Annotated in this window: 47 protein-coding genes (1 of these 47 only partly in view); 25 read left to right on the forward strand and 22 right to left on the reverse strand. The window is 51.9% G+C overall.

Features of this window, described 5'->3' with window-relative positions; all coding sequences use genetic code 11:
• Positions 1–165: 165 nt before the first annotated feature.
• Together CHB92_RS16780 and CHB92_RS16785 are read right to left on the reverse strand one after the other, a co-directional pair.
• Positions 166–675 (reverse strand): DinB family protein, encoded by a 510-nt coding sequence (locus CHB92_RS16780; protein WP_245842660.1) that lies wholly within the window; start codon positions 673–675, stop codon positions 166–168.
• Positions 676–794: 119 nt separating this feature from the next.
• Entirely contained in the window at positions 795–1,631 is an 837-nt protein-coding gene (locus tag CHB92_RS16785) for an alpha/beta fold hydrolase (RefSeq protein WP_089320395.1), read from the reverse strand.
• Positions 1,632–2,002: 371 nt separating this feature from the next.
• On the opposite strand from CHB92_RS16785, the gene CHB92_RS16790 reads away from it, so the two are divergent.
• Positions 2,003–2,287: a hypothetical protein gene (locus CHB92_RS16790; protein ID WP_089320396.1), complete on the forward strand. Its 285-nt coding sequence runs from the start codon at positions 2,003–2,005 to the stop codon at positions 2,285–2,287.
• A gap of 100 nt (positions 2,288–2,387) precedes the next feature.
• Here the strand turns inward: CHB92_RS16790 and CHB92_RS16795 are convergent, their stop codons facing one another.
• From CHB92_RS16795 to CHB92_RS16815, 5 genes are all read right to left on the reverse strand, one after another.
• The gene (locus tag CHB92_RS16795; RefSeq protein WP_089320397.1) at positions 2,388–3,608 is read right to left on the reverse strand and encodes an alpha/beta hydrolase; all 1,221 of its coding nucleotides are present in this window, start codon (positions 3,606–3,608) and stop codon (positions 2,388–2,390) included.
• A gap of 323 nt (positions 3,609–3,931) precedes the next feature.
• Positions 3,932–4,894 carry an MBL fold metallo-hydrolase gene (locus CHB92_RS16800; RefSeq protein ID WP_089320445.1) on the reverse strand — a complete coding sequence of 321 codons (963 nt, stop codon included), beginning with the start codon at positions 4,892–4,894 and terminating at the stop codon, positions 3,932–3,934.
• 77 nt (positions 4,895–4,971) lie between these two features.
• A complete protein-coding gene (locus CHB92_RS16805; RefSeq protein WP_089320398.1) occupies positions 4,972–5,241 on the reverse strand; it encodes a hypothetical protein in 270 nt (89 codons plus the stop codon).
• Between the two features lie 153 nt (positions 5,242–5,394).
• Complete coding sequence (locus tag CHB92_RS16810) at positions 5,395–6,408, reverse strand: hypothetical protein (protein WP_089320399.1); 1,014 nt, start codon at positions 6,406–6,408, stop codon at positions 5,395–5,397.
• A gap of 849 nt (positions 6,409–7,257) precedes the next feature.
• The gene (locus tag CHB92_RS16815) at positions 7,258–7,449 is read right to left on the reverse strand and encodes a cold-shock protein (RefSeq protein ID WP_089320400.1); all 192 of its coding nucleotides are present in this window, start codon (positions 7,447–7,449) and stop codon (positions 7,258–7,260) included.
• Between the two features lie 304 nt (positions 7,450–7,753).
• On the opposite strand from CHB92_RS16815, the gene msrA reads away from it, so the two are divergent.
• Complete coding sequence (msrA, locus tag CHB92_RS16820) at positions 7,754–8,296, forward strand: peptide-methionine (S)-S-oxide reductase MsrA (RefSeq protein WP_089320401.1); 543 nt, start codon at positions 7,754–7,756, stop codon at positions 8,294–8,296.
• Positions 8,297–8,412: 116 nt separating this feature from the next.
• Here msrA and CHB92_RS16825 read toward each other — a convergent pair whose 3' ends face one another.
• On the reverse strand, positions 8,413–9,096 hold the full coding sequence (locus CHB92_RS16825) for a hypothetical protein (RefSeq protein WP_089320402.1): 684 nt from the start codon (positions 9,094–9,096) through the stop codon (positions 8,413–8,415).
• Positions 9,097–9,388: 292 nt separating this feature from the next.
• Between CHB92_RS16825 and CHB92_RS16830 the strand changes: the two genes are divergently transcribed.
• A complete protein-coding gene (locus tag CHB92_RS16830) occupies positions 9,389–10,087 on the forward strand; it encodes a helix-turn-helix domain-containing protein (RefSeq protein ID WP_089320403.1) in 699 nt (232 codons plus the stop codon).
• Positions 10,088–10,148: 61 nt separating this feature from the next.
• Here CHB92_RS16830 and CHB92_RS26305 read toward each other — a convergent pair whose 3' ends face one another.
• The gene (locus CHB92_RS26305; RefSeq protein WP_258179087.1) at positions 10,149–10,277 is read right to left on the reverse strand and encodes a hypothetical protein; all 129 of its coding nucleotides are present in this window, start codon (positions 10,275–10,277) and stop codon (positions 10,149–10,151) included.
• Positions 10,278–10,337: 60 nt separating this feature from the next.
• Positions 10,338–10,535: a response regulator transcription factor gene (locus CHB92_RS16835; RefSeq protein WP_179223084.1), complete on the reverse strand. Its 198-nt coding sequence runs from the start codon at positions 10,533–10,535 to the stop codon at positions 10,338–10,340.
• 537 nt (positions 10,536–11,072) lie between these two features.
• Here CHB92_RS16835 and CHB92_RS16840 point away from each other — a divergent pair.
• Genes CHB92_RS16840 through CHB92_RS16850 form a run of 3 tightly spaced genes read left to right on the forward strand, consistent with a single transcriptional unit; the run spans position 11,073 to position 14,009 of the window.
• Positions 11,073–12,179, forward strand: a complete 1,107-nt coding sequence (locus CHB92_RS16840; RefSeq protein WP_089320405.1) for a cytochrome-c peroxidase — start codon at positions 11,073–11,075, stop codon at positions 12,177–12,179.
• A 5-nt stretch (positions 12,180–12,184) separates the two neighbouring features.
• Complete coding sequence (locus tag CHB92_RS16845; RefSeq protein ID WP_089320406.1) at positions 12,185–12,922, forward strand: MbnP family protein; 738 nt, start codon at positions 12,185–12,187, stop codon at positions 12,920–12,922.
• A 10-nt stretch (positions 12,923–12,932) separates the two neighbouring features.
• Positions 12,933–14,009, forward strand: a complete 1,077-nt coding sequence (locus CHB92_RS16850; protein ID WP_089320407.1) for a cytochrome-c peroxidase — start codon at positions 12,933–12,935, stop codon at positions 14,007–14,009.
• Positions 14,010–14,142: 133 nt separating this feature from the next.
• On the opposite strand, the gene CHB92_RS16855 is transcribed toward CHB92_RS16850, so the two are convergent.
• Positions 14,143–16,014: a hypothetical protein gene (locus tag CHB92_RS16855; protein WP_089320408.1), complete on the reverse strand. Its 1,872-nt coding sequence runs from the start codon at positions 16,012–16,014 to the stop codon at positions 14,143–14,145.
• Positions 16,015–16,497: 483 nt separating this feature from the next.
• Between CHB92_RS16855 and CHB92_RS16860 the strand changes: the two genes are divergently transcribed.
• Positions 16,498–16,935, forward strand: a complete 438-nt coding sequence (locus CHB92_RS16860; RefSeq protein ID WP_245842663.1) for an acyl-CoA thioesterase — start codon at positions 16,498–16,500, stop codon at positions 16,933–16,935.
• Here the strand turns inward: CHB92_RS16860 and CHB92_RS16865 are convergent.
• Complete coding sequence (locus tag CHB92_RS16865) at positions 16,932–18,005, reverse strand: COX15/CtaA family protein (RefSeq protein WP_089320409.1); 1,074 nt, start codon at positions 18,003–18,005, stop codon at positions 16,932–16,934. The two genes, CHB92_RS16860 and CHB92_RS16865, sit on opposite strands and share 4 nt — an antisense overlap.
• A gap of 179 nt (positions 18,006–18,184) precedes the next feature.
• On the opposite strand from CHB92_RS16865, the gene CHB92_RS16870 reads away from it, so the two are divergent.
• Together CHB92_RS16870 and CHB92_RS16875 are read left to right on the forward strand one after the other, a co-directional pair.
• Entirely contained in the window at positions 18,185–18,622 is a 438-nt protein-coding gene (locus tag CHB92_RS16870) for a nucleoside deaminase (RefSeq protein ID WP_089320410.1), read from the forward strand.
• A 107-nt stretch (positions 18,623–18,729) separates the two neighbouring features.
• Positions 18,730–19,548, forward strand: a complete 819-nt coding sequence (locus CHB92_RS16875; RefSeq protein WP_089320411.1) for a hypothetical protein — start codon at positions 18,730–18,732, stop codon at positions 19,546–19,548.
• A gap of 113 nt (positions 19,549–19,661) precedes the next feature.
• Here the strand turns inward: CHB92_RS16875 and CHB92_RS26180 are convergent, their stop codons facing one another.
• Complete coding sequence (locus tag CHB92_RS26180; protein WP_245842665.1) at positions 19,662–20,243, reverse strand: Rho termination factor N-terminal domain-containing protein; 582 nt, start codon at positions 20,241–20,243, stop codon at positions 19,662–19,664.
• Positions 20,244–20,610: 367 nt separating this feature from the next.
• Positions 20,611–21,078 (reverse strand): hypothetical protein, encoded by a 468-nt coding sequence (locus CHB92_RS16885; RefSeq protein ID WP_106219145.1) that lies wholly within the window; start codon positions 21,076–21,078, stop codon positions 20,611–20,613.
• A 528-nt stretch (positions 21,079–21,606) separates the two neighbouring features.
• On the opposite strand from CHB92_RS16885, the gene CHB92_RS16890 reads away from it, so the two are divergent.
• The 9 genes from CHB92_RS16890 to CHB92_RS16930 all read left to right on the forward strand — a co-directional run bounded on the left by CHB92_RS16890 (position 21,607) and on the right by CHB92_RS16930 (position 35,742).
• Positions 21,607–24,105 carry a glycoside hydrolase family 9 protein gene (locus tag CHB92_RS16890; RefSeq protein WP_245842668.1) on the forward strand — a complete coding sequence of 833 codons (2,499 nt, stop codon included), beginning with the start codon at positions 21,607–21,609 and terminating at the stop codon, positions 24,103–24,105.
• 273 nt (positions 24,106–24,378) lie between these two features.
• Positions 24,379–25,296 carry a cation diffusion facilitator family transporter gene (locus tag CHB92_RS16895; RefSeq protein WP_089320414.1) on the forward strand — a complete coding sequence of 306 codons (918 nt, stop codon included), beginning with the start codon at positions 24,379–24,381 and terminating at the stop codon, positions 25,294–25,296.
• Positions 25,297–25,398: 102 nt separating this feature from the next.
• Positions 25,399–26,184 (forward strand): non-homologous end joining protein Ku, encoded by a 786-nt coding sequence (ku, locus tag CHB92_RS16900; protein WP_089320415.1) that lies wholly within the window; start codon positions 25,399–25,401, stop codon positions 26,182–26,184.
• A gap of 23 nt (positions 26,185–26,207) precedes the next feature.
• Complete coding sequence (ligD, locus tag CHB92_RS16905; protein ID WP_089320416.1) at positions 26,208–28,754, forward strand: DNA ligase D; 2,547 nt, start codon at positions 26,208–26,210, stop codon at positions 28,752–28,754.
• 48 nt (positions 28,755–28,802) lie between these two features.
• Positions 28,803–30,455, forward strand: a complete 1,653-nt coding sequence (locus tag CHB92_RS16910; protein WP_089320417.1) for a hypothetical protein — start codon at positions 28,803–28,805, stop codon at positions 30,453–30,455.
• A gap of 140 nt (positions 30,456–30,595) precedes the next feature.
• On the forward strand, positions 30,596–32,125 hold the full coding sequence (locus CHB92_RS16915; RefSeq protein WP_089320418.1) for a GH3 auxin-responsive promoter family protein: 1,530 nt from the start codon (positions 30,596–30,598) through the stop codon (positions 32,123–32,125).
• 233 nt (positions 32,126–32,358) lie between these two features.
• Positions 32,359–33,465, forward strand: coding sequence for a mechanosensitive ion channel family protein (locus CHB92_RS16920; RefSeq protein ID WP_245842670.1), 1,107 nt, complete (start codon positions 32,359–32,361; stop codon positions 33,463–33,465).
• Between the two features lie 217 nt (positions 33,466–33,682).
• Positions 33,683–34,300, forward strand: a complete 618-nt coding sequence (wrbA, locus tag CHB92_RS16925; RefSeq protein WP_089320419.1) for an NAD(P)H:quinone oxidoreductase — start codon at positions 33,683–33,685, stop codon at positions 34,298–34,300.
• A 107-nt stretch (positions 34,301–34,407) separates the two neighbouring features.
• Positions 34,408–35,742, forward strand: coding sequence for an NAD(P)/FAD-dependent oxidoreductase (locus tag CHB92_RS16930; RefSeq protein WP_089320420.1), 1,335 nt, complete (start codon positions 34,408–34,410; stop codon positions 35,740–35,742).
• Between the two features lie 196 nt (positions 35,743–35,938).
• Here the strand turns inward: CHB92_RS16930 and CHB92_RS16935 are convergent, their stop codons facing one another.
• Together CHB92_RS16935 and CHB92_RS16940 are read right to left on the reverse strand one after the other, a co-directional pair.
• Positions 35,939–37,396 carry an aldehyde dehydrogenase family protein gene (locus tag CHB92_RS16935; RefSeq protein WP_089320421.1) on the reverse strand — a complete coding sequence of 486 codons (1,458 nt, stop codon included), beginning with the start codon at positions 37,394–37,396 and terminating at the stop codon, positions 35,939–35,941.
• Positions 37,397–37,618: 222 nt separating this feature from the next.
• Positions 37,619–38,578: a gamma-glutamyl-gamma-aminobutyrate hydrolase family protein gene (locus tag CHB92_RS16940; RefSeq protein WP_089320422.1), complete on the reverse strand. Its 960-nt coding sequence runs from the start codon at positions 38,576–38,578 to the stop codon at positions 37,619–37,621.
• A 212-nt stretch (positions 38,579–38,790) separates the two neighbouring features.
• On the opposite strand from CHB92_RS16940, the gene CHB92_RS16945 reads away from it, so the two are divergent.
• Positions 38,791–39,768, forward strand: coding sequence for an NADP-dependent oxidoreductase (locus tag CHB92_RS16945; RefSeq protein WP_245842672.1), 978 nt, complete (start codon positions 38,791–38,793; stop codon positions 39,766–39,768).
• 18 nt (positions 39,769–39,786) lie between these two features.
• Positions 39,787–40,560 (forward strand): SDR family NAD(P)-dependent oxidoreductase, encoded by a 774-nt coding sequence (locus CHB92_RS16950; protein WP_089320423.1) that lies wholly within the window; start codon positions 39,787–39,789, stop codon positions 40,558–40,560.
• A gap of 115 nt (positions 40,561–40,675) precedes the next feature.
• On the opposite strand, the gene CHB92_RS16955 is transcribed toward CHB92_RS16950, so the two are convergent.
• Positions 40,676–43,270: a M1 family metallopeptidase gene (locus tag CHB92_RS16955; RefSeq protein WP_089320450.1), complete on the reverse strand. Its 2,595-nt coding sequence runs from the start codon at positions 43,268–43,270 to the stop codon at positions 40,676–40,678.
• A 249-nt stretch (positions 43,271–43,519) separates the two neighbouring features.
• Between CHB92_RS16955 and pxpB the strand changes: the two genes are divergently transcribed.
• The 5 genes from pxpB to CHB92_RS16980 all read left to right on the forward strand — a co-directional run bounded on the left by pxpB (position 43,520) and on the right by CHB92_RS16980 (position 48,201).
• Positions 43,520–44,248 (forward strand): 5-oxoprolinase subunit PxpB, encoded by a 729-nt coding sequence (gene pxpB / locus CHB92_RS16960; protein ID WP_089320424.1) that lies wholly within the window; start codon positions 43,520–43,522, stop codon positions 44,246–44,248.
• Positions 44,245–45,252, forward strand: a complete 1,008-nt coding sequence (locus CHB92_RS16965; protein ID WP_089320425.1) for a 5-oxoprolinase subunit C family protein — start codon at positions 44,245–44,247, stop codon at positions 45,250–45,252. The genes pxpB and CHB92_RS16965 overlap by 4 nt, the downstream gene beginning before the upstream one ends.
• Complete coding sequence (locus CHB92_RS16970; protein ID WP_089320426.1) at positions 45,243–46,019, forward strand: LamB/YcsF family protein; 777 nt, start codon at positions 45,243–45,245, stop codon at positions 46,017–46,019. The genes CHB92_RS16965 and CHB92_RS16970 overlap by 10 nt, the downstream gene beginning before the upstream one ends.
• Before the next feature lie 4 nt (positions 46,020–46,023).
• Positions 46,024–47,217 (forward strand): NRAMP family divalent metal transporter, encoded by a 1,194-nt coding sequence (locus CHB92_RS16975; protein ID WP_089320427.1) that lies wholly within the window; start codon positions 46,024–46,026, stop codon positions 47,215–47,217.
• Between the two features lie 93 nt (positions 47,218–47,310).
• Positions 47,311–48,201 carry an alpha/beta fold hydrolase gene (locus CHB92_RS16980; RefSeq protein ID WP_089320428.1) on the forward strand — a complete coding sequence of 297 codons (891 nt, stop codon included), beginning with the start codon at positions 47,311–47,313 and terminating at the stop codon, positions 48,199–48,201.
• A 503-nt stretch (positions 48,202–48,704) separates the two neighbouring features.
• Here CHB92_RS16980 and CHB92_RS16985 read toward each other — a convergent pair.
• The 5 genes from CHB92_RS16985 to CHB92_RS17005 form a co-directional block, all read right to left on the reverse strand.
• Positions 48,705–50,129, reverse strand: a complete 1,425-nt coding sequence (locus tag CHB92_RS16985) for a sialate O-acetylesterase (protein ID WP_089320429.1) — start codon at positions 50,127–50,129, stop codon at positions 48,705–48,707.
• A 144-nt stretch (positions 50,130–50,273) separates the two neighbouring features.
• A complete protein-coding gene (locus tag CHB92_RS16990) occupies positions 50,274–51,878 on the reverse strand; it encodes a RagB/SusD family nutrient uptake outer membrane protein (protein ID WP_179223085.1) in 1,605 nt (534 codons plus the stop codon).
• A gap of 27 nt (positions 51,879–51,905) precedes the next feature.
• The gene (locus CHB92_RS16995) at positions 51,906–55,112 is read right to left on the reverse strand and encodes a SusC/RagA family TonB-linked outer membrane protein (protein WP_089320431.1); all 3,207 of its coding nucleotides are present in this window, start codon (positions 55,110–55,112) and stop codon (positions 51,906–51,908) included.
• Positions 55,113–55,858: 746 nt separating this feature from the next.
• Positions 55,859–57,103, reverse strand: a complete 1,245-nt coding sequence (locus CHB92_RS17000; protein ID WP_089320432.1) for an AGE family epimerase/isomerase — start codon at positions 57,101–57,103, stop codon at positions 55,859–55,861.
• Between the two features lie 11 nt (positions 57,104–57,114).
• Positions 57,115–57,671, reverse strand: the 3' end of a protein-coding gene (locus CHB92_RS17005) for a glycoside hydrolase family 130 protein (protein ID WP_089320433.1). Its footprint extends 649 nt past the window's final position; only the last 557 of its 1,206 coding nucleotides appear in the window; its start codon lies off the right edge, out of view; its stop codon occupies positions 57,115–57,117.

Consider the following 57,671-nt stretch of genomic DNA (forward strand, 5'->3'; position numbering starts at 1 on the left):
TGGCTCTAAAGGGTCTTAAACTCATGGTAAACAGCCCAACCTGACAGTCGGGAACCTGGCAGACAGATGTATGAGGGCATTCCACCCGGAGGGAGCCCGGCTACTAGGTCAGCCCATTAAGAGACGGGCTAAAATGACAGGAACTCGTCCTATATGGTACGGCTCTTACTCCCACTCTCCCAACAACCTTCTCAGCACCACGATTTGGCCCAGATGATAGGCGTTATGCTCGGCCACAAGCAAGGCCTCTCGTAGCAGTGTCTGACCTTGCCCGTGTGGGATGGGGGCAAAGAGGTCGTTGCTCGGGTCCTTTACCAGCTTCACCATCTCCTCCTGGTCATTGGCTATTGCCTGCAGGGTATGATCCAGGTCGGTTGGGCTGGTAGGGGCAGTATCCTGGGGCCAGTAGTCATCGGGCCACTTTGGTTCCTGGTAGTTCGGATTGCGGCTGAATTCCAGTATGTCGTGTTGGGCAAAGCGCAGGTGTTCCAGCAGTTGCCAGAGGGTATAGGGTAACTTGTCTATCTTTCGGCCTGCATCCTGCAAGCTTATGCCCTGCAGTAACTCCTCCCGCGTCCGGAAGGCTTGCCCGCTGCGCATAAGTTTTATAAGTTGATCCCGTAGCTGTTGATCATGTGGCATGGTGCTGGCTTTTATGGCATCTACTCTTTTCATGTACCTAAGCTGGCGAAAGCAGGATAAGGCCAAGAGTTTACTGATTAAGAAAAAGGCCCTGAAGTTACACTCTGCTTGTATAGCACAACTTTAGGGCAAAGAAGGTAGGAGAGCCTGACTCACTGCCGTAGGAAACTGAGCAAATGCTGGTTAAGCTCTTCTTGATGCGTCACAAACAGGCCATGCGGCCCGTCCTTGATCACGATGTACTTGTTATTGCGGATCTCTTTAGATGACTGCTCGCTGCTGGTTTCGATGGGGACGATCTGGTCGGCGTCTCCGTGTATGATGAGCGTGGGCACCGACACGTTCCGAAGCTCAGAGCGGAAGTCGGTGTTGGCCCAGGCCCTGGCTGTTTCGATGGTGCCCCTTGGTGAGGCAAAAGAGGCAATGGTCCAGTCGTAGCGCAGCTGCTCTTCACTTACCTTCTCCCTGTTATCCTCGTAGTTGTAGAACAGCTTGCCGAACTCGGCTAGAAATGTAACACGCTTGTTCTCCAGAGCATCCATGATGCTGTTCAGCTTTTCCTCCGGTACTCCCTTCGGGTTGTCGTCTGTCTTTTTCACCATCGGGATGATGGAACTGATGAGTACAGCCTTGTTGATGCGGTCGTTGCCGAACATGGAGAGGTAGCGAACCACTTCTCCACCGCCCATCGAAAAACCAACCAGCACGCAGTCCCATAGGTTCAGGTGCTGGATCAGATGCCGTAGGTCCAGGGCCAGTGAGTTGTAGTCGTAGTTATTCCAGGGCCTGTCGGAGTCCCCAAAGCCGCGCCGGTCGTAGGAAATACAACGGAAACCTGCGTCCACGATGGCCTGTACCTGGTGTTCCCACATACGGTGGCTCAGCGGCCATCCGTGGATGAGGATAACTGGTTGTCCTCTCCCGCAGTCCTGGTAGTGCAGGTGCACGTGTTCTACTTTCTGAACGTCATCTGTTTTAATAAATGGCATGTCTCTACGCTTGTTTTGTTGATGCTTGTTTCCTCATACGTAAAATAGCTGGTTTACTGGCAGGTATAAGGTACAAAACATATGCGGTTATATTATTCTTAGTTTAATTGGAGGTGCTATCTGCTAGGGGCAGTACCTCCTGCATGGCTAGGAGCCATCGGAGCCTCACTTAAATAGGGGTGTCTGGCCTGTCCCAAGAGCAATAGTAGCCTAAACGATGGCTTATAAGTAAGCGAGGCGGCGGGTGCGAGAAGGGCTGCGCTGCCCGATTGTCTTGGCTTTTGACTGAAGCGTATAGTACTGCAGATGCCTCCGCTGAACTGCATTGTTGCAGTACCGTAATAATAATAGATAACCAAACAGATGCATGTATGAAGACTTTTACATATAAATCCCTGACGTATGTTATCATGACAGTTCTTGTCCCTGTTATGATCAGTTGTTCTGTTTTTTCTGGCGACAGCGGGTACTCGAAAGACCCCGCCATAGCCGCGCAGCAAAGAGAAGTAGAGGCGCTGGAGCGAGAATTAAAAGAGGCAGAGCGCTATGCAGAGGAAGCGAAGCAACGGGAAAAGGCAGCTAAGAACAGGCTAAAAGCAGCCGAACATGAATTAAAAGCACTGGAAGAGCGCGCCAGAAGGCAAAACGAAAGGTAATACAAAAAGGATATAGAAAAACGAAAGCTGCTTTACCGTACGGTAAAGCAGCTTTCGTTTTTTTAGCGGCAGTTGAGTCTTTGGCTATACCACAGGCTAGCTACTGTTTAAAAACGTTTTTTAACCGTGAGGCGGCATAATCCTGGGCGGCTACGGCTTCCTCGAGTAATGCGTTCATGCCGAAGAACTCGTGCGTTACCCCCTCGTACACCTTGCGTTCCACCGGTACGCCCGCCGCCTGCAGGCGCTCGGCCAGTAGCTGCCCCTCGTAACGGAGTGGGTCTATCTCGGCATTGATGATAGTCGTTGGCGGCAAACCATTCAAGTCGGCATTGACCAGCTCGATGAGTGGATGCGTCTGCGTTTCCCAACCGGGCGCATACAGGCTGAAGAACCACTTCATCAGTGTCTTGTTCAGGAAAAAGGCGTTCACATACTCCTGATAAGTGGGGGAATCCACGTCGCCATCGGCAATCGGGTAAACCGACAGAATGTGTTCGGGCATTTTTACGTTACGCTCTTTGGCCATCAGAGCAACGGCTACTGCCATATTACCGCCGGCGCTTTCCCCGGCTGTTACAACCATCTCTGGATTACCGTTAATCACTGATGCAGAGTCACGGGCCCACTGGTAGGCGGCAAAGGCATCTTCGTGTGCAGCGGGGTACTGGTGCTCAGGCGCCTGGCGGTACGCTACCGACATCACGATGGCCCCGGCTTTATCGGCCAGTGCGCTGGCCGAAGGCTCATAAGTGTCCAGGTTGGCAATTACCCAGCCGCCGCCGTGGTAGTAGACAATTACCGGGAAAGGACCCGTGCCGGTCTTGGGTGTATAGATGCGCACAAGCAGGTTCTGGTTCGTCTCATTAGGTATTACCCTGTGGTTAACCTTCACGCTGGCTGGTTTTGGGCTAATGTTATATTCGCGCAGCAAATCAGCCAAGGCATCATAAAAGGTAGGTTCCTCCCGTGCCTGGTCGGCTGCCAGTTTAGGATAAGGAACGATGCCATAGCTTTGGAACTGCTCTATCACGGCCAGCATTTGAGGGTCGATGCTGGGTGCCCAGCTCGGGTTCGGCCCATTGGGCTCTATCTTGGCGGCGTCGGTGGGTACTTCCACAATTTGGGTTGTGCCATCGTTCCCCATAAGTATAGGGTCCGTGGTGCTCTGCTCGTCTCCGACACCCTGAATATTACTACAACCAAGCAGGAAAGTGACCATACAGAGCAGCCCGAAAAGATAAGCTCCTCTTCCAGCTTTACTGATGCACGTTTTGGAGCAAGGCAAGCCTTGCGTGTTTTGGGTTAGTTTGTTTTTCATAGATTATAATTTGGGTTTAAAGCTAACGCGAATAAAAAGTTGTGCGAAGGGTAAGCAAATGCATCGGTGTCCTGATGCATCCGAAAGTGCCCAGGCAACTTTCAGTACAATAATATTTCTTCGTTGCCTTACCGTAGAAGGGCGCGTGCAGGTAAGGATGGTGATATAGTATGCTACAAATTAAACAGGTAGCGTTGCAGTATGTTTGTGTACTACGCGCCCCCTTCACCGAAGTTGATAAATTTTAGTGCAACCGTGTAATAGGTTGCTTATACTTTTGGAAGCCTTAAGGACTTAAAAAGCTGTTTTACCCCACCAGAAGGCTAGAATGTCAGCATACGGCCCTGCTCGGGGTATACCAAATTCAGGCGGAGTCTATTTCCCTCTTTTAGCTGTGCCATGATCTTTTGCACGTTATCACCGGAAGGCTTCATGTGCGTAACCACCACTGGGACTTTGCGCAAAGCAGTTGTGCCGGTCAGCTTACTCAGTTTTTCCAATTCGCTCATCAGAAGGCGTGGTGTCAGGTGCCCAAATAACTGCTTCTCCGGCTGCTCGTTCGGGAAGGAAACCTCGATGAAAATAGCCTTTAGCTCGCCGTTTTTAACCAGCGGAGCAACCTCTTGCCAAAGCTGTTGCAGTTTATCAGACCCCTCTATAGCGTCTGCGCCCGTGTCACCCAGGTACAGCAAGTAATCTTGGTTGTGCTGTAGTAAAAAGGCTGCGCTCTGATCAGGAGATGAGTGACTCAGGGGGAAAGCCCGTACCTGTAGCTCTGTGTTCGCCAGCGGTGTCGCTTCGTTTTCTTTCAGGTAGGTGTATTGGTACTTGTTCAGAGTGGGTTTGTCGCCCTCATTGGCAAAGTTAGCCCAGCTCTGCCAGGTAAAGTACTTGTCTTTGAGGACCTGTATCATAAAGGGCAGCCCGTAAATGCTCTTGGGGGTGTCATCTGGGGAATTAATGATCAGACCCGCCAGGTGGTCTAAGTGCGGGTGCGAGATCAGGTAACCTTTTACGTTGTTTCGCAGCACTTCGCCCGGCGCTGCCTCAAACACCCTGTTCTCCACTGCTTTCCGGAGACCATAGTGCAGGGTGCCTGCATCCAGGCTTACATAATTGTCGCTGCCAGTAGGCGCCACCAGATAACCCGATAAGTTGCTTTCATCTAGACCGCCTCTTATGCCAAGCGGCACTACCTTAAAAGCAGCTTTCTTTTGCTGGCCAAAAGCCTGTGTTACTCCTAACAGCAGCACAAAAAACAAAAGTCTGGAAAGCAAACGGAACATAAGCATGGGGTGAGTTTCGCGGCGCAATGTTACCGATTTCAATACTAGCAACCAAGAGACAACTCCCCGTTATGGTATCAAGTTTCAGCACCGTTATTGCTTTGGGCCGCACTGATCCTTGACACTAGTTCCTCATCCGGAAGCTGTGCCCTCCAGTCCTTCGGTAGCTTCAGGCGCACACTCTGTTCGCCGCCGGTAGGGGTACACACAACTGGTACTGTGCCGTCTGTTCTTTCTGCCAGTTTAGTTGCTGCCATTTTGGTTTCTTCGTCAGTGAGTCCTCCTGCGTAGGCCTGTACGCATTTCCATGTCGTGCCTGCCTCGTCTGTTACTTCGCGTGGGATCATTCGTTTTGGTACTTGGTTCTTGCTACTCACTTATACTGTATCTACAGCTTTTAAGTAAAGAAGCGGTAAAAAAACAGGAAGCAAGGGAAAGGGACTTTAGCTAAAGTCCCTTTCCCTTGCTTCCTGTTTTCCTGTGTATGGCTACCAGCTCTATTATTCGGACTGGTTAACTGTCGTTACATTCATGTTACCCTGCTGCATGATGGTACTAACATGGCCAACACCACTGTTGCCAATCTGTGTTGTCTCTGCTATGTTGCTATCACCGATTTGGATGGTGCTGTTACGGTGGTAACCGTCAAGCCACCAGGCATGGCCGCTTTGAACGGAGGTAGCGTAGTTTCCGTCTCCGTACTGGTACATTTCGGATTCGTTTCCTGTGCTTACCTGCGATTGGAAGCCATAATTCAGATTACCCTCTGCCACTGCTGTTGCCCTGTTATCTTTGCTTCGGCTGTTCTGGTCTTGTGTGTGAATATTACCGAAGCCGATTTGTAGGATGTTCGCGTAGTTAGTTACCTGGTACTGTTCCTGCCTGGCCACGTTTAAGCTACCCAATTGTATAATAGAAGCGTAGTTACCAGATCGGTACTGTGTCTGCTCAGCTACGTTATCGGTACCGTCCTGCATGATGTAGGCTTCGTTGTCTATACCTAGGTTTGACTGGCTTTGCTTAGAGAAGTTGTTGGCACCATATTGTGTGATAGCGGCGGTGCTTCGGCTTACTTCGTTTTGTCTCTGATGTGCTTCATTATGAGAGCCAGCCTGTTCAATGCTGGTGGTATTATCGCTTACGTTGTGGGCCTGCCACTGTACAGCCGCGTTCGCGCGCCCTATCTGTGAAATGGAGGCTGTGTTGTTCTCCGCTCTCGTTGTCTGGCGCTGCTCCGCCACGTTAAAGTCACCTGTCTGGGTAATCTGTGCTGTGTTTTGCGTAGCCCAGTAATCCTGTATCTGGGTGGCAGCGTTGTGTCTTCCTATCTGCTGTATGGAAGCACTGTTCCTTTCTGTCGGAAACTGGCTTTCCTGTGCCTGTGATACAGAGGCGCTGTTTCTTTCCCCATCTTGTTCTACACGAGACACGTTATTACCAGATGTAGTGTGCTGGGCAAGCGCAGAGCCGGATAACAGCAGCAGTCCGACGAGGTGTAAATATCCTACCTTCATAATATTTATATATTTATTATTAATATATTTATTTGATTATTTATACAATAAAATATAAATTAAGTTACATATAAAGGCGGTAATTTTGGGGATATTTGTGCCAAGAGGTAGTAGCGGCAAGGTCACTGATAATAGCCGGGCAACAAGATCGTAAGGAGGGGCTTAGGGGCGGGAGCAGGCAAGCCCTACAGGCTGCGGTTTCTTTCAGGCTTTTACATGAAGTATTGATTTAAGAAAACAGGGGAGTAAACTTCGCTTGTTTAAGATGTTGTGGCGACAAACTTCGCCTCTAGGTTTCTGATACCCTTGTATAGCCTGTAAAGCAAGAGAAGAACTTCTACAGTTAAGGAGATCAGCATTACTTGCTCTGCAAAGGGCAACAGCTTGCCTAAGGTAACGATCACCATAGTTAGAAAGGGTAGCGTGAGCAGGAGAGGTCTTCCGATAGTTCTTCCTCCAGTTAGAATGGCCTGTCAACTGCCTAAAATTCCCGTAGGTTAGTTTGCAGATACTGGCTGAAAAGAAGACATAACTCAGGAGGAGCCGGGGCAGGCGTGTGAGTAAGCCCTTGTTTGAGAGCATCGTTTTACTTTTGCAGCTGGTAAATTGCTTATCTCCTGTAAGGGACGGCTTTATCCCAAACTTTCAAAATCTATTAGACCAACATTGGGAACATAACTGCTACCAAGGGTTGCATATAAGGTAAGTGGCTGAGACACACTGATCCAGGTCCATCAGAAAAAGGAGAGGACGAGGGAAGAGGCGTGTGCCCGGAAGTACATTAAAACACAGAAGGGCCCTACTTTTTAGAGGTAGAGCCCTTCTGTGTTTGAGCATGAAACGATTTATTTAGGTCCGTTTTACATTAACGGCATTCAGTCCCTTTCTTCCTTCTTGCAGTTCAAAAGTTACTTTGTCATTTTCTCTAATTTCATCAATCAAGCCGGAGGCATGTACAAAGTACTCCTGACCGGTGTTGTCGTCCTTGATGAAACCATAACCTTTTTCGTCATTAAAGAATTTTACTGTCCCGCTGTTCATAATAATTAGTTGTTATAGTGCTGATGACGTGAATTAGGGTAAGTTTGTTTCTTTTATATTGAAAATAAATAAAATAATATCTTAATATATTGTAAGACAGCTGCTTAAAGCTGTTATTTGAAAGAGAAGTGAGCAGAAGGGTTACCTTAGTCCCCAAGCCAAACTAGCTCCTGTTCTCCCCGTAAGGTGATGTAGGTTTAACACCCACAAAAACAAATACGGGAAAGACGTGTTATTGGGTTGAGCACAAAGCGAAAAGGCTAAGTAAACGAAGGCCAAATGCTTTTAAAGAAACAGAAAGAATATGGAAACAGCAACATTCGGGAATGGGTGCTTCTGGTGCACAGAAGCAGTTTTTAAGGAGTTAGAGGGAGTAGACAAGGTCGTGTCGGGGTACGCTGGCGGGCACGTAGACAAGCCTACCTACCGGCAGGTAGGTACCGGTACCACAGGGCATGCAGAAGTACTACAGATTACCTATGATCCGCAAAAAATAAGTTACGAGGAGTTGCTGGAGGTGTTCTGGAAAACGCATGACCCTACCACACTGAACCGGCAGGGCAATGACGTAGGGCCGCAATACCGCTCTGTTATCTTTTATCACGACAACACGCAAAAAGAACTGGCCGAGAAGTACAAGCAGGAACTGGATGCCTCCGGAGCGTTTAACGACCCAATTGTGACAGCGATAGAGGCTTTTACAAACTTTTACCCGGCAGAGGACTATCACCAGAACTATTATGCCAACAACGGGGAGCAACCCTACTGTGCCTTCTTGATACGCCCAAAACTAGAAAAGTTCCGGAAGGTTTTTAAAGAAAAGCTGAAGACCGAGCACGGCAGCTAAGAGCCACTATGCAGATAAAACAGGAAAGCCCACTTGGATCTACACAAGTGGGCTTTCCTATTTTATTTTACCTCTACAGGGACGGAGTGAACTGAAATGTCGCTTCGAAGTGAAACCTAAAGCTGCGGTTGCTTTTTAAGGCGGGCTATTTCCTGGTTTAGTTCTTCAATGCGGTTCAGTTCCGTTTGCAGTTCCCGCTTTATTTTGAGTTCTCTTTCACGGGCACTTTTCTTATACTCGTTCAGCTCCTGGTCAATCGCATTATAGTCGTTTTGCTTTTTCAAGGCTATTGTCCTGCTGCTCTTATACTGCAGCAGGATCACGGCCAGCGCTATGAGCAGGGCAAGTATAATCCCGGCTGTTAAAAGCACGTACACCTGCTTTTGCATATCCAGGCCCAGGACAGAAAGGCTGTTCACATCGTGCATGCTCTTTTGCACTTCCTCCTCCTTTTGAGCATTTTCCTGTTTTAAGGAGGTGATCTGTTCCTGCTGTGCCGCGATCGTCGCTTGTGCCTCCTCCAGGTTCTTTTCAGCTGTTTCGCGTCCATTGATCAGCCCTTGTTCTGTTGCCACAATTGTTGCCTGTACGCTTTTCCAGAAGGCATCCAGTGACTTAACATTCACGACCTTATACTCCTGGTTATTCTCCCTGTAAGAATTTGCATTGTTCTTCAGGCCGTTAAACTGCCTGGTGAGAGGAGCTGGCGCCGGAGTGGCCTCGCTTGCTTTTTGCTGGGCAGAGACAGATGTAACTGAAAGGGCTCCTGCCAGCAGCAGTGGATAAAAGAATGCTTTCATGCGCAAGTAATAAAAATGGTAATAGGTAATAAAGGTAACAAAACTATTTTAAACACTTCCCGGTGCAAGGAAACAAAGCTTTTCCTTGCAGGCAAACTCCTAACATAACTTAAAAGCCTTTGGTTTATTGTGAATTATTTGTGCCACCCCCCGAGGAGGAATAGGACTGCACACCCCTTTTGTCGGGATAACTCTTCTGCTTGTAAAAGAGACAAGCCCCCTCGACCGCTTGCTTCACTTGCCTTAAACGAATATATTTATAATACTATGTTTAGCCCTTTAGTCCCTCCCTATGAACTCAAAAAGCTTAACTGGCAGCGCACAACAGGAACTGGAGCAAAGAAAGCAGCTAAAGATCGCAGAGATTGCGGCTGTTGCGGATGACTTGCCCGGAGTGATCATTATTCATAACCGTCAGCTTGAGGTGGAGTACATTTCTAAAAGAGGAGAGCGGGAACTGGGGTTAAGTCTCGCGGAAATAAGAAAGTTAGGCGTGAAGTACCATCAGCGGTTCTTTAACCCCGAGGATACCAAGGACTACCTGCCCAAAATTATAAGCCTGCTTGAGGGGAAGGATACGAATGCTATCGTTTCTTTTTTCCAGCAGGTGCGGCGGTCCGAAAACGATCCCTGGGCCTGGCATTTAAGTACCATAAAAGTCCTGATGTGGGATGACAACGATATTCCCCTGTTGACCATTACCATGGCTTTCCCGATCGATCCTTTGCACCACGTCACCTGTAAAGTCTCCAGGCTGCTGGATGAGAACAACTTCCTGCGGAAACACTACCACGACTTCAGTAAGCTCTCAGAAAGGGAGCAGGAGGTCTTACGGCTACTTTGCTTGGGTAAAAGCGCCATGGAAACGGCAGAAGAGCTCTTTATTTCAAGCAATACCGTGGAAACACACCGGCGTAACATTAAAAAGAAGCTGGGGACAACTTCTTCCTTTGAGTTAACACAGTATGCGCGTGCCTTTGACCTGATTTAGACAAGCCAAAGGTAACAGCTGCGGGGCAGGCAGCGTTGCATGCTAAGCCAGGAGCAGCGGGTTATGGCTCTAGTGGCTGAGAGGCGTCCTGCTTTTCTATTTTTTCGTCCTGCAACATTCTGACAAGGCTCGACAGGAGCATGGAGGAACGGAAAGTGTCCCGGAGCAGGTCTAACAACTTTTTCTTCATAGGATTCATAGGGTGATAAAGGGCGGTTTGTTGTAGTGTAGGATGAGGCGGGGCAGCGTTTTATTTCAGCACCCCCTCCAGGTAGGCCCAACTAATCAGTTGGTAAGAATGGCTCATGTTCAGCTTGCGCATCATTTCTTCAAGCCGGGATTCTACTGTCAGCTCACTCCATTCAAGCTTTTTTCCGATCTGCTCATGGGTTAGGCCATCCGCCAGATAGGCAATCACCTGGCATTCCTGCTTATTTAATAGTTGCACATTTTTAAGCATAGGTCTTAAGTTAAAGGGTGGTATACAGCCGATACACTCCAGTGCTATAAAATACACACTAATCTCTCAACTTGCGGGATACAAGGCAATACTCACTTTTGGTGATTTTTTGCTCGGGTCCTGAGAAACAACGATAGCAAATGGGATAAAATAGAGTAATACTTGAGTAAAAAGAACCTGTTGTTACATGGGTAGCTCCTGTGGCCGGAGATGCAGCAAACCGGACCAGCTAAAGAACTTTAACTGGCCGGTTGTACTTATGCAACATTAGAAAGCGTGAGTAATTATGTTTACATAACGAGAGGAAAAGTAGTACAGCGGGACCAAATCCTGGCGCACAAGCAGAAAATCATGCAGGAGAATGGCAGGAGTTGGAAAACAAAACTTGCCAGGTGAAGTAGAAGGACGGAGAAACGCTATCACCTCTGCTGGTGGTTGTTCAAGTCCAACATAATTTGAAAGGCGCTTTTATAAGAATTTACGCTGCTTCGCGTTCTGCTTTATTAGAAGTGCATCTGCAAGAACATGCAAACCCTACGTAACTTATTACTGCCCTTTTTACTGCTAATTGCTGCCTTTGCCTGTTCCCCTGACAAGGAGGAAGTAGAGCCAGAGGTGGAGCCCTTTGAACCTACCCCTTACGAACTGGTCCTACCCAAAACATTTCCGCAGAACTTTAAAGTCCCTGCCGATAATCCACTCACAGAAGAGGGGGTGCTGTTGGGGCGGCACTTGTTTTATGAGAAAAGGCTGTCGGGCGACAACACCATGTCCTGCGGCAGCTGCCATCAGCAGGAGAAAGCCTTTACAGACGGGCGCGCCCTGGCGGTTGGCATAGACGGCGTAGCGCACAGGCGCAGCGCCATGTCCTTGTCGAACCTGCTCTGGTTCTTTCTGTTTAACTGGGACGGCAGCGCTTTGAGCCTGGAGGACCAGGCCCGAATACCCATCGAAAGCGAAATAGAAATGCATCAGAGCCTGGCGGAGGCCGTGAAAGAGCTGCAGGCGACAGGGTTATACCCACCGCTTTTCCGGAAAGCCTTTGGCTCCGACACGATTACCGAAGAAAGGATCCTGAAAGCGATAGCCCAGTTCGAACGGACGCTTATTTCTGCGGATTCACGCTACGACCGGTACCTGCTGGATGAGGGTACCTTCACAGAGGATGAACTGGAAGGCATGAAGCTCTTTATGACCCACCCCGAACCGGGCATAGGCCTGCGCGGCGGTAATTGCGGCGACTGCCATGGCGGGGTGCTTCTCTCCATGCGTACTTTCCATAACAACGGCTTGGATGAGGTACTCACCGATTTAGGGTATGGGGCCGTGACAGGTAGGGAAGTGGATAAGGGCAAGTTTAAAGCACCATCACTCCGCAACATAGCCCTGACGGCGCCCTACATGCATGATGGCCGTTTTCAAACGCTGGAGGAGGTGCTGGACCACTATAACGAGCACATCAAGGAAAATAGCCCGCATTTGTCCCCGTTGATCACAGAGGCCACAAACGAGGTAGGCGGCAAAACACTCCTTCTGACGGAGGAGGAAAAACGTAAGATCGTTACTTTCCTTCATACCCTGACCGATTCTACCTTTATCACCGATAAACGCTTTTCAGACCCTTTTAAATAGTTCGCATGAAAAAAGCAGGTTTAAACTATTTGTTGCTGTTGATGGCCCTGCCCCTCCTGGCTGCCTGCTCAGATGAGGAGGCGACAGCTCCTGCAGCTACTGTGCAGGTTGAGTTACAAAACATGGTAGGCGTACAGCCGCTGCAGTTAGATGCCAGCACCTACACCAGCCCTGCCGGGGATACGTATGTAGTCAGCAATTTTAAATACTATATCAGCAACGTAAAGCTCATCAGCAGTAAGGGAGAGGCCACCTTTCTGGAGCCTGAAAGTTACCATCTGATAGGAGGGGAGGGCAAGACTACCTTTGAGTTAAAAGAGGTTCCCGCCGGTACTTATGATAAGATAGAACTCTCGATTGGGGTGGATGAGGCCCATAACCATTCGACTGACCAGGTAGGAGACCTGGACCCGAGTAACGAGATGGTGTGGGACTGGGACACGGGGTATAAATTCCTGTCGCTGGTGGGTACCTATACCGGTGACACCGGCAATGGAGGACTGGTATTCCATGTGGGAGGGGATGTGAATTACAAAACCCTTACCCTCGACTTACCTCAGGCCCTTAACCTGCGCCAGCAGCCCAATGCCACGCTTCGCTTACAGGCCGACGTAAACGAACTTTTCCAGAACCCGAACCTGATCGATTTTGACGTGATGCACGCAGGGGGCCATGGGGCAGGACCCAGTATGATCGCCGAAAACTACAGCAACGGTTTTCTAAAGGTTGTGGAAGTGAAATAGCGCCTAGCAGATGCTCCGCCGACCTTACACGCTCTTAGTGGGCTTACTTAGCCTGTACCTGTTTTTCCTGGCAAGTTGTACCGGGGAGCAGGAGGAGGTAAGTCCCATGGCGGAGAGCTTTGCCCTTGGGGTACCTGCTAACCTGGCTACCTCGGTTCCCTATCCGGACAGAAATCCCCTTACCCATGAGGGAGTGGCCTTGGGGCGCATGCTGTTTTACGATCCTGTGTTATCCAAAACCGGTACCGTGTCCTGCGCCACTTGCCACCAGCAGGAAAAGGCCTTTACAGATGGAAAAGCACTGACAACCGCAGGCGTAAGCGGCAAGCCCTTGCTGCGGCACGTGCCTTCCCTGGTAAACCTCGCCTGGATGCCGGGCTTGTTCTGGGATGGTGGCGCCAAAGACCTGGAATCATTAAGCTTTGGCCCGTTGACGCACCCGGACGAGATGGGGCAGGACCTGAAAGCCCTGGCGCAAAAGCTACAGCAGCACTCGCAGTACCCGCAGCTCTTTAAAAAAGCCTTCGGTACAGACAGCGTTACGTCAGCGGCCATCACACGAGCCTTGGCCCAGTTTCAGCGTACCCTAATTTCTGCTAACTCCCGTTACGATAAGTATGTGCGGCATGAGACGGGAGGAGACCTAAGTGAGCTGGAACTGGAGGGCCTGACCCTATTTCAAGAGCATTGCAGCAGTTGCCATGCAACAGGCTTCTTCACAGACAACAGCTACCACAATAACGGCCTGGACAGCAGCTTCTCTCCTGATCACGAAGCCCTTGCATATGGGCGTGGCCGCATTTCAGGTACGCCCGAGGACGTTGGAAAATATAAGACCCCCACGCTTCGCAACATAGCCCTGACAGCGCCTTACATGCACGATGGTCGTTTCCAAACGCTGGAAGAGGTGCTGGAGCACTATAGTGCAGGCGTTGTTTATTCAGCCAGCTTGGCTCCGGAATTGCAGCAGCAGGGGAGGCTGGGCATACCCCTCTCGCCATCTGAAAAAGCAAAGCTGATCGCCTTTCTCCAAACACTGACGGACGAGAGTTTTATTCAGAACAGCGCTTTCTCAAAGCCGCAATAGCAGAGTCTAAGTTTTATTCTTGGTGGCCCTATTTGAGAACAAAAGAAGAGGAACGGTATCTCCCTATTAAACCAGCTACACAAAAAAAGAGGCACCACATAGTGCCTCTTTTAATTCTAGAAAAATGGTGTGATTATAGGATCCAAGAGTCAAGGGCCAGCATACCACCTACGGCTGACGCGACACCGGATACAACGGCTGTGGCTACCAGCCACCAAGCTGCGGAGGCAGCTGCCTTACGGGTGTTTTCAGCCTGGATAAGGGCTTCTTCTTTCGCCTGGTCCAGCCTCATTTTCACTTCGCGTTCGATGTCGTGCGCTTTGGTAAGCACCGTATCACGGGCTTCCACCGCTTTCGCTGCAATGGCGTGTGCCTTTTCTGGCGGAATGCTGGTGTTCATCGTCACAAAGCGGGTCATTTCCTCTTCGTTGTAGTACTTCAGCTTGTATGTCAGGCTCTCATGGTCGTCTTCCCCGGAACCGCTGAACATGTGCATGAATTCCTGCTTGATCTGGTTCAGGTTGAAGTCTTTCTTGTTCTGGAAGTCAGCCAGGTACTCCTGAAGGCGTGCTTTGGCTTTGCCTGTCATCGATTTGTTAGAGCTACCGTCACCGCCCATGTTGCCTGCGCGGCTCTCCGTGATGTATACGTCTGCGGTTGGGTAGTGCTCTACTCTTGTGCTGGAATGTGCTCCACTGCCGCTACTTAGGTTATCACCGCCGCCACTGCTCAGGTTGTTGCCGCTTCCGCCGCTCATACCCCCGCTACTGGATAACCCGAGGTGTCCTTTCACAAAATCAAGGGCTTTTTCAGCGTACTGGGCATACTTCTCGGCATCCTGATGGCTCAGGTCACCGCGTTCTTCCAGAATGCTCACGATGGTGTCATGGTCTACGGCACTGGCTTTGTGCTGCAGAATCTGCTTTGCCTTTTTAGGGTCTTTCAGCATCGCCTGGATGTCCTGACGGATCTTATCTGGTTGTAACTCCTGCTTGTGCGTAGCACGCAGGTAGTCGGCAACGGTTTTCTTAAACGCTTCCACTTCCTGGTGGCTGGCTGGTGTTAGCTGCTCCACGGCTTTTTGCGCCTTTTCTGTTTTGCTACCACCGGATTGCGCAATGCCTTTCACCTGGTCAAACACCTGGCCGAGCTTCTGCACGTCTTTTTTCGAGATGTTCGGTGTGCTACTGGCAACTTCCAGGAACATGTGCTTGGTTACCCCTTCTTCGCCGAGCTCTGTTTTCTCTTTTACCTCAATGTCAGCGATCAGGTCTTTCAGCTCCTGCTTGATCTTGTTCACGTTGATGTCCTGTGGGGCCAGGCGGTTGACATAGTCATTGATCTTCTGGTCCAGGTCGTTGTTGTTGAACAGCTTTTGCAACTCTTTGCGCATGGCGCGGGCATTCTCGTGCGCGCTTGTTCTAGCTACGCTCTTGGCTTCGCTTTCAGAAGACTGGCTGAAAATACCACTCACGGCGCTGGCTGACTGTCTCAGACCGGCCATCGCCGTGTTGATCAGCGTACCGATCAGGGAGGTAACAGCCTTTACTTCTAAATACATCATGGTCGTAAAAAAGGCAGCCCAGATAACCAGCCCTAGCGTCAGGCCAATGAAGTTAGCGCCAATCAGGCTCAGCTTCACAGCCAGTAAGCTGGCAAAGAAAAGTGAGAGTGAGCAGGTCACCAAGGTCCAGATACCAAAAGCGCTGCTGATCTTCTGGATCATAGGCGTGTCGCTTGAGCTGGAGTTGCTCTGTGAGTGCGAGGATTGGTGTGCTTGCTTGCGAATGTTACCGATAGCCGATACACCGGAGGCAACGGACAGCATGGTAAGCAGTGCCTGGAAACCAATGGCTAACAGGATACCTGCGATCACACATACAAAGAAACGGACACCATTATCAATTAAAGGGTTGATAAAGGCCGTTTCCACCTGCGCCTGCACAAGTGAAGGTGCAGCCAGGAAGAGGCCCAATATGGACATTTTTTTAAAATTTGTTATCATAGCTTTAGTGGTTTAATATAACAATTAACACTATGATATTAACGGGGATATAAAGAGAGCGTTACCTAAAATACTTAAAATAAGCTGTTAACAAGCTGGTAATGGTAATAAGTTTAGGGAGTAATTGTATAAAATACAGAAGGTGTTTCCTGTGTTTACGTGTAATATTTTGCACCAAATAAGGAGGAGTCCTTTTCCCGTTTTTCCCCTAAATGAACAAGTATTATGAGTAAAGGGTATAAAAGAGAGGGTAAACAGAAACATTAGAGAAAGGAAACCGAGGGCAGACAGGCCAGGAACATGTTTGAAGTCCAGAAAGGAGTGCCTATCTTTCGTACAGGCGCAGGTTCGGCTGTTGGCTCAACAGCAAGCCACTGCTAATTTTAGTGCAATTTTGCCCCTGAGGTCCTGACATATCGGTCAGGGTGCAAAGCCCGTTTAATCATTCTTTAAAAGGCAACCGAAAAGCAAAAGAAATTGAAGATGAACAATGTTTACGAAGGCAAGGTGATGTGGTCGCACCTGGACGCTAATATGCACATGCGCCACTCTGCCTATGCCGACTTTGCCGCACAGGCCCGTATAGAAGTGCTGGACCAGTTGGGCCTGGACCTAAAAATGTTTCAGAAGTTACACATAGGCCCCATCCTTTTCCGCGAAGAGTTGAAGTACCTGCGCGAGGTGGGCGTAAACGACAACCTGAAGGTGACAACGGAGCTGATCAAGAGCAGGCCTGATGCCTCCCGCTGGTCAATCCGGCACGAGGTTTTCCGGCAAGACGGGGTGAAAGCAGCTGTTATTGAGGTAGACGGCGCCTGGATAGACGTGCTGAAAAGAAAACTGGCCCAGTTGCCGGAGGAACTGGCAGCACAATTTGCAGCCTTACCCAAGAGCGAGGATTACGAGGAGTTACCTGCCTAAACCTGCTGGCGCAGGCTGGCAGGGGAGTTCTGCCGCTCCCCTGCCAGCCTGTTAGCCTTTGTACTGTGCACAGCCAGCACAGCCAACACGAATAGCAGCACTGCCACCACCTGGTGCAGCACGCTCAGGGCAAGAGGTACGGCGAGTACAAGTGTTGCAATGCCCAGGCTCAGCTGCGTAATGCCTGCCAGCAGTAGTAACGTGGCCAGGTACTGCACCTGCCCCGGCATGTTTCTTTTACGGGTGGTATACCAGAACAGGACTAGTGCATTCAGCACCAGCAAGGCAAACCAACGGTGTAGGAACTGTACCGCCACCCCGTTGTCCAACGTATTGCTCCAACTTAAATAGCCTAGCAGGTGCGACGGGAAGAGTTCTCCTTCCATAAGCGGATAAGTATTGTAAGAGAACCCCGCTTTCAGGCCTGCCACAAAAGCCCCGAAAATGATTTGCACCAAGACCAATACCAGTATCAGATGAGACAGGTACCTTAGGCTTGGGATTATAACCTGCGGCTTCTGGGGTTTTGGGACAAGGTCCGCTATCGTCCAGGCCATGACCCCGATCAGGGACAAGGCCAGTGTCAGGTGTGCCGCCAAGCGGTAGTGGCTCACGTGGGGCCGGTCTACCAGGCCACTCTTTACCATAACCCAGCCCATCAGGCCTTGGGCTGCACCTAAGAAGAACAGCAGCAAGAGCCTTTTCAAGAGCCACCCGCTTATCCACCGCTTTATCAAAAAGTAGCAGAAGGGCAGAAGGAATACCAGGCCGATAAGGCGCCCCACTAACCTGTGCAGGTATTCCCACCAAAAGATCTGCTGAAAGCCCTGTAGTGTCATGCCCTGGTTCAGCTTCTGGTATTCCGGGAACTGCTTGTACTGGGCAAAGGCTTGTTGCCAGGCTGCCTCTGTCAGGGGCGGGAGGGTACCTGAGATCAGGTTCCACTGCACAATAGAGAGGCCGGAACCGGTAAGGCGGGTGATCCCACCAATCGCCACCATGGCCAAAACCAGTAGGGCTCCGCTCAGGAGCCAGTATATGATTGCTTTGTTGTTCGCTGCTTTTTGCATAATTTTCCTTGCACAAAGCTCCTGCTTCCGCCTTTTCTCCCGTATGATATTTAATCTTTCTTTTACTGATCTATATCACCCTAAAGTTGCCGTGGGTAACAGGGGAGACGCGACTCCTGGTACTCTTTGCGAAGTAAAAGCGTCACAAACAGCAAAAGCATTAACCACACTAGATAAAAATGAACGAATTCTTACAAGCAGCCATAGAAGAAGCAAGGAAAGGCTACGCCGAGGGCGGGATTCCCATCGGTTCCGTACTGGTACACAACGAAAAGATCATCGGAAGGGGACATAACAAGCGGGTGCAGGAAGGTAGCGTGGTGCTGCACGGCGAAATGGATGCCCTGGAAAACGCGGGACGTCTGCCAGCCGCAGTATACAAGGAGTGCACCATCTACACCACGCTGTCGCCTTGCTCCATGTGCTCCGGCACGATCCTCTTGTATGGCATTCCGAAAGTGGTGATCGGGGAAAACAAAACCTTTATGGGAGAGGAGGAGTTGCTCCGTTCCAGAGGCGTGGAGGTAGAAGTGGCGAATAATGCGGAATGTTATAACCTGATGCAGCAGTTCATCGAGGAGAAGCCATCCTTATGGAACGAAGACATCGGGGTTTAGTGAAAACGCAGGGCTCTGTTTAAGGCTTGTTCCTTTTGCTTGCTTTGGCAGATGCAGGATAACTTTCTATATTCGGGAGGCTTAATGGATACGCAGCCGTACCCCACATGAAAATAAAACTACTGTACCCGCTTCTTTGCCTGCTACTCTTTTGCGGTTGCCAGGAGGAAGAACCTGTGTTACCCGCCCCAGAGCCATTGCCCGCCGGCTCCTGCCTGGTGCTGGAAGAGCAAACAGCAACTAGCGCAGGAGCAGCGAGCGTGAAGTACAGTTACGATGACCTGGGCCGCCCGGTAATGGCCGAACGCTACCGGGAAGGTTCCCTGTTATCCACCAGCAACTACCTCTATGATGCACGGGGGAGGCTGGAGCGGGAAGAACTACTGACAGCGGGAAAAAATCTGAAAGACTACGTGGTGTACACCTTTAACGCCAAAGACCAAGTCGTGCGCTACAACCAGTACACAGAGTGGTACGACAGTTCGCTGCTGCTCGCCCATACCACGACTTGTGCCTATGATACTTCAGGCCAGCTGATAACCGTAACTGAGTACGACATCAGAAGTAATAAGCCCGCTTACGCCAGCGCCATCACATATACTTACCAGGACACCTTGTCGCAAATAACCGCGGAGGTGTATGACCAGAATAAAAAGAAGGTGAAGACAATGACCCTGGTTTATGACGAGATGAAGTCTCCTCTGGCTGCGGTTCCTGCTTTCAGGGCCACTGTTTTAACGCCTGGTTTTCCGCATGAGCATAACATTAAAAGATGTACTGTGCAGGACGCCGGTGGCAATACAATCAGAAGCGAGTCTTTTGAAAGGGCATTGACTTACACCGCAGCCAAGTACGTAGAAAGCAGCACGACTACTTATTTGGAAGGTGGTAAAACGACAGCATCCTATACCTACCAGTGCCTGTAATATTTCGCTGTTCTTTTTTACTGTTAAGAACCAGGGCAACAGAACAAAAAAGCCGCTGCAGTTTTAGCTTACTAAACATGCAGCGGCTTTTGGCTTTGTATTAGTGTCGTGTCCTACCTGAGGTGATTGATCAACTCTTCTTTATTCATTTTGGAGCGGCCTTCGATGCCTTGCTCCTTTGCCTTTTCGTAGAGCTCGTCTTTGCTCATCTGTGCCAGGTCCTGCTTGTGGCCTTTGCCGTCGCCTTTGTGCTGGTTCTTGTTTTTGTCTTTGTCTTTGGACTGGTCCTCATCGTCCTGGTACTGCTTTTCGCTGCCCTTGTTGCCTGAGCCTTTCACGTGGTACTCTACCTTACCTTCTTTGATCTCTTCGTCGGGCATGATCACTTTCTTGCGGGTGTCGCCTTCTGTGGGCATGCCCTGCGGGATCACAAACTCTTTATACTTCTTCCCGTCTTTCAGAAAGAGGTGCGGCATGTCCTTAAATTCCGGGTCATCCTCAAAGTCAGCCAGGTAGTAAGCGCCTTTGTCTACTGTTTTATCTTTCTTATGGTCTGCGTCTGATTTCACCAGGATGTGTCCCTGGCTTGTCTCCACCACCGCATACCAGTCCTGCTGATCCAGGGTCAGGATCTCGTGGCCTTTCGTGGTCTGGAACAACTCGTAATTTCCTTCCTTCTTCAACTTTCCGTGCATGGCTTTATGTATTTAAATGTTATAAAAGTCCTTATCTAAGTTTTACGGCTTAGTGGCAAGGGCGTTATGGAAGGAGAGGGAGGGTAAGCAAGAACCAGCACCAGCGGAGCGACATGTTATACTGCAATGACTGGAACAGCATGTTACTCTACTGGCGCTTTAAGAGAAAATTACTTCTTACACAAACAGAACGCCCGCTGGGGCTTGGTGCTTAATAATGATTCGCTATTTAATTAATACACCTTAATCAGAAAGCTTAAAGGAATCATTGTTTAGGCAACCTGCTCGTGAGAAGCTTTGAAAGGGAGAGCAGCCGAAGAAATAGAATTTAGGTTCAGGTCCTGTTTTCAAAGCTATTTAACAGAGCCTATGCAAGCATGTACAGGCCGTCTTCTGATGCGGACAGCTCAGGAAGAGCGGGTAACATGTAGTTGGAGTAGTGCGGCAGGAGCCAGTTCTTGGCTTCCTGTACGGAGTCGAAGAACTCAACCTTTAATTGCTTGCCAAAGATCCGAAAAGCCTTCTCACGCATGGCCTCGCCACTCGCTTTCATGTAAGGGTCATCGGGGTGCACTACGGCAAATTGCTGCAAAGAGCTTTGGGCCAGTAGGAGAGCCATCACTTCTGTTGCCCACTTTTGGTCCTGTACCTCCCGTGTGGCAAGCAAAGTGCTGTCCTGGAGCCAGAACCTGATACGCATGTGCTGAATTGTTTCGCAGGCTTGCTGCAAGGCCTGTCGGTATAACTGACTGGTAACTGGCCTCAGCCATTTGCCATAAAGCAACCTGATGTGGGGATCTACGCTGCTGATAAAATAATCGGATGTACGCTCCATTGAATTCCACTATTTAGAAAAAAGCACACGACACGAAACCTGCAACAAATATGCGACCAAGATAAGCAAAGAGGAGAACTATTGTTACAGGAAATTAACATTTTGTTAAAACTTTTTCGAGACGCTTACCAAATTGCTTATAAGGCCCGTCGTTTGCCTTCAAGTAGGTCAGAAGTTTCTCTAAAAGGGAGTGGAAAGCAAGGCGAAAGTGTGCCCTCTTTCCTAGTTTTGGAAAGTAGCGCCTGCCGTTTACCTTTTAGGGAAGAATCAGGTAAGAACTTCCGGCTGGTGGTTCCTGTCTCTTTTGGTAAAGGGAACATCCAACGATCCTTTTACCCTCATTCTTCTCTACAAGATTTTCCTGATTGTTGTATTACTACCTCTTAACTGCTTTCTTTATTAGTTCAAAATGGATAAAAAGGGACTGTGCTCCTGTAAAGGGAACATGGCGTGGTGCCTGTTTACGACACAACTTAATCAATTGTCATCTTAACGAAACATAATATGAGGAAACTACCCTTGAAAAGCTTGCTAAAGGTCCCAGGCTTCTTGCTGTTAGGGGCGCTCGGATTGTCGGCTAATGCAGCTTTAGGGCAGCAAAAACAGGAAGGCCTGCGCATCAACGAGTTGGAGTACCTGGAGAAACAAGGCCTGAACGTGATGCTGGCGCACGATTACTACCCGGAGAGCCACCAGGGCGGGGTGGGCATCATTCAGAACGGCCTGCGTGTGGGGACGAATGGCGACTTGCGCCTGGAGCCGACACCAGGGCAGTGGCAACCGGTGCCCAAAGTAGGCAAGCGCATGGTGGACCGGGATAAACAGGAGATCAGTGTGCGCATGGAGTACCCGGACCCTGACAAGAACCGCAAAGGCTTTAACCCCATTATATACCCGGACCTGGACTTTGCCTATGTGGTGAGAGTGCGCCCGGAGGGAGAAGGCTTCCGCATTATAGTGGACCTGGACAAGCCCCTGCCGGAGGAGTGGGTTGGCAAGGTGGGCTTTAACTTTGAGCTGTTCCCGGGTATCCTGTTTGGTAAGACCTATTACATGGATGAGGCTTTCGGCATTTTCCCGCGGCAGCTGAACGGGCCAGGTTATTACGATGCCGACAAGGCCTACCAGACCACACCTATGGCCAATGGCAACAAGCTGGTGGTAGCCCCAGAGACAGACCGCCAGACCATGACGATCGAGAACCTGAAGGGGAATGGCCTGCAGCTGATCGATGGCCGCGCTCAGCACAACAATGGCTGGTTTGTAGTCCGCTCCTTGGTGCCGAAGGGCGCCACCAAAAACGCGATTGACTGGCTGGTGATGCCCCATGCCATGCCTGGCTGGAAGTATGAGCCTGTGGTGCAGGTGTCACAAGTGGGGTATCACCCTAAGCAGCAGAAAATTGCGGTGATCGAGACGGACAGAACCGACACCCGCAAAATGCCCGCTACCCTGTACCGGGTAAGCGAGAGCGGCGGCCTGGAGAAAGTGCTGGAGGCAAACCCCAAGGAGTGGGGTGATTTCCTGCGTTACCACTATTACCAGTTCGACTTTTCGCAGGTAGAGAAGCCGGGCATGTACCTGGTGAAGTACGGCGACTATGAGACAAGCCCTTTCCAGATAAGCGGACAGGTGTTTAAGCGCAATGTGTGGCAGCCGGTGCTGGAGACTTTCCTGCCGGTGCAGATGTGCCACATGCGCGTGAATGACCGCTACAAGGTGTGGCACGACCTCTGCCACCTCGACGATGCCCGCATGGCCCCGGTCGATACGAACCACTTCGACGGCTACCTGCAGGGCTCCAGTACGCTTACCAAGTACAAGCCCGGCGAGCACGTACCGAACATGAACAAGGGTGGCTGGCACGATGCCGGGGATTACGACATCCGGGTAGAGTCGCAGGCAGATGAGATTCGCATTCTGGCCCTGGCCTTCGAGGAGTTCGGTGTGGATTACGACAATACGACAGTAGACCAGGAACTCTTGGTAACAGAGTTGCACCGCCCGGACGGTAAGAACGACATCCTGCAGCAGATAGAGCACGGCGCTTTGACCATCGTAGGGGGCTATCGTGCCCTGGGGCGCTTGTACCGTGGTATCATTGAGCCCTCCTTGCGGCAGTACACATTGCTGGGCGATGCCGCCACGCAAACAGACGAAAAGGTGTTCAATGCCTCAACTGCTCCGAACCCAGTGCCGGAGATAGGCTTTGCCGGCGCCCCAGACGACCGCTGGGTATTCACTGAGGAGAATCCGGGTCGGGAGTTGCTTGTTGCCGCTGGCCTGGCCGCTGCCTCCCGCGCCCTGCGGGGGTATAACGATGAATTGGCAAAGGAGAGCCTGCAAATAGCCCAAGAGCTGTGGGACAGGGCAAAAGAACAAAACAGGCTGCAGCGCGTGCGTCCGGCGGCTGAGCTGTACCTGGCCACGCGCGAGAAGAAGTACGCTGACTTCCTGGTGAGCATGACAGATGAGATCAGCAAGAACATTGACAAGACAGGTTGGGCAGTGGGCCGCACGTTGCCGCTCATCAAAAACAAGAAGTACCGTAACAACATTACGGCCGCTGTAAAAGGCTATAAGACGAAGGTAGATGAGCTGGAGAAAGAAACACCTTACGGCATGCCCTACAAGCCCGATATCTGGGGTGCTGGCTGGGGAATCCAGAGCTTTGGAGTAGAGCAGTACTTCCTGCATAAGTCTTTCCCCGAGATCTTCCCGGCAAACTACATGCTGCATGCCATGAACTTCGTGTTGGGGGTGCACCCTGGTACAAACACCTCTTCCTTCGCCTCGGGTGTAGGGGCAAAGTCCCTGACACAGGCGTATGGTAATAACCGTGGGGAGTTTTCCTACATCCCGGGTGGCGTTGGCTCTGGTACTGCCCTTATCCGGCCGGACTATCCGGAGCTGCTGGAATGGCCTTACCTGTGGCAGCAGACAGAGTATGTGCTGGGCGGAGGGTCATCCAACTACATGTTCCTGGTGTTAGCTGCCGACAAGCTATTAAACAAGCCGCAGCAGTAATAGCAAATAGTCCTTTTAGGAGGGCCTCCCGGTTTTGGCTGGGAGGCCCTCTGTCGTTTAGAAGCTAGCCAAGGCTACGCCTATGTTGCCCAATCCAACCACGGACACCTCTCGAAACGTAACAGAAATAGCTGCAATGGCTGAAGAAACAGAGAGAAGCCTAAAAAGGAGGCAAGGAGGCTGAATTCCCTTACCTAACCTTCTCAAACAACAGCTTCCGGCGCACCGTAGGCAGAGAGACCGCAGTTTTAACTTTAAAAGATATGATTGATTATGAATACAAGCTCTAAACTGCCCCTGTACGGGGCGCTGGGTGCGAACCTGGCCATTGCCATCATGAAGTTTATCGCGGCAGGCATCAGCGGCAGTTCCGCTATGGTGTCGGAGGGGATCCACTCCCTCGTAGATACCGGAAACTCGCTTCTTCTGCTGTTAGGGTTAAAGAAAAGCCAAAGGCCACCAGATGTGTCGCATCCCTTTGGCCACGGAAAGGAGCTCTACTTCTGGTCACTCATCGTCGCGATCCTGATCTTCGCAGTGGGTGGAGGCATGTCGATGTACGAGGGAATTACGCACTTACAGCACCCCGAACCCATAGAAGACCCTACTTTAAGCTACATCGTGCTGGGGGCAGCGGTGGTGTTTGAAGCCATTGCCTGGGTAATGGCTTACAGGACCTTCCAGAAAAGCCGGGTAGAAAAGAGCTTTTGGAAGGCACTGCGTGCCAGTAAAGACCCCGCCACGTTTACAGTGCTGTTCGAAGACTCTGCCGCCATCGCTGGCCTTGTGATTGCTTTTATCGGTGTTTTTCTCAGTAATCAAACTGGCAACCCTGTCTATGATGGGGTCGCCTCCATTGTGATTGGGGCGGTGCTGTTCCTGGTTTCTGTACTGCTGGTCATCGAGAGCAAAGGCTTGCTGATCGGGGAAGGCGTTAGCCGCGGTACCTTGGAGAGCATTCAAAAGATCGCAACAGACGATCCGGCTGTCGCACGTATCGCACCACCGCTTACCATGCACATGGGCCCTTTCGAAGTGCTGCTGGCCATCGATGTGAAGTTCAAAAGTAGTTTATCGGCCACAGAAATAGAGGCAGCCATCGCCCGGTTGGAAAAAGGGATCTTGGGTAGCCATCCCGAGGTGAAGCGTATTTTTATCGAGGCCAGGTCCATTACAGTAAAAGGGGAGTAAAGGCCTTTGCCTGGCTTGCTATCGCGGGCTAAAACGAATAAAGACCTATCACGTTTTAAAGCTAAAGCACCTGTAAGAGTACCTGACACAAAACGAAACACTATGAGAACGATCTGGAAAGGGGCTTTGGGCTTTGGCCTGGTAAACATCCCCATTAAAATGTACAGCGCCACTTCGCAGCGCCGGCTTGACTTTGACCTGATAGACCGCCGGAACCACGCCCGCGTTCGGAACAAGCGGGTAAATGAGAAAACAGGGGAGGAGGTGCCTTATAAGGAGATCGTGAAGGCCTATAAGTACAACGGCGAATACGTGGAGCTCACCGAGGAGGACTTCGACAGGGTGGAGGAAGAAAAGAACCAGGTAATCCAGCTGAACTCCTTTGTAGAGGAAGAAGAGATCGACGAAATCTACTTCAAAAAGCCCTATTACCTGGCCCCCGAAAAAGGAAACCTGACAGGCTACGGCCTCTTGCGCGACGCCATGCGCCGTACAGGCAAGGTCGGTATTGCCACTGTGGTGATGCGGGGAAAAGAGGACCTCGCCGTGATCAGGCCGGTGGGAGACGCGCTGGTCCTGCAGAAGCTGCGCTTTGCGGAGGAGGTAAAGGATGTAGAAGAGCTGGACCTGCCGCACAAGGTCGACATCGGGGGGAAGCAACTGGACATGGCCGAGGAACTGATCAACCAGTTCTCCACCGAGTTCGACATCAGGGACTATAAGGACACCTATACCGAAAATCTGCTGGAGACCATAGAGGCAAAGGCGAAAGGGAAAAAGAGAGCGGCCAAACGAAAAATGGAAGTGGTGCCTACCAAAACAAAAGACCTGATGGCACAGCTGAAGGCCAGCCTTAACGCAGACCAGCCCCGGATGCGGGCTTCCTGATGGTATGCATTAAATGAGAGCTTATGGGTTTAGAGACTTATAAAGAAAAAAGAGATTTCGAGCAGACGCCGGAGCCGGCAGGAAAGGAGCGGAAGCGCAAGGGCAAGCTGCATTTTGTGGTGCAGCGCCACCAGGCTTCCACCCTGCACTACGATTTCCGCCTGGAGATGGAGGGGGTTCTGAAAAGCTGGGCCGTACCCAAAGGCCCTTCTATGAACCCTGCTGATAAACGGTTGGCCATGGAGGTGGAGGACCACCCTGTTTCGTACGGCACATTTGAAGGGGATATACCGGAGGGGAACTACGGAGCCGGTCACGTAGACATTTGGGACAGTGGGGAGTACCATGCTGCAGAAACAGAAGATCCTGCCAAAAGTGAGAAACAGCTGTTGCAGGGGCTGACCGAGGGTAGCATCAAGCTTGTGCTGGAGGGAGAGAAGCTGAGAGGAGAGTTTGCCCTGGTAAAGATGAAGGGGCGCCAGAAAGGCGCTTGGCTGCTGATCAAGAAGGACGATGCGGAGGCCGTACACGAAGGCTACGACAGCGAAGACCATCTTTCCGGTGGAGAAAAAAGCGCTGCAGCGAAGGCCTCTAAAAAGGGAGAACAATCTAAAACCAAAGGAGGGAAGCGCAAAGCAACGGGCAAAGCAGCTGAAATGCCGCACCACATCACACCTATGATGGCTAAGCTAACCGATGGCCCCTTTGACAGTGAGGACTGGGTCTTTGAGATAAAGTGGGACGGCTACAGGGCCGTGGCTGAAGTGAAAGACGGGCAGGTGGAGTTGTACTCCCGCAGCGGAAAGTCCTTTAATGAGAAGTACCCTCCTATCGTGGAGAGCCTCCGGCAGCTGGGGCAGGAGGCTGTGTTGGATGGTGAAATCGTGGTGCTGGATGAGGAAGGCTATGCTACTTTTCAGCGGTTGCAGAACTACCAGAACACTCCTTCTGAGCACCTGTACTACTACGCCTTTGACCTGCTTTACCTGAACGGCGAAGACCTGCGCCAACTCCCCCTGATTGAACGGAAAAAGCGGTTGCAGGAGCTGCTGTCGGAGGAGTTGCCTGCTGTGCGCTATTCTGACCACGTGGAGGCCCAGGGGATAGCCTTTTTTAAGGAGGCACAGCGTAAAAATGTAGAAGGCATCATGGGGAAACTGGCCAATAGCCCCTACCGCACGGGCAGCCGCAGCAGCGAATGGCTCAAAATAAAGACGCACCTGCGGCAGGAGGCGGTGATTGGAGGGTATACAGCGCCTAAAGGCAAACGCAAGCACATCGGGGCACTGGTCCTGGGCGTGTATGAAAACGGCAGGCTGACCTACGTGGGCCAGAGCGGAAGTGGCTTTAACAGCAAGTCGCTGGTAGCGCTGAAAGCGAAGCTGGAACCGCTGGAGCAGGAGGCGACGCCTTTCACGGGTAAAGTAAACCCGAATGCGCCTGTTACCTGGGTAAAACCGGAACTGGTGGCGGAGATCACTTTTGCCGAGTGGACGTCAGACGGGCTGATGCGCCAGGCCATATTCGAAGGCCTGCGCGAGGACAAGAACCCCAAGGAAGTAGTGCGTGAGGAGGCGACGCAGTCGGCTACAGCGAAGGAGGAAGCAGAGAAGCCCGCTAAGAAAAAAAGCAAGGAAAAGCCTGACAGAAAAACGGACAAGAAAGGCAAGAACCGCACAGAGCAGGAGATAGACGGGCAAAGGGTTTCGCTGAGTAGCCAGGACAAGCTCTACTGGCCCGACGAGCACATTACGAAAGGAGACCTGATCGATTATTACCAAAGCATAGCGGAGGTGCTGATGCCTTACCTGCAGGACCGGCCCCAAACCCTGCTTCGCCACCCCAACGGCATTACCAAAGCCGGCTTTTTTCAGAAAGATATGAACAGCACACCCGATTGGGTGCGCACAGTAGCTTTAAAGGCCGAATCGACGGGGGAGGAGGTGGATTACCTGGTGTGCGATAATAAAGCTACGCTGGCCTACATGAATAACCTGGGCTGCATCCAGCTTAACCCCTGGAACTCGCGCCTGGCAAACCTGCAGCAGCCGGACTTCCTGGTGCTGGACCTGGACCCGGGGGAGAACAATTATGATGAGGTGATAGAGGTAGCCCTGGCCATGAAAGCGGTATTGGATGGGGCAGGGGCGCCTGCCTTTTGCAAGACCTCAGGGGCAACAGGTATGCATATCTACGTGCCCCTGGGTGCGAAGTATCCGTTCGAGGAGGTCAGGAATTTTGCCCACCAGGTAGCCCAAAAAGTGCACGAAAGGCTGCCGAAGCTCACCAGCCTGGAGCGGAGCCCCAAAGAGCGCCGCAAACAGATTTACCTCGACTATCTGCAGAACTCGATCGGGCAGACCGTGGCCGCCCCCTACAGTGCCCGGCCAAAACCCGGGGCTACTGTCTCTGCCCCACTGTTGTGGGAAGAGGTAAAACTCGGCCTTCGCCCGGCCGCCTTCACCATCCGGAATATGGCAGAAAGAATAAAGGAGAAGGGGGACCTGTTCCGGGGGGTGCTGGGGGAGGGGATAGACCTGGCGCAGTGCAGGGAACGCATCAGTAAATAGCACAAAAGGTAAAGAACAGCATCTGATAATACAGTTATAGCACTCCTTATGGAGAGAGTAAACGACACGGAGACAACCGCAAGTAAGGCACCAGTTAAGATTCCGCCAGAGGTAAAACAACGACGGCGGCGCTACCGGCTGCTTTATAAGCTGGAGGCAGGCCTGGAAACCCCCATGTTCCTGTTGGCCATTGTTTGGCTGGTCTTCCTCATCATCGAGTTTGTACAGGGCTTAACCGAGGTTCAGCAGCAAATTGTAACAGCCATCTGGATCATCTTTATCCTGGAATACCTGCTCAAGCTGTTTCTGGCGCAGAACAAGTGGGCCTACATTCGGAATAACCTGATCACGCTGGTTGCCCTGATTATCCCTGCCTTCCGGGCTTTCCGGCTGGTACGCGCCATTCGGATTCTACGGGCCACCCGTGTGGCCAGTACGACGAACTTCGTGCGAGCCCTCACCTCCGGCAAGCGTTTCTGGAGTGCGCTGGAAACGGCCCAGGGGCCGGACCCTACCCCCGAGATGAACGTGGGCATGCTTCTGTCGCACAGCCCTGCAGCAAACAAGGAGGAGTTATTGGCCTTTGCACAACAGCTGGCCGACGACACACGCGAGGAAATGGAGAAGGCAACCAACCTGCAGTGGTTCTTTCATATTGTGGAACCGGAGCGGTTAAATAGTGACAACCCCCGCAGGCCCACAGATTTCATGGATGAGGCTACCCTGCGCATGGGAGAAGGCCCTTATGACCTGATTGTCGTGGTGACGGATGTTGCCCTGGTCTCGCGCAGGAAAAGAGTAGAGCCGGGCCTGGTATCGGCGGTTTCCCGGATCATGGTCCTCTCTACGCGCAAGCTGGTGACAGCTAGTAGGGGGAAGCCCATGCGTACGCTGGACTCACCGGCAGCACGATGGAATGGCGCTGCGCTGTTTCTGCACATGTTAGGCCACATCATTGGTCTGGACCATAAGGACAGGCTGGAAAGCAGGATGATGGCACCCTTCGAGTTTAAGGAAGACCGGGTAGGCCTGCCGCGCTTTACAGAAAAAGAGCGCAAGAATATGCGGAAAAAGACCCAACACCTTCCGGAGCGGGAATTACGTGGCGGTAACATCATGGAGACCTTTGTCTTCCATGTGCTGATGGCCTTCCGCCATCCCGGAGACGTGCTGCGCCCCTTGCTGCGCAACTGGTCTTTTTTCCTGGCCCTGTCCTTGCCGGGGCTGGCCACCGCAGCCCTGGCTCCCTGTTTTCTGCTCGTGTTCACGGCGGAGATCTGGGACGTAGGGCTTGGGCTGGAAAACTACATTGCCGTCATGTATGCTATCATCAGTATTTTAGGCGCCAGCTTTTACCTTGTCAAGGTGCAGTCGCTTTTTATGCCGCGCAAAGAGAAAAGAATCCTGACCGAGCACCTGGCGGTTGCCAACACAGTCGTTTACCTCAGCATCCTGTTTGCCTGTATCGGCCTGTTCACGCTTTTGGGCGTGTTTATGTTTTTGATGGAAATCCTCGTTTTCCCACCAGACCTGATGCAAACATGGCCTACAGTGGAGCAAACAGAAGGCATCACATTGGGCGATAAGATACGCCTGGCGGCCTTTATCAGTACGGTGGGAGTAAGTACGGGAGCCCTGGCTGGCGGCATTGACACTGAAACCATTGTAGAGCGCATGGCTTTTTTCCAGGATGAACCTTAAGCCAAAGAAGACAGGTATTAATGCTTTTTCTGAATCTATGGAGTACTAATTAGGATTTTAACGCCCTTGTGTGCTTGCTTCTGCCCAGACTTCTGTGTCTTCTTATCTTTCTGGGGAGGATTGCGTATGTGGGATAACATATGGAACTGCTAAACTTACTTATATCTCAGTTCACCAAGAAGCGGGTGGGCCAGATAGAGCACTTTATGGAGCACCCGCATGAAGTGCAGCACCAAACCCTGAAAGACCTGTTGGCTAAAGCCAGCCAAACGGAGTGGGGGCAGCGGTACAAGTACGCCGAAATCAAGAATGCCGAGGCCTTCAGGCAAAGAGTGCCGGTGTCGGCTTACGACGATATTTCTCAGGACATCAAGCGCATGCTGCAGGGAGAGCACAACATCCTGTGGCCTTCTAAAATAAAATGGTTTGCCAAGTCATCAGGCACTACCAGCGACCGGAGCAAGTTTATCCCTGTATCGCAGGAAGCGCTGGAGGATTGCCACTTCCGGGGAGGCAAGGACATGATTACCCTTTACCTGGAGCGCAACCCCGATAGCCGCCTCTTTTTAGGCAAAGCCATGTCGGTGGGGGGCACGCTGCACGCCCAGGAAGACAACGAGGAGGTGAGCTATGGGGCCATTTCGGCCATTGTGACCAAGAACCTCCCCATCTGGGCTGAGTTTGCCCGCACTCCCTCTACCGATATCGCCTTCCTGCCGTGGGAGGAAAAGCTGGATACCATGGCACACACGGTGGCCGACCAGAACATCACCAGCATCATGGGCCTCCCTACCTGGACGCACGTAGTGTTGGAGCGGGTACTCGAAGTTACCGGCAAAGAAAATATACTGGAAGTGTGGCCAAACTTAGAGTTCTTCGCCCATGGGGGCGTGGCCTTTGGCCCTTACCGGGAGCTGTTCCGCAAGCTGCTGCCATCCGACGACATCACGTACATCGATATATACAATGCCTCTGAGGGCTTCTTCGGACTGCAGGACGGCGATTGCGAGCCAGACGAAATGCTGCTGATGCTGGACTATGGCGTGTACTACGAGTTTATCCCGATGGATGAGTTTGGGGAGGAAAGCCCGAGAACGGTAGGCCTGGATCAGGTGCAGGCGGGGAAAAACTACGCCATGGTCATTACGACCAATGCCGGCTTGTGGCGCTATAAGATAGGGGACACGGTCCGCTTCACGTCCACCAGTCCCTATCGCTTTAAGATATCGGGGCGGGTAAAGCACTTTATCAACGCCTTTGGGGAGGAGCTGATGGTGGAGAACGCGGAGAGGGCGATGGCCAAGGCATCGGAAGCGACAGGAGCCATGATCAATGAGTTTACCGCTGCCCCCGTTTTTACGCAGGATGGGCAGAAAGGACGCCACGAGTGGCTGGTAGAGTTTGCCCGCGCACCGCGTAACCTGGACGATTTTGCTAAAGCCCTGGATGAGGCGTTGCGGGAGCTTAACTCAGACTATGACTCGCGCCGGCACCAGGACCTGGCTTTGCTGTCGCCCATCGTGCACAAGGTCTCGGAAGGCACCTTTTACAATTGGATGAAGAAGCGGGGTAAGCTGGGCGGACAGAACAAAGTACCCCGGCTTTCTAACTCCCGTGAGTTTGTGGAGGACATACTGGCTGCGGTCTCCACCGAGAAAGGCACCCTGTAATCAGGGTTAATGCACAAAGCAGTAGGCTTTTCAGGATGTTTAAAAGTGGCTCTAGCACCTTTTCTTTTCAGAGCCCATGCCTGTACGAAGCACATGCAATTACTAAAATAGAAAACATAAGAAAGCCCTGGAGGCTAAAACCCAAGGCCGTGGCCTGTGCAAGCGGTACAGGCCAAGGCTGCTTGCGTTCATGCTATACAGTGAATTTGTTGGACATAAATGAATACCTATAAATGAGATTGGAGGAAGTATTTGAAATTGATGAAGTATTAGAGCGGGTTTATTATGATAACACGGTTCAGGATTACCTCGTTACCTTCGGGCTAGTTTTTCTGGGCCTACTGATTGTGAGAGCCTTTAAACATGTTGTGCTGGCGAGGCTGATCAGATGGGCGGACAGAACGGACACTAATTTTGACAATTACGTGGTCGAGAGCCTGGACCGCTACGGCATACCGGCCATTTACGTCAGCATCGTCTACATCGGGATTAATTACCTGGTGCTTTCTGAGCGGGTGGAGAACATACTGCAGATTGCCACCACCGTGATCGTCACGGTTCTGGTCATCCGGTTTGTGTCGGCCACTGTGCTGCTGCTCTTACAGGCGTATGTAAGGGAGCAGGAAAATGGCGAAGAGAAGGTCAAACAGCTGCATGGCATCATGCTTATCGTGAACGTGATCATCTGGTTCATCGGCATCGTGTTCCTGCTCGATAACCTGGGTTATGACGTCACTACGGTAATCGCTGGTCTGGGTATTGGAGGTATAGCCGTGGCCCTGGCTGCGCAGAATATCCTCGGTGACCTTTTCAACTACTTCGTTATCTTTTTCGACAGACCTTTTGAGGTGGGGGACTTTATCATCATCGATCAGAAAATGGGGGTGGTAGAGTACGTGGGCATTAAAACCACCCGTATTAAAAGCCTTTCCGGGGAACAGCTGGTTTTTTCGAACAGCGACCTGACCAATTCCCGCATCCACAACTACAAGCGCATGCAGCGCCGCCGGGTACTATTTAAGGTAAGTGCCGTTTACCAGACCCCATACGAATTGGTGCAGCGCATCCCCGGGGTGCTGAAGGCCGTGGTACAGCAGCAGGACCTGGTGGAGTTCGACCGTGCCCACTTTGCCTCCTATGGCGACTCCAGCCTCGACTTCGAGGTGGTGTACTATGTGCTCAGCTCGGACTATAACAAGTACATGGATGTGCAGCAGGCAATAAACCTGGGCATATTTCAGGAGTTTCATCGGATGGGCGTTGAGTTCGCTTACCCAACCCGTACGCTCTACGTGGCGGCACAGGATCAGCCACAGCCGGTAAGGGAAGGGATTATGTAAACCTGCTCACCCGCTTCGAAAGGCAAACACCAGTCGTTAAGACAAGCCACATCAGGTGCGGTTTAGTTGAAGAGAACAGCTATACCCTTAATCCGTACAAGTTAATCTGTACAAAAAAGGCACCTGTGCAGTACGCTTTTTCTTCTGGGGTAAGGAAAGTCCTTCTAGCCAGGAAAGAAAAAGAGAAGCTTGTAAAACATTTCTAACTATAAAAGCTATGGCAAACGTAAAACTTGCAGTAATTTACTACAGCGCGACAGGAACAAACTACCAGTTATCACAATGGGCGGCGGAGGGTGCCAAAGAGGCTGGTGCTGAAGTAAGGGTCTTGAAAGTAAAGGAACTGGCCCCGCAATCAGCTATCGAGCAGAACCAGGCCTGGAAGGAGCACATGGAGGCGACCAAGGATGTGCCAGAGGTGTCTCATGATGATTTGGAATGGGCCGATGCCATTATCTTCAGCATGCCTACCCGCTACGGCAACATACCGGCACAGATGAAGGAGTTTATCGACGGCACCGGTGGGCTTTGGTTCCAGGGGAAACTGGCAAACAAAGTAGTAAGCGCTATGACAAGCGCCCAAAACCCGCATGGGGGCCAGGAGGCGACCTTACTGGCATTGTATACCACCATGCACCACTGGGGAGCCATCGTAGCCGCTCCGGGGTACACGGACCAGGCGCTCTTCCCGGCAGGAGGTAACCCTTACGGAACCAGTGCGACAACAACGGGCAAGGAAGGCGGCTTAAGCTCAGAAACGCACGCTGCTGTCATACACCAGGCGAAGCGTACCGTGACAGTAGCTAAATGGGTGAAACAAGGCCTGGAAGGTTAATAAACCTGAGACAAAAGGCACAGTACCTTGGCAGGGCTGTGCCTTTTTCTTTTTAAAGGACGCTGTGCAGCTATAGCCCTTATATTTAAAACAACAAACCAGATCTCATGGAAAACTATGCCAAAATAGCGAATACCGGAAAGTACCGTGTTGTAATAGTAGGGGGAGGCTTTGCGGGGATCGAACTGGCAAAATCATTGCGTGATGCGGATGTGCAGGTAGTGCTGATAGACAAGCAAAACTACCATACCTTTCAACCCCTGTTATACCAGGTGGCAACGGCCGGGGTAGAGGCAGACTCTATCGTGCACCCTTTCCGGAAGATATTCGCGGGCCAGAAGAACTTCTACTTCAGGCTGGCCGAAGTGGCCCACGTGGACACCGAAGAGCAGGTGGTGGAAACCTCTATTGGCCTGATCAAATACGACTACCTGGTAATTGCCACAGGAGCCACCGCTAATTTTTTCGGGAATGAGCAGATGGAGCAGAATGCTATTTCCATGAAGAGCCTGAACGACGCCACAGAGCTGCGTAATACCATTCTGTACAACTTTGAGCAAGCCCTGCAGACGGATGAGGTGGAACAGCACAACAGCCTGCTGGACTACGTGATCGTGGGCGGAGGCCCGACGGGCGTGGAGTTGGCAGGGGCCTTAAGCGAACTGCGGAAACACGTCCTGCCTAAGGACTACAAAGAGCTTAATTTTAAGGAGATGGATATTTACCTGATCCAAAGCGGCCCCCAGTTACTTAAAGGCATGTCGGAAGAGGCCTCGCAGAAAGCGTTGGAGTACCTGGAGGACTTTGGCGTGAAAGTGTGGCTGAACCGCCGGGTGCAGTCTTACGATGGCTATACAGCAACACTGGATACCGGCGAAACATTAATTACGCGCACCCTCATCTGGGCCGCGGGAGTAACCGGTAACCCCATTCCTGGTATCCGTAAAGAAAGCCTGCTGCGCGGCAACCAGCTAAAAGTTGACGTGTATAACCGGGTGGATGGCTATGACAACGTGTTCGCCATTGGTGACATTGCAGCCATGCTCACGGAAGAACACCCGCGGGGCTATCCGATGCTGGCGCAACCCGCCCTGCAGCAGGGGCGCCTGTTGGGCAAGAACCTGAAAAGCCTGATCGTAGGCAAGCCCCTGGAGCCGTTCGAGTACGATGATAAGGGTTCCATGGCCACCGTCGGCAGGAACCACGCGGTGGCCGATCTGAAGCTGCTCAACAAAGAATACAAAACGCAGGGCTTTTTCGCCTGGCTTATCTGGATGTTTATTCACCTGATCTCAGTAGTGGGCTTCCGCAACAGATTGGTGGTGCTCATGAACTGGATGTGGAGCTACTTTACCTATGATACCGGTAACCGCCTGATTGTTGGCAGGAAGCATGTGAATATTCCTATGGAGGAAACCGTTTCACATAAAACGATGGAGTGACACATTGTGTCACATACTCTTGGCAATTTTTTCCGACTTCCATTGGCGCAAGCGGCCACTTGTGCCTCTCCGGTATGAAAGCAGAAACAAGCACAAGCGGCCGCTTACGCCCAGGTACCCTCTGACCGTAGGTTAAAGAAAAGGCCAGCTCTTAAACTAGAGCAGGCCTTCCTGGTTGATAGCTGTTGCGGGGCTGTTAAGCAGGATAGTCTCTTGGTTTTACCTGCACACTTACCCACTGCACGGTGGTCATTTCCTCTATAATAAAGTCGTCGCCGAAGCGGCCTACCCCCGAGTTCTTCTCACCGCCGAAAGGTGTTTGTGGCTCGTCGTTTACACTCTGGTCGTTGATGTGGATCATGCCTGTGTCAACCCTCTTGGCTACCTGCAGGCCGCGTAGCAGGTCTTTGGTATGCAGGGCACCGCTCAGGCCAAACTCTGTATCGTTTGCCAGTTCTATGGCTTCCTCATCGGTTTTAAAGGTAATGATACCCACAGCCGGGCCAAAGACTTCTTCGTTAAAGATAGGCATCTCCCTGGTTACCCCGGTAAGCACCGTTGGCTGTACTACGTTTCCTTCTGCGTTCCCGCCAAGCGCCAGTTTGGCACCGGCATCTACGGTACGTTGTACCAGGTCTACCACGCGCTTCGCTGCCTTGTTGTCGATCAGTGGCCCTACAACAGTGCCTTCTTCGCGCGGGTCGCCTACTTTCAGGTTTTTTACCTTGGCGATGAACTTCTCGGTAAACTCACTTGCCAGGCTCTCATGCACCAGAATGCGGTTGGTGGACATGCAGATCTGGGCCTGGTGCATGAATCGGCCAAACACAGCGGCGTCTACCGCCCGGTCCACGTCTGCATCGTCCAGAATGACAAAGGCATTGTTACCTCCCAGTTCCAAAGCCAGCTTTTTGAGGCCCTCGCCCCCTATGCGGCCAATGCCCTTGCCAACAGGGGTTGAGCCGGTGAAGGAGATCAGCTTAGAGGCAGGGTGCCCTGTAAAGTAGTCCCCGATGACGCTGGACTTTCCGACCACCACGTTGAACACGCCTCCTGGCAGGCCAGCCTCCTCAAACAGCTTTGCCAGGATGGTACCACCCGTTACCGGAGACTGCGAGGCAGGCTTTACGACAACACAGTTCCCTACGGCAATGGCTGGCGCAATAGAGCGCATGGACAGGTAAAGGGGGAAGTTCCAGGGGCTGATGATGCCCACCACGCCCAGTGGTTTTCTAAAAATATAGTTCTCCTTGCCCGGTACGGTAGACTGCGTGATCATACCCCGCATGCGCGTAGGGAAAGATGAAGCCTCCAACAGCATATCATAGGTCTGATCGATCTCAATGGCTGCTTTTAACTGGGTACTGCCTACCTCTTTCACGAGCCAATCCACAAATTCTCCTTTTCTGTCCTGTAGGATTTGAGCCGCTTTCAGCAGGATGCCGCGCTTTACATCCGGGTTTTCGTCGGCCCAGGACTTACTCGTTTCCTTGGCTACCTCAAAGGCCCGGTCTACATCCGCTGTAGTGGCTCCTTTAAAGGTATTCAGAACGGATTCGTCGTAAGGGTTTAGGTTTTCTACGCTGTAGTCAGCGCTGCCGTCTATCCATTCCCCTTTAATGTACTGTTTATTAAGTTCGTTGTACTCTTTCATAGCTTCAGTGATACAATAGTGGTTTTATACTCATAAGTTGTACCCTTAAATCACTGCATAGGTTAACGTTAATAAAGGGAGCCCGGCAGTCCGGCTATATGCAACTGTGCTAATCTGAAGCTGTTAAAAGCACTGTGCAACAGGGAGGGAGAGAAGGTATCTGGATGTGCACAGCAAAGCATGGGAAATCTAAAAGGGAACACTTTAAGCAGGCCTGCGCTTTCACTTAACTTTGTACCTGTCGGTAAATTCCTGCAACAGCTGTTTCTCTTTTTCCTCCATGTCCACCAGCACCTGGGCTCTAGGGGAGGCAAGGGCTTCCTGCATGTCGGTGTCTTCGATCTGCAACTGCACTTCCCGGGCATGTTGTACCAGGGCCTGAAACAAACGGCGCTGTTGTTTGAACTGGGGTAAGTACTCCGGGTGCCACTGCACCCCCACGATGTAATCCTGCTTTATGTTTTCGATGGCCTGCACGATCGCGTTAGGCTCTTGCCCTACGATCTGAATGTTGTCTCCCGGCTCTTTTACCGCCTGGTGGTGCAGGGCATTCACCTCCAGTTGTTGCATCCCAAGGATTCTTGCCAGCTTGCTCCCCGGCTTTAGGTATACCCGCTTAACAGGGAAAACGCTGGAGGGGTTGGGCTCCTCCAGGTAAAAAGTATTGATGTCCTGGTATAGGGTGCCGCCAAAATAAACGTTCAGGAGCTGTGAGCCGCGGCATATGCCCATCACGGGTAAGCCCTTTTTCACTGCCTGGTCAATTAACTGGAATTCGAGGTGGTCCCGGTCCGGGTCTATCGTCCAGCCTTGTTTGCGGCTGAGCATGCGGCGGATCAGAAATACGGCAGGGTAATAAAGCCAGCTGATAAACTTACCTATCCGTTGAAATATGTTTTTTTTAGGTTCACGGATCGTACGCTGCAGGTATTCGTCCAGCACGTTATCCTGCTGGTAAGTACTGGGGTCCACATCGGCGCCGCCCCCGATGATCAGGGCCTGCAGGCCGTCCGCTGTGCGTGGGTTATTGGGTGTGATGCGCACAGGCCAGCCCCCGGCGATCATGACAGCCAGTGCCGTAAAGGCCCAGGCCGTACCGCCTCCCCTGTCGGGACCCGTTACGCCTATCGTCGGCCTGTTCCTGTTTATCTTATATTTCTTGGTTAGCGCAAAGGGAGCCATGTAGTTCTATAGTGTTTTTTTAATGTACGTGCGCTCTATGCCAGCACGTTTCATGGGCTTTATAATTCATGAGGCCTGTGTAGGTCATCCGCCTCCTGTACCGGTAGCCCCGCTGCGCGTGTTTGGTTAAGGGTGTTGTTCCCGTTTTCTTAACAAACGGCTCTCCTTTGAAGTAAACACTGGTAACGCTCTTCCATGCGGAGAACAAAAACATGAACAACAGAAGCGCTATGACAAAACAAACGAAGCAGATGCGAGCGGCTACTTACGAGGAGTTTAGCGGCACAGAAAAGATAAAGGTGACAACTACGGACGTGCCTGAACTGAAGGAAGGGGAGGTGCTGGTACGGATAAAGGCAGCCGGTGTAAACCCGGTAGACGCCGCTGTGATGCAAGGCTATCTCAAAGACTTTCTTCCCTATACCTTTCCGGTCATTCCCGGCTGGGACATGGCAGGTGTTATCGAGGACAGGGGGTTTAGTGCCCGTAGGTTTAAGGTAGGGGAGGAAGTATACGCCTACGCCCGCCGCCCTATGGTGCAGCACGGGACCTTTGCCGAGTACGTTGTAGTACCTGAAAGCTACTTGGCCAAGAGACCGGAGAACATTTCCTGGGAGGAGGCCTCCGGCATACCCCTGGTAGGGCTAACGGCTTACCAGTCCCTGTATGATGCCGGGCAGTTACAGGAAGGGCAGACAGTGCTCATCTTAGGGGGCTCTGGCGGAGTCGGTAGCCTGGGCATCCAACTGGCAAAAGAAAAGGGGGCGACAGTAATTGGCGTGGCCAGCCAGAAAAATCATTCCTTCATGAAAGAGCTGGGCGCGGATCATACCATCGACTACAAGGACACAGACGTGGGAGCGGCCGTGAAAGAGGTCTCCCCGGAGGGAGTAGACCTGCTCTTTGACTGTGTAAGCGGGGATACGCTACAGCAAAGCCTGAAAGCCTTAAAGTCTGGCGGCAAGCTGGTTTCTATCCTGAACCACGGAGAAGACCTGGACAAGCATATAGACTTTTCTTACGTGTTCGTGGAGCCTAATTCCAGCCAGTTGGACCACTTGCGGGAGCTGGCGGATGCTGGGAAACTGAAAGTGCGGGTGAGTGAGACCTATAATCTGGATGAAACAGCCGAGGCACTGCAGCAGATTCAGACCCTGCATACAACCGGTAAAATAGTGATTGTGTCCTAAAGAAAAGAAAGACGTACGATGATAAAAGCAAACTTTGACTTGAGCGGAAAAGTCGCGCTTGTAACGGGAGGAGGCAGGGGTATTGGCCGCGCGCTGGCTGAAGGATTGGCTAGTGTCGGAGCTAGTCTGGTAGTAGTGGCCAGAACGGAAGAGGAGGTGAGAAAAGCGGCCGATGAAATCGCACAGGAAACAGGAGTGGAAACCCTTCCGTTGGTGTGCGATGTAACGAACAGCACTTCTGTAAAAGAAACAGTGGCGAAAGCCCTGGCGCGTTTCGGTAAACTGGATATCCTGATCAACAACGCAGGGACAAGTGTTCGAAAAACGGCCCTGGAGCTTTCGGAAGAGGAGTGGGACAAGGTAATGGACGTGAACTTCAAGTCTGTTTTCCTGATGTCGCGCGAAGTGGGGCGGCACATGGTGGAGCAGAACTACGGACGCATTGTGAATGTAGCTTCTGTTGCCTCCTCCTTAACCTTGGCCTCGGGTACTCCTTATGGGCCGAGCAAGGCAGGCGTGGTGCAGCTAACCAAGCAGCTGGCTAATGAATGGGCCACCAAAGGCGTAACGGTCAACGCCATCAGCCCCTGGTTCTTTAAAACATCTCTGAATGCGCAGGCACTGGAGAATAACGACTTCAGAAGCCTGCTGGAGCGCAGGACACCTATGCGCAGACTGGGCCAGTTGGAGGAGTTAGTGGCCCCTACCCTCATGTTCTGTTCAGAAGGGGCCAGTTATATCACCGGGCAGAATCTCTTCATAGACGGAGGCGTCACGAGTTATGCCTTTTGATAGAGAGGATGTAAATAGATAGCTTAAGAAAAAGGCTCAGTAGCTTATCTGATAAGCTACTGAGCCTTTTTCTTAAGCTAGTGTAGATAACTGGGATAGGCTGTGGTACCCGCTTTTACAACCTTTCCTCTCCTTCCAGCAACTTCTCCGCACGAAACAACCCATCAGCTGCCTGTAAGATCTTCGCTTTCAGCTTCGGGTTATAGTTCGGATGCTCCTTCAGGAAGGTACGCACGGTCTGTGCTGCCTCCGGGCTTTGGTAAGAGCCGAAGGTGGTCTGCAGCCAGGAGTATGGGAAGAAGATGTCGCCTGTCAGCTGAATCTCTTCCAATAAGTCCAGGCTTTCCCGCAGGTACTTCTCGGATGTAGCGGTACGGAGCGGGTGGTGCAGGTAACCTAGGGCGGCCAGCACCCACGACTCCTTTTCCCGGTTTTCCGGCTTCTTTAAGGAAGCAAAGAAAGTGTCCCGCTGCTGCTCATCTGCCGAGAGGGCCGGTAGCATAAACTCCAGGCGCTTTTTGCGGTCTGGGTTTTGGATGCGCGCAAGCTGTTCCCCTAGCAGGTTGTTGGCCGGGTAGTCGCGCACGGCCAGGGCCAGGGCCAGTGAGGTATAATCGTCCTCGGTGAGTTTTACACCAGCCGGTGCCTGCTGTTTCTTCCAGATCTGGTACAGCCTGTCCTGCGCTGGCTTGGTTAAGGCGATGCTTTGATAGGTTTTGAACAGGAGTTTTTTCGCATTGGCAGAAGTGTGCTGCTGCATGGCCTGCCATAGTTCCTGCTCTAGTTGCGCAGCCACTTGCTCCCGCGAGGCTGGCTTTAGCAAGTCCCAATAAATAGTGCTCAGTTGGCCTGTCATTAGCTTTAAGTTCAACTCTTCTTGCTCCTGGCTTAGCCCGCTTCGGTACAGGTTCAGCAACCGTGTAGGCGTGATGGAACGCCCATTGAGCATGTTTTCATACAGGTTGATGTAGGCTGAAGCACGAGCTACCGGGTTTTCTAAAGAGAACACTTCTTGCGGCATTTGCTTGTCCACAGGAAACACGCCATATCCCAGACCCGTGGAGTTGAAGAGGATAAAGCTTGGTGCGGCTTCTCCTTCGGCGCCTTCCAGTTCCACTTCTTTTTCGTCCATGTTAACCGTCAGCTCCTGCACGCGGTCAGGGTACACCAGGGCCACCTCAAAGAGCTGTGGCCAGAGGCGGTCCGATCCATCTTCCCCTTTCTGGGTAATTGTAAAGGACTTGATCTTGCCTTGCTCCGTCTCTACCTGGTAGTCAAACAGAGGCCTGCCTGCTTCATTTACCCATACCTGGTTCCAGGAGGCGAGGTCAAGCGGTGTGCGGGGATCCAGTATCTCGATGAGCTCTGGCCAGGAAGCGTTGCCGTGTGCGTACTTTTTGAGGTACTCCTGCAGGCCCTGCTTAAACTGTTCCTCGCCCATCAGGCGCTCCAGTTGCCGCATTACTACCGGCGCTTTATGGTAAATAATGGCCCCATACATAGAACCCGCGTCCTGCAGGTTGTCCAACTGCTGACGTACGGGGTTCGCACCCGCAGTGCGGTCAACCCCATAGGCAGCCGGGAAGTGGTCTGTCAGGAACTTGAGGTCATAGCTGGCGTCGGGGATGGCTACCTGTGTGATCTTATCGGCCATAAAGTTGGCAAATACCTCTTTCATCCACACATCGTTGAACCACTGCATCGTTACCAGGTCCCCGAACCACATGTGCGCTGTTTCATGGGCAATCAGGCTGGAGCGGGATACTTTTTGGTCTTTTGTGGCTCCTTCGTCGAGGAAGAGCGTAGATGCCTTGTAGTCGATAGCGCCTACGTGCTCCATGCCCCCATACTGAAAATCGGGAATCGCGATGAAATCGAATTTCTGGAAAGGGTAGGGGATTGAGGTATAATCGCTCATAAAGGCAAGCGCATCACCATGGATCTGGAAGATGGGGCCCAGGCTTTCTGCCAGCTTACTTTTGTCCGTTTCGCGGTGGTAAAAGTTCATCTCCCTGCCGCCAACGTTTCTGCTGATACGGTCAAACTCTCCCGCTGCGAACGAGAAGAGGTAGGTGCTGATGGTGTCGGAGTTCTGGTAGTGGTACGTTTTGGTGCCCATGCTAACAGTGGAGTCCTGCAACGGCGCGTTGGCCAGTGCCTTCCAGTCTTCCGGAATGGTTAAGGAAAGCTTGAAGGTGGCCTTCAGGTTAGGCTGGTCGAAGACCGGGAATACGGTGCGGGCTCTGTCAGGCACCAGCAAGGTGTAAAGGTAGTCCTCGTTCCGGTTGAGCGACAGGTCGCCCGCCACAAACTGAACCTCTACTTTGTTTTGCCCTTTCTTTAAGTACTTTGCAGGAATAACGAGGTGCTCGTTTTCATGTACTATGTCGATTTTTTTGTTGTTGACCTTTACCTGCTTCAGATGATCCGTCTTTTCCTTAAAGTCGATTTGCAGGGGGAGACTGCTTTCTTTCAGGTTGAAAGAAATGACTTCAGACGCCTGGATCGGAGCCTCTTTTTTGTTCGGGATGATGAAATGTAGATCATAGGCAACATCATCCAGTACCGCTTTCCTATAGGCAGCCAGCGCTTTGGATACGCCAGTTGCAACCGGGGCAGGATTAGAAGTAATCATCTTTTGATTGCAGGCAGAAGTGGCAACAACAGCAAGCAGCAGTAAGCCGCTTTTAAGACCTTTTATGTTTTTCATGCAGAATAAAAGTACAAACAGCGCAAGAAAGTAACCCTCTTGCCTTAATTCAACTATAAGCAAAAAGCAAATTTAAAGATAGCGATAACATAAGAAGAAACCCCAACCGGTTGGAATTATTGCACTAGGCAGGGCTACACCGCCTGAGGGATGACCTGGCTTGGGGAGATAATAAAATTATATTTACTTACGTAGACACAACCCGTACAAGAAAAGGCTCCGGTTATAAACAGGATGCCACGCTTAAGTATGAACAAGAAAAGCATGCAAGCCTTCAGGCTCTACCCTCTTGGCGACACAGCCATTGTGGTGCAACTGGGGCACGAGATAAACGATAAGACACACGCAAAAGTAAGGGCCTTTGCAGCTTACCTGGAACAGTTTCCTTTTACCGGTATGCTGGAATATGTGCCCGCCTTTACAACGGTTACCATTTACTATAACCCTTGGGTCGTTAGTGAGAGAGGAAGCCTGGACCCTTACGAAAAAGTGACGTCTGTTATTCAGACCATGCTCTTCTTTTCCGGGGATGGGGTGAAGAAACAAGTGGAACGGGTTGTGGAGATACCGGTGCTCTACGGCGGGGAGTACGGACCGGACCTTGAGTTTGTGGCGACGCACAATGCCCTAACGCCTGAAGAAGTGATTGCGATCCATGCCAGCACGGATTACCAGGCCTACATGATCGGCTTTGCCCCTGGTTTCCCCTACCTGGGTGGGATGAACGCCCGCATTGCTGCCCCGCGCAAAGAAACACCGCTAGCGAGTATCCCGGCGGGCTCCGTGGGGATAGCAGGAAAGCAGACGGGGATTTACCCTATCGCTACCCCAGGGGGCTGGCAGCTGATCGGCCGTACCCCTCTTTCACTTTTCGACCCGGCCAGGGAATGCCCGAGCCTGCTGAAGGCAGGTGACCGCATTCGTTTTGTGCCCATTTCGGAAGAGGAATATCAGCGTAGAAAGGAGCAGGGCCAATGAGTTTGAAAATTATCAGCCCCGGGCTTTTAACCACGATACAGGACACAGGCCGGCACGGCTATCAGAAAGACGGCATGGTGGTGAGTGGTGCCATGGATGCTGTAGCCCTGCGCATCGCCAACATTTTAGCTGGCAACGAGGAAAATGAGGCAGCCCTCGAAATTACCATGATGGGGCCTAAGATCGTTTTTGAGGAAGATGTGCTTCTGGCGTTAACAGGCGGGGACTTAAGTGCCTCTATAGACGATGCGCCTGTAAAAATGTGGCGGCCTGTGTTGGTGCGAAAAGGAAGCACCCTTGCCTTTGGGAAGCCTGTAAAAGGATGTCGCGCTTACCTGGCTGTGTCCGGGGGCTTCGACTTGCCCAAAGTAATGGGCAGCTATGCTACTTATCTTCGTGCCGGGGTAGGGGGCTTCGGAGGACGTGCCCTGAAGGCCGGGGATCTGGTGCCATGTAAAGGGCCAACACCTAAAGCCATGCAGCTAATGGCAGAGCTGACAGACAGCGCCATAGGCAAAACCCATGCACAGGTAGCTTTTACGTTCGATCCCCGCTTGTTCCCGGCCTATGAAGAAAACCCAACCATCCGCGCTTTAAAAGGTCCTGAGTATGACCAGTTTACGGAGAACAGCCAGAACTACATCTGGAACGAAAAGTTTCTGGTAACTCCTCAATCCGACCGCATGGGGTATCGCTTGCTTGGGATGACTTTGGCTTTAAAGGAGGAAGCAGAGTTAGTTTCCAGTGCCGTCTCCTTCGGTACGGTACAGGTGCCCGTGGAGGGAAACCCGATTGTACTGATGGCCGACCACCAGACGACAGGGGGATATCCACGTATTGTTCAGGTTATTTCAGCCGATTTCTCTAAGTTAGCACAGGTGCCCCCCGGCAAGTCTGTCCGATTCACGGAAGTATCACTGGACGAGGCGCACCAGTTGTACATGAACCAGGAAAAAAGCATAGAGCAGGTAAAGCGTGCTCTACAGATAAAAGCATGGCGCTAAACACCCCCCTTTCTATTGACTTAAACTGTGATTTAGGAGAGAGCTTTGGTGCATACCGCATCGGAAACGACGAAGAGATACTTCCCTATGTTAGCTCTGCCAATATTGCCTGTGGTTTTCATGGGGGCGACCCGTCTGTGATGCGCAAAACAGTACGGCTAGTCCTACAGCAGCAGGTGGCTTTGGGCGCCCATCCCGGGCTCCCGGATCTGGCAGGCTTCGGCCGGCGCGAAATGGCGGTATCCCCGGCAGAGGCTTTTGACATGGTGGCCTACCAGGTGGGTGCGCTATGGGCTTTTATACAGGCAGAAGGAGGCAGGCTGCACCATGTAAAGCCCCATGGTGCCTTATATAACATGGCGGCTGTAAACAAAGAACTGGCAGCGGCTGTTGCCGAGGCTGTTTACAAGGTTTTCCCCGAAGCGATCTTATACGGCCTGGCAGGCAGCGAACTGGTTAGAGCAGGGGAAAGACTGGGCCTTCAGACGGCAAACGAAGTGTTTGCCGACCGTACCTATCAGCAGAATGGCACCCTCACCTCCCGAAGGCGGCCGGATGCCCTGATCCAGGACCATGGGCAGGCTGTACAGCAGGTGGTGCGCATGGTAAGAGAGGGGAAAGTGCTATCGCAGCAAGGGACAGACGTAGCGATACAGGCCGATACCATTTGCATTCACGGCGATGGCCCACATGCGCTAGCGTTCGCCAAGCATATTCGGGAGGTGCTCACCGCCGAAGGCATACAAGTGCAGGCGAGACATAGCTAAACAAATGAAGCAAAAGAAAAACTGGAGTGTGCTCCTGGGAGCCGCTTTCCTGATGGCTACTTCCGCCGTCGGTCCCGGCTTCCTGACACAAACTACCGTATTCACCCAAGCCCTGGGGGCTAGCTTTGGCTTTGTGATCCTGATCTCTGTCATTTTGGACATCGGTGTGCAGCTGAACGTGTGGCGGGTGATTGCGGTGTCTCAAAAGCGGGCACAGGATATTGCCAACACGGTTTTACCGGGACTCGGCCTGTTTATTTCGGCGTTGATCGTGCTGGGTGGCCTGGCGTTTAACATTGGCAACATTGGCGGTGCAGGTCTTGGCTTTAATGTGCTGTTCGGGGTTTCTGCAGAGCTGGGGGCCGCTGTTGCGGCGGCCATTGCCATTGCGGTGTTTCTTGTAAGAGAGGCCGGCAAAGTAATGGACCGTTTTGCCCAGATCATGGGGCTGCTCATGATCCTGCTGATCGTTTATGTCGCCGTTACGTCTGCGCCGCCTGTAGGGGCGGCTGTTGCCAGCACCTTTGTTCCTGCCGAAGTAGATGTGATCGCCATCGTGACGTTGGTCGGTGGCACGGTGGGCGGCTATATTACCTTTGCCGGAGGGCACCGGCTGTTGGATGCAGGGATAAAAGGAGAGGATGCTTTGCCACAGGTGAACACCAGTGCTGTATCGGGCATTACGGTTGCTTCCATTATCCGTATCTTTCTTTTCCTGGCTGCGCTGGGTGTGGTGAGCCAGGGGCTGGCGCTGGATGCGAAGAACCCGCCTGCGTCTGTTTTTCAACTGGCAGCCGGAACGGTTGGCTACAAGCTTTTTGGTGTCGTTATGCTCTCAGCGGCCATCACTTCTGTTATCGGTGCCGCCTACACCTCTGTGTCTTTCCTGAAATCCTTTCATAAAAGCATCGCGCAGAACGAGAATTGGCTCATCATCGCCTTCATCGTGGTGTCTACGCTTATCTTTGTCACCATCGGTAAGCCGGTCCGCCTGCTTATCCTGGCAGGAGCTCTGAACGGCCTAATTCTCCCCATTACTTTAGGCACTATCCTCGTGGCGGCTTATAGTAAACGGGTGATGGGGACCACGTACCGGCATCCTGTCCTGCTAACCATATTTGGCGTCTTAGTCGTGTTAGTGATGGCCCTGATGGGAGGTTATACTCTGATCGAGCAGCTGCCGCAACTATTTGCCTAAGTTGCTTGGCACTTCCTGTTTGCTTGTGGGCCTGCCTTTTCTCATCCTAAAGCCCATGCTTTCGTACACCTAAGCTAACCAAACGTAGGAGCTATGGAAGATTTTGAATCAGTAGATGAGGTGATAAAGAAGCACCGGATGTCGGGCAGGTTTTTCTCTGTAGATGGGGTGCAAAGTTTTGCCCTGGACTATGGGAACGGGGAGGCTGTCCTGTGCCTGCATGGGGTGCCGACTTCCTCTTTTCTGTACCGGAAAGTGCTCTGGAACCTGGCACACAAAGGGTTCAGAGGCGTCAGTATCGACCTGCCCGGGCTGGGCTTCGCTGATAGGCCCGAGGACTTTGACTATTCCTTCCCAAACTTTGCCCGGTACCTTGCCAAGGCAGCAGAAGCCCTGAACTTAGACCGCTTTCACCTGGTGGTGCACGACATCGGCGGCCCCATCGGCTTTGCTTTGGCGGCACAGAACAAGGACAAAATCCTATCGCTAACTATTCTGAACACCTGGATAGACGTGGTGAATTTTGAGAAGCCGCTCCCCATGCGTCCTTTGGAAAAGCCCCTTCTGGACGAAGCCGAGCTAGCGACTATTACACATACAACCTGGCGCCTGGCGTTTGATACCATGGGCGTGTCGAATGCGGATAAGACCAGCAAGGAGGAAATTTACGCCTACGTGGACCTTTTAAAGCGCGAAGACGACGGGAAAGCCTTCCTGAAAATCATGCACAATTTCGACCACTCCGAGGAGTACCGGGACCTCTGCCTGCAGGCTGTACAGAACGTGCCCTATCCGGTGCAGGCTATTTGGGGAGCAGAAGACCCAGGTTTGCGTTATGATCGTTACGGGGAGGAAATAAAGAAAGCAGCCGGGCTGGAAGAGGTGTTGAAGCTCCCGGCCAAGCACTTGTTACAGGAAGAACAGTGGGAAGTGATCGCCGACAAAATTGCGGAGCAGGCAAGTCGGCCTCCACATTATAAGTAAGAGAGAACTAGTCGTTGGGGGATTACCTTGCAAAGAGCTTTTCTATACATAGGGCGGTATATGCTCTTTGTAAACTTTTTGCCTCGTCGGTTAGACTTTCATTTTTTCTTGGTACGGTGAGGGGCGAATAAGAGACAGGCCACCATACCTGTCGCCCCGATCTTTGGGAGATCTAGGCAGAATCCCAAAAGATTTTTACGGGATACGAGATGACAGGATAGTAAAGCTTTTGGTGCTCTTACTTTGAATTAGCTGGAAGAGCTGTTGCGTTATGTTGACGGCGAAAGACGCAAACAAGCGGTAAATGCCTATGTTAACCCTAGAGCAGACAGATATGCCTTTGAGGCATGTGCTTTAAATAGTCACCAAGCGAAGGCAAAGACTTGGTGCAGCTTAAAAGCAAAGAGGCTGATTACCCCTTTAACGGATAACCAGCCTCTGAAAAACAAGGGCATCAGCCCTGCTATAAGTTTACTTCTCTAGTGCTTTTGCTTTTTACGCCATTACTTTTTAGCCTCTGCCTGCTCTTGCGTTATAGGCCAGTTATCGGTGCGGAAAGAGGAGGCGGGGAGGCCGGCTTTGTTGAAGAGGCTTGGCTCCACGGCGTTGCGCCACTCAAAACGAACAGCGGTAGGGTTCTTGACAGACTTGGCCTGCACCACCACCGTGTTGCCCTCGATCTTTGCCTTCGCATCCACAAACTGGCGGTCTTCGCCGGCGATCTGGAAGTTTGTCAGTTCCTTGCCTTTGCTTACCAGGCCCTGGTCAGCATAGTCGAAGAAAAGCCTTACTTTTCTGCCTTCCACCTTCATCTCGCGGTAAAGCGGGCCGGAGGCAGGGCGCTCCGTTTTCCCATAAGTCTTGTGCAGGGTCAGGTTGGCCAGGCGCTTGCCTACGTCGATCTTGTTTCTGGGGTGGATGTCGTCGTTGTTGCCGATGTCGCTGACCACGACCATGCCGGTGTTCGGTACTTTCAGGCTACGGCGCTGCGCATCGCGCAGGATAGCACCTGCCTGAGGGCCATAGTCTTTATAGGGGGCGATCTGCACAAAATAGAAAGGGAACTCGTAACCCCACTCACTGCGCCAGTTATGGATCAGGGCAGGCAGCAAAGTGGCATAGGCCTCCGGGGCATTGGTATTCGACTCGCCCTGGTACCAGAGCGCTCCGGCAATGCGGTAGGGGATAAGGGGGGCGATCATGGCATGGTACGCCTTGCCTGGCTGTACCGGGCCCCACTGTACTTCTTCCTGCGTGGCGGCGGCCTCCTTTAGTACCGGGTCTTTGGCAATGGTTTCCGGGCTTACCCACACTTCGCCGGGTGTACCGCCCCAGCTGCTGTTGATGAGGCCTACCGGCACGCCCAGCTCCTGGTGTAACTCACGCCCGAAGAAGTAGGCCACCGCGCTGAAGTGCTTCATGGTCTCCGGCGTGCTCACCACCCATTCGCCTTTCACGTCCAGCTGCGGGCCATCGGCCGTCTGATGCACTACGCTGAAGAAACGGATAGCAGGGTAGTTGGCTTTGGGGATTTCCTGCTCGGCGTTCTCAATGCCTGCCGCGGCAGACCACTCCATGTTCGACTGGCCGGAGGCAAGCCACACCTCACCCGTCAGCACGTCGTTGATCACGATGGTGTTGTAGCCCTTCACCGTCACGGTATAGGGGCCGCCTGCGGGGGGCGTATTCAGTTTTACCGACCACTTGGCCAGGTTATTGGCTTTGGTGGTCACGGACTTGTTGTCCCAGCTGCCGGTAACGGTTACTTCTTCCCCGGCCTTGGCCGAGCCCCAGATGATCACCTCAGCGTTCTGCTGCAGCACCATATGGTCACTGAAAATGGCCGGTAGGGTAACGGCCGAAGCTGCATTCACAATACTCAGGCTTAAGGCGATGACAAACTGAATGGTTATAAGTGCTTTTTTCATCTTATGCTGCTTTCGTTTTAAATTCCTAAAGGCCCACGCCTGCTTTAGCTCCTGTAGCGGGCTATACAGCGCAGCTATGCTGTGTAAAGAAAAGAAAAAAGCTGGTTATAGAACCAGCTTTTTTCTTTTATCATACAACAGGGCTTAGTAACCAGGGTTCTGCTCCAGTCCCCAGGCCTGTGCCTCATTAATCGGAATTGGCAGTACCGGGATTGGGTTAACAGAGCCGGAGATAGCGTGTCTTTGCGCGTTGGCTTTTACCTCCTCAGAGTATTTCTCCACCAGTGCGTCAAAGTACCTGCCGGTTCTTACCAGGTCGTAGTAGCGGATGGCTTCCATGCCCAGCTCCACTCTGCGCTCGTGCCAGATCGCCTCCAGTAAGGCCTGGCCCGAAGCAGACACATCAGGCAGTACCCCCGTCAGGTTTTCATAAGGCACGTAGGCCGTTGATCCCTCGGCTGTGGAGCCCTTTGGCTTCGTGCTCTTTCTGGCACGTGCACGTACCTGGTTTACCAGCGCCAGCGCTTCTCCTTCGTTGCCCAGGTGATAAGCCGCCTCCGCCTGCATTAAAAGAACATCAGCATAACGCAACTTAATGATGTTCTTAGGGCTGTTCTGCGCGTCGCTTGGCCTGAAGCCTGGCTCCACAAAGGCCTTTCTGTTCAGGTAACCTGTTTCGTTGGATCCAGGGTAGTCAATCTTCTGCAACTCGCCCACCACAATGTCACCGTCTGTATAAACTGTAACCGGTAAGCGCGGGTCTCTGGCTTCAAACTCGTTTACAAGGTCCACCGTCGGATTGTTGAAGCCCCAGCCCCAGGTAGAGCGGTTGTTCTGGATAACGTTGTTCGCTGTTCCGGTTTTAGGAGGACCCCAACCGGTAGCGCCGCTGGAGAACTGAATCTCGAAGATAGACTCTACGTTGTTCTCGTTCTCCATCTCGAACAGGCCGGCGTAGTTGTTGAATAAAGCGTACTGGCCAGAGTTGATGATGGCATTGGTTTGCTCGTACACGTCCTGCCAGGTTACGCCGTTGGCGTTGTCTGTGCCTAACTCGTACATGTAAAGTCTGGCCAGATAACCTCTTGCAGCGCCTTCTGTCGCGCGGCCTAAGTCGGCTGCACCAAACTCGCTTCGGGTTGGCAGCATCTCGATAGCCTGCTGCAGGTCATTTTCGATAAAGGCAAAGGTCTCGGCAAGAGAAGCTCTTGGCACCTTACCCCACTTCGAAGGGGCAACAGGCTCTTCCATCAGCGGCAGGCCACCAAACTTGATCGCCAGGTTAAAGTAGCTGTATGCTCTCAGGAAATGGGCTTCTCCTAAAAGTCTTGTCTTCAACTCTTCATCGATAGAAGAAGTAGGAAGATAAGAGAGCACCTGGTTCGCCCTGTGCACGGCCGTGAACATGTTGTTCCAGGTACTGGACTGGATGGAGGCGTTCGTTAAGGTCTCCCACCGCTCCATCTGCTTTACCTCGATAAAGTCACCGGTCGTGCTGCCTTTCTTCGCGTCGTCTGACAGCACATCGCCGTACATCCACTCAAAGGTGTTGCTTGATCCGATGATCCCCCCTGCATCCCAGCTAACCGCATCGTAGATGCCGTTTACCGCCAGCACAGCGTTATCAGCGTCCTGATAGAAAGTCTTGTCTGTTTCTACCCCCAGTGGCTCCTTCTCCAGGAAGTCCTCACAGGCCTGGCTCACAAAAGCTAAGCCGAGGATGGGTAGTACGTGTTTTATAAATCTCATTTTGAAAAACATACGCAAGTAAAATAATTAGAAAGTAACGTTTAAGCCGCCGATGAACGTTCTGGCTTGCGGATAAGTGGCCATGTCGACACCGTAGTAGAAGGGGTTGTTCCACAGGTCACCTACCTCTGGCTCGTAGCCGGTGTATTTCGTGAAGGTTAACAGGTTGTCAGAAGAAACATACACTCGCAGGCCTTTCACACCCACTCTGCTTGTCAGGCTCTCGGGCAAGGTATAGCCCAGCTGAATGTTTCTCAGGCGCAGGTAGCTGCCGTCTTCCACGTAGCGGTCAGAGAAGGTAATGTTCACGTTCGGGTCTGTCGCCGTCATGCGTGGCTCATCTGTGTTCGGGTTCTCCGGCGTCCATCTGTCCAGGCGTGAGCTGTACGAGTTAAAGATACCCTGTGGGTTCTCTGTGAATACAGACATGGCATTCACCGTTTCGTTTCCATAAACACCCTGGAAGAAGATCTTCAGGTCGAAGTTCTTGTACTCCATAAAGGCGTTGAAACCATAGGTAAAGTCTGGCATCGCGCTTCCCAGTTTCGTTCTGTCCTGGTCGTTGATCATACCGTCGCCGTTCAGGTCCACAAACTTCACATCACCAGGCTGTGCATTTGGCTGGATCAGGTTTGTCTCGCCTGTCTCCGGGTTCGTGTACACATAAGAGGCAACCTCTTCCGGGCTGTTAAAGATACCGTCTGTCTTTCTGCCGTAGAAGTAGGCAAACTCTTCCCCTTCCTTGAACCTTGTTACGTTACCCAGCCTGTCTACATTGGCAGCGGTAAAGGCCTCGCCACCACCCAGGTTCAGGACTTCGTTTTGGATAAAAGAAGCATTCACGCCCAAGTCATAACGGAAGTCGCCTTCGCTCTGACGATAGTTGAGGGCTGCCTCAAAACCTCTGTTCAGCATGTCGCCGGCGTTTGCAACCGGAGCAAGCGCACCAATGTAAGATGGAATGGGTACTGTTACGAGCAGATCGCGGGTTCTCTTGTCAAAGTACTCCAACGACAGGTTAAGCTTGTTGTTCAGGAAGCCGGCATCCACACCAAAGTTCGTCATGGTAGATGCTTCCCACACCAGGTCTTCGTTGCGGAGCGTCGTATTCGCTCTGCCTTCCACAGGCTCACCGCCGAATACATAGCGCTGCTGCGGTTGCACAACATAGCTGGTAGAGGTGGCAGACAAGATGTTCTGGTTACCCACTACACCATAGCCTGCTCTTAGCTTCAGGTTAGACAGCCAGGTAACATCCTGCAGGAAAGACTCCTCCACTACGTTCCACCCCAAAGAGAAGGAAGGGAAGTAGCCAACGCGGTTTTCCGGGATAAACTTAGAAGAGGCATCGCGACGCAGCGTGGCCGTCAGCAGGTATTTGCCCTGGTAGCTGTAGTTTAAGCGCCCGAACACGGAGAACAGGCTGCTTTCTTCTGCAAAGCTACCCGCCTGGAAAGCGGTTTGTTTTGCAGCGCCCACATAAAACTGGGTCGGATCATTCAGGATGTTATATCCTGTTACGTTTACGTAGTCAGCAAACTGCGTCTGTGCTTCCTGCCCCAGCATGGCATTGATGCGGTGCTCGCCGAAGTCCTTCGTGTAGTTAAGCACGTTAGACCAGGTCCACTGCCAGCCGTTCTGCCTTTCATCGTACAGGCTGCTCTGCGTTCTTCGCTCATTCGCGTTGATGACGAACTCAGGCCAGTACTCTCTGATCTTGTTGAAGTTAACATCACCACCGAAGGTAGAGCGGAAAGTTAAGCCGTCGGTCAACTCGGCCTCGCCGTACACGGTAGCCACCACGCGGTTCTGCTGCGTAGTCAGGTTTTCTGTTTCGTTGGCCAGGCGGAGTGGGTTGAAACCCGTGCTAAAGCGGGTGGCCTCTCCGTAGTTGTTTGTAACAGGGTCCCAGGCAGGTGTCAGTGGCGACGTAACAGTTGCCGTCGGAAGCACCCCGGAGTACTGGTTGATCTGGTAGTTGTTAAAGTTGGCGTTTACGTAATTCAGGCTCCAGCCTCCTTTAAAGATGCTGTTAAAGGTATAGTCGTTGTTCGCTCTGATCAGGAACTTCTCCATACCTGTGTTGAGGACGGTGCCCTCCTGGTTGAAGTAAGTGGCCGACACGTTATAGCGTGAGTTTTCGCTTCCGCCGCTTACAGAGAAATTGTAGTTCTGGATGGGGGCGTTTCTGTTTGTAATCGCTTTCTGCCAATCAGTACCCTCCAGGTTGTTGTCGATCGCATTTTTCAGGATGGCGTAGTTCGTCGCGTTAAACTGGTTAGGGTCCGTTACGTCAATGCCATCGTTCGTGTATGCTTCCAGGTACAGTTCAGAATACTCCGCCGCGTTCGTCAGGTCTAACTTATTCCACGGGTTCTGGATACCGGCATACATGTTAAAGTTGAAAGTAGGCTTGCCCTCTTTGCCCTGCTTGGTCGTCACGATGATCACCCCGTTGGCGCCTCTGTTACCATAAACAGCTGTCGCCGATGCGTCTTTCAGCACTTCCATGGAGGCAATGTCATTTGGAGAAAGAAAGTCAATGCTGCCGACCGGGTAACCATCCACTACATAAAGCGGGTCACTGGCACCAAATGAGCCGATACCTCTGATCCTTACCTTCGCGCCCGTGCCGGGTGCGCCGGAGCTCGGGGTAATCTGCACACCGGCCACTTTTCCCTGTAGGGCCTGGTTTACATCCACTGTCGCCACCTGTTGGATCTCTTCGGTTTCCACGGTAGACACAGCTCCTGTCAGGTCACTTTTCTTTATCGTGCCGTAGCCTACCACCACTACTTCTTCCAGGGCCTGTGCATCTGTGCCCAGTTGCACGGTTACGGCCGTCCTGCCGTTTAGCGGTACCTTTTGTGTCTGGTAGCCGATAAAAGAAAACACCAGGGTGGCGTTCGGGTTAGACACCGGGATCTGGAACTCCCCGTCTATGCCTGTGGCTGTACCCGTGGTGGTGCCTTCTACCAGCACCGTAACACCCGGCAGCGCGTCGCCTGTGCTGGCATCCGTTACAACACCGGTTACTTTCTGTACCTGCACATGGCTGGTGTACGGGCTTGCAAGCGACCGTGTCGGCAGTGCCACCGTACCCGCCTGGGCTGCCTGTGCCTGGAAAAGGCTGGTCGTGAGCAGAACCGCGGCTAGTTTGGAGGTAAGTACTCTTTTTGGAGAGGTGTACTTACGGTACAAATCCAAATAAGTAAAACGTTTATGATTAGACATACTCAAACTTAGAGTTAATTAAAAAGTTGATGCTTTGCGTGTAAACAATGTCACAACACTGGCCGGAGAAGCTATACTTGCTGATTATTTGATGTTTATGTTAAAATTGGATATGTGCTACTAAGTTTCTTGTGTGTCGCGCGCTTATTTCTGTGAAGAGTGTGTATTATTTTATCAAACAATAGTTAAATAATGAAATTTATTTAACTACCGGTTTGTGTAAAAGTCTACCATGAGACAGGAATAGGACGAAAACACCACTAATATTTAGTTTTACATAGACAATAGTTACACAAAGTGATCAGATACTCACCATTGTTTACACATCAAAGATGCAACTTTAATTGTATATATCATAATACTATTTTATCAAAAGTTTTCCTTTCTGTGTTTGTTTGCTGTTGCAACACAGTATTAGAGTGCAATTTTTGATTTAAGCTGAGAAAGGCTGTGCTAAATTGCTATGCTTACTTGTTGATAACGAGAAGCATAAGTCTTGTAGCAACAACAGTGGCTGTACGGGCGGCCTTCGGGTAGGGGTGGTGCGGCTGGTTGGTGAGGGGGGATTGAGCCTTGACCCATGCAGAAAAAATAGCAGCTTTGTGAGGATTCGGGCCTCTGAAATCGCTTGGAAGCGCTGGTTGCGCGGAGATTTTAAGCGGGCTTTGCTTAAAAGAAAAATGCCAAGGTCACAGGGCTGAACGCTGTGGCCTTGGCATTTTTCCGTGATGGCAGTAATTAACTGCTTACTTAGGTTGTACAGTCGACGTGAAGAGTGCCTCGCATCGGTTTATGACTTCCAGGCAGGCGCGGGCATTATGGTAAGGGCATTTCCAGAAGCCGATCTTGTCTTCCGCCTGCATCAGGCTGTAGTCGTTGTGCACACCCCAGAACCATTCGCCCTGTTGGCGGTCCAGCAGGTACGTTTTTGCAAACTGCCAGGCCTTGATCGAATCGTGCAGGAAGCTTTCCTGACCTGTAAGCTGATAGGCGTTCAGGAAACCCACCATGGCCTCGGCGCTTACCCACCACTCGCGGTGCTTGTCGTAATGCTGTGCCTGGCGGTCCAGTTCGTGGTAGAGGCTGCCATCGGGCTGAAGCCCTTCCTTGCTGCTTTCGGCCATCTGCACCGCCACTTTTTCTACTTGATGCAGCAGTTCCTTGTCCCCTAACACCTCGGCCGCTTCCTGCAACAACCAGGAGGCTTCTATGTCGTGTCCGTAAGATACCAGGTCTGCCGTGGGCTGCCAGTTCTCGTTCAGGAACAAGACCATGTGCCCGGTTTGCGGATCTATGATGCGCTCCAGAAAGACCTTAATCAAGGCTTTTAGCTGCTGCCCCAGGTGCTTGTCCGGCCAGATGCGGTACAGGTTGGCGTAGGCTTCGAGCACGTGCAGGTGCGTGTTCATGGTTTTCGGATCGTTGCGGTCCTTTTCGCTCAGGCGCAGGTCCTCCAGCAAAACGCCCTCTCGGCTAAATGCCTCCAGGTAGCCGCCTTGCGCCGGGTCAAAGCTATGGGTCTCGATCCAGTGGTACAGTTCCTGGCACGCTTCCAGGGCTGTCGCCTCCTGGGTGGCCAGGAAGTACTCGCTCAGGCCGTAAATAGCAAAGGCCAGGGCATAGATCTGTTTCCGGGTGCTCAGCGGTTTGCCCTCCGCATCCACAGACCAATACACGCCGCCATAGGTTTTGTCTACGAAGTGGTCGAGCAGGTAATGGTACGCCCTGTCCGCCATCTGACGATCGCTGTCGCTTTGCGTGTGACGGTAAATGGCCGAAAAGGTCCAGAGGATCCTGGCGTTGAGGATGGCCCCTTTGGGCGCATCCTCGTGTACCTTGCCAGTATGATCCATCCGGCCGATAAAGCCGCCGTGCTGCCGATCCAGGGCATTCGCCTTCCAGAAGCTGGCGATGTTTGCCAGTTCTGTCGCAGCCTCTGCCCGGTATGCTGTGAGAGTGTCCCTTAGGGTAGTTTCTTCAGAGGAAGTCATGAAAGCTCTTGTTAACTTGCTGCCAGTTCCTCTTTTTTAGCGCCTGTAAAGGCAAGGTTTTTATCGATCAGCTGGTTCAACTGCTGCACAGATGCCGCTGAGCGGAAGTTATCGGCAGGGGTGTTGACCACGTAATCCAGCAGGCGGTCTACTGTAGAAGTGGCTACATGCATGCGGGTGTCAGAAGAGCCATAGTAAATAAACACCGTGCCGTCTTCATCTGCTATCCAGCCATTGCTGAACACCACGTTTGATACGTCACCCACGCGCTCCTCGCCCTCAGGGGCAATAAAGTAGCCCGCCGGTTTGTGGGTTATCTGCATGGGGTCTTCCAGGGAGGTCATGAACATGTAGAGCACATAGCGCAGACCGGCAGCGGTGTTACGCACGCCGTGTGCCATGTGCAGCCAGCCTTTGTCTGTTTTGATAGGAGCAGGTCCCTGTCCGTTCTTCACCTCATACACGGTGTGGTACTGCTTGGCATCCAGGATGTGCTCTTTCTCCACGACGGCGTTTTCGATGCTATCAGCGTAGCCAAAGCCGATGCCGCCGCCAGAGCCAGCGTCAA

Source organism: Pontibacter ummariensis (assembly GCF_900188175.1).
In the GTDB taxonomy this organism is placed as follows: Bacteria; Bacteroidota; Bacteroidia; order Cytophagales; family Hymenobacteraceae; genus Pontibacter; species Pontibacter ummariensis.

Excerpts from the sequence above, each read along its gene's own strand:
- CHB92_RS26180 (WP_245842665.1), bottom strand. The coding sequence starts at position 20,243 with ATGCACGGAAAGTTGAAGAAGGAAGGAAATTACGAGTTGTTCCAGACC.
- CHB92_RS16840 (WP_089320405.1), top strand. The coding sequence starts at position 11,073 with ATGCAAACCCTACGTAACTTATTACTGCCCTTTTTACTGCTAATTGCT.
- CHB92_RS16875 (WP_089320411.1), top strand. The coding sequence starts at position 18,730 with ATGAAAATAAAACTACTGTACCCGCTTCTTTGCCTGCTACTCTTTTGC.
- ku (WP_089320415.1), top strand. The coding sequence starts at position 25,399 with ATGAGAACGATCTGGAAAGGGGCTTTGGGCTTTGGCCTGGTAAACATC.
- CHB92_RS16950 (WP_089320423.1), top strand. The coding sequence starts at position 39,787 with ATGATAAAAGCAAACTTTGACTTGAGCGGAAAAGTCGCGCTTGTAACG.
- CHB92_RS26305 (WP_258179087.1), bottom strand. The coding sequence starts at position 10,277 with ATGAAGAAAAAGTTGTTAGACCTGCTCCGGGACACTTTCCGTTCCTCC.
- CHB92_RS16935 (WP_089320421.1), bottom strand. The coding sequence starts at position 37,396 with ATGAAAGAGTACAACGAACTTAATAAACAGTACATTAAAGGGGAATGG.
- CHB92_RS16830 (WP_089320403.1), top strand. The coding sequence starts at position 9,389 with ATGAACTCAAAAAGCTTAACTGGCAGCGCACAACAGGAACTGGAGCAA.
- CHB92_RS16940 (WP_089320422.1), bottom strand. The coding sequence starts at position 38,578 with ATGGCTCCCTTTGCGCTAACCAAGAAATATAAGATAAACAGGAACAGG.
- CHB92_RS16870 (WP_089320410.1), top strand. The coding sequence starts at position 18,185 with ATGAACGAATTCTTACAAGCAGCCATAGAAGAAGCAAGGAAAGGCTAC.
- msrA (WP_089320401.1), top strand. The coding sequence starts at position 7,754 with ATGGAAACAGCAACATTCGGGAATGGGTGCTTCTGGTGCACAGAAGCA.
- CHB92_RS16965 (WP_089320425.1), top strand. The coding sequence starts at position 44,245 with ATGAGTTTGAAAATTATCAGCCCCGGGCTTTTAACCACGATACAGGAC.
- pxpB (WP_089320424.1), top strand. The coding sequence starts at position 43,520 with ATGAACAAGAAAAGCATGCAAGCCTTCAGGCTCTACCCTCTTGGCGAC.
- CHB92_RS16910 (WP_089320417.1), top strand. The coding sequence starts at position 28,803 with ATGGAGAGAGTAAACGACACGGAGACAACCGCAAGTAAGGCACCAGTT.
- CHB92_RS16990 (WP_179223085.1), bottom strand. The coding sequence starts at position 51,878 with ATGAGATTTATAAAACACGTACTACCCATCCTCGGCTTAGCTTTTGTG.
- wrbA (WP_089320419.1), top strand. The coding sequence starts at position 33,683 with ATGGCAAACGTAAAACTTGCAGTAATTTACTACAGCGCGACAGGAACA.
- CHB92_RS16945 (WP_245842672.1), top strand. The coding sequence starts at position 38,791 with ATGAACAACAGAAGCGCTATGACAAAACAAACGAAGCAGATGCGAGCG.
- CHB92_RS16795 (WP_089320397.1), bottom strand. The coding sequence starts at position 3,608 with ATGAAAAACAAACTAACCCAAAACACGCAAGGCTTGCCTTGCTCCAAA.
- CHB92_RS16975 (WP_089320427.1), top strand. The coding sequence starts at position 46,024 with ATGAAGCAAAAGAAAAACTGGAGTGTGCTCCTGGGAGCCGCTTTCCTG.
- CHB92_RS16845 (WP_089320406.1), top strand. The coding sequence starts at position 12,185 with ATGAAAAAAGCAGGTTTAAACTATTTGTTGCTGTTGATGGCCCTGCCC.
- CHB92_RS16985 (WP_089320429.1), bottom strand. The coding sequence starts at position 50,129 with ATGAAAAAAGCACTTATAACCATTCAGTTTGTCATCGCCTTAAGCCTG.
- CHB92_RS17000 (WP_089320432.1), bottom strand. The coding sequence starts at position 57,103 with ATGACTTCCTCTGAAGAAACTACCCTAAGGGACACTCTCACAGCATAC.
- CHB92_RS16790 (WP_089320396.1), top strand. The coding sequence starts at position 2,003 with ATGAAGACTTTTACATATAAATCCCTGACGTATGTTATCATGACAGTT.
- CHB92_RS16800 (WP_089320445.1), bottom strand. The coding sequence starts at position 4,894 with ATGTTCCGTTTGCTTTCCAGACTTTTGTTTTTTGTGCTGCTGTTAGGA.
- CHB92_RS16855 (WP_089320408.1), bottom strand. The coding sequence starts at position 16,014 with ATGATAACAAATTTTAAAAAAATGTCCATATTGGGCCTCTTCCTGGCT.
- CHB92_RS16780 (WP_245842660.1), bottom strand. The coding sequence starts at position 675 with ATGAAAAGAGTAGATGCCATAAAAGCCAGCACCATGCCACATGATCAA.
- CHB92_RS16825 (WP_089320402.1), bottom strand. The coding sequence starts at position 9,096 with ATGAAAGCATTCTTTTATCCACTGCTGCTGGCAGGAGCCCTTTCAGTT.
- CHB92_RS16810 (WP_089320399.1), bottom strand. The coding sequence starts at position 6,408 with ATGAAGGTAGGATATTTACACCTCGTCGGACTGCTGCTGTTATCCGGC.
- CHB92_RS16815 (WP_089320400.1), bottom strand. The coding sequence starts at position 7,449 with ATGAACAGCGGGACAGTAAAATTCTTTAATGACGAAAAAGGTTATGGT.
- CHB92_RS16930 (WP_089320420.1), top strand. The coding sequence starts at position 34,408 with ATGGAAAACTATGCCAAAATAGCGAATACCGGAAAGTACCGTGTTGTA.
- ligD (WP_089320416.1), top strand. The coding sequence starts at position 26,208 with ATGGGTTTAGAGACTTATAAAGAAAAAAGAGATTTCGAGCAGACGCCG.
- CHB92_RS16970 (WP_089320426.1), top strand. The coding sequence starts at position 45,243 with ATGGCGCTAAACACCCCCCTTTCTATTGACTTAAACTGTGATTTAGGA.
- CHB92_RS16915 (WP_089320418.1), top strand. The coding sequence starts at position 30,596 with ATGGAACTGCTAAACTTACTTATATCTCAGTTCACCAAGAAGCGGGTG.
- CHB92_RS16885 (WP_106219145.1), bottom strand. The coding sequence starts at position 21,078 with ATGGAGCGTACATCCGATTATTTTATCAGCAGCGTAGATCCCCACATC.
- CHB92_RS16955 (WP_089320450.1), bottom strand. The coding sequence starts at position 43,270 with ATGAAAAACATAAAAGGTCTTAAAAGCGGCTTACTGCTGCTTGCTGTT.
- CHB92_RS16865 (WP_089320409.1), bottom strand. The coding sequence starts at position 18,005 with ATGCAAAAAGCAGCGAACAACAAAGCAATCATATACTGGCTCCTGAGC.
- CHB92_RS16920 (WP_245842670.1), top strand. The coding sequence starts at position 32,359 with ATGAGATTGGAGGAAGTATTTGAAATTGATGAAGTATTAGAGCGGGTT.
- CHB92_RS16850 (WP_089320407.1), top strand. The coding sequence starts at position 12,933 with ATGCTCCGCCGACCTTACACGCTCTTAGTGGGCTTACTTAGCCTGTAC.
- CHB92_RS16785 (WP_089320395.1), bottom strand. The coding sequence starts at position 1,631 with ATGCCATTTATTAAAACAGATGACGTTCAGAAAGTAGAACACGTGCAC.
- CHB92_RS16860 (WP_245842663.1), top strand. The coding sequence starts at position 16,498 with ATGAACAATGTTTACGAAGGCAAGGTGATGTGGTCGCACCTGGACGCT.
- CHB92_RS16805 (WP_089320398.1), bottom strand. The coding sequence starts at position 5,241 with ATGATCCCACGCGAAGTAACAGACGAGGCAGGCACGACATGGAAATGC.
- CHB92_RS16895 (WP_089320414.1), top strand. The coding sequence starts at position 24,379 with ATGAATACAAGCTCTAAACTGCCCCTGTACGGGGCGCTGGGTGCGAAC.
- CHB92_RS16995 (WP_089320431.1), bottom strand. The coding sequence starts at position 55,112 with ATGTCTAATCATAAACGTTTTACTTATTTGGATTTGTACCGTAAGTAC.
- CHB92_RS16980 (WP_089320428.1), top strand. The coding sequence starts at position 47,311 with ATGGAAGATTTTGAATCAGTAGATGAGGTGATAAAGAAGCACCGGATG.